At 62.6% G+C, this 56,192-nt stretch carries 58 protein-coding genes (1 of these 58 running past the window's edge); 23 read left to right on the forward strand and 35 right to left on the reverse strand.

Features of this window, described 5'->3' with window-relative positions; genetic code table 11:
* From H147_RS0116100 to H147_RS0116110, 3 genes are all read right to left on the reverse strand, one after another.
* Positions 1-161, reverse strand: a 161-nt coding sequence (locus H147_RS0116100) for a helix-turn-helix domain-containing protein (RefSeq protein WP_019953608.1), incomplete at its 3' end; no start/stop codon positions are given.
* 107 nt (positions 162-268) lie between these two features.
* Positions 269-721, reverse strand: coding sequence for a type 1 glutamine amidotransferase family protein (locus tag H147_RS19965; protein ID WP_162561699.1), 453 nt, complete (start codon positions 719-721; stop codon positions 269-271).
* A gap of 82 nt (positions 722-803) precedes the next feature.
* Entirely contained in the window at positions 804-1,454 is a 651-nt protein-coding gene (locus tag H147_RS0116110; protein WP_026352616.1) for an NADPH-dependent F420 reductase, read from the reverse strand.
* Positions 1,455-1,528: 74 nt separating this feature from the next.
* Between H147_RS0116110 and H147_RS0116115 the strand changes: the two genes are divergently transcribed.
* A complete protein-coding gene (locus tag H147_RS0116115) occupies positions 1,529-2,461 on the forward strand; it encodes a LysR family transcriptional regulator (protein ID WP_019956425.1) in 933 nt (310 codons plus the stop codon).
* A 591-nt stretch (positions 2,462-3,052) separates the two neighbouring features.
* Here H147_RS0116115 and phoB read toward each other — a convergent pair.
* The 6 genes from phoB to H147_RS0116145 form a co-directional block, all read right to left on the reverse strand.
* On the reverse strand, positions 3,053-3,742 hold the full coding sequence (gene phoB / locus H147_RS0116120; RefSeq protein WP_019956426.1) for a phosphate regulon transcriptional regulator PhoB: 690 nt from the start codon (positions 3,740-3,742) through the stop codon (positions 3,053-3,055).
* Entirely contained in the window at positions 3,742-4,464 is a 723-nt protein-coding gene (gene phoU / locus H147_RS0116125) for a phosphate signaling complex protein PhoU (protein WP_019956427.1), read from the reverse strand. The genes phoB and phoU overlap by 1 nt, the downstream gene beginning before the upstream one ends.
* A gap of 4 nt (positions 4,465-4,468) precedes the next feature.
* A complete protein-coding gene (gene pstB, locus H147_RS0116130) occupies positions 4,469-5,230 on the reverse strand; it encodes a phosphate ABC transporter ATP-binding protein PstB (protein ID WP_375342056.1) in 762 nt (253 codons plus the stop codon).
* 77 nt (positions 5,231-5,307) lie between these two features.
* Positions 5,308-7,038, reverse strand: coding sequence for a phosphate ABC transporter permease PstA (gene pstA / locus H147_RS0116135; protein WP_019956429.1), 1,731 nt, complete (start codon positions 7,036-7,038; stop codon positions 5,308-5,310).
* Positions 7,038-8,591, reverse strand: coding sequence for a phosphate ABC transporter permease subunit PstC (gene pstC, locus H147_RS0116140; RefSeq protein WP_019956430.1), 1,554 nt, complete (start codon positions 8,589-8,591; stop codon positions 7,038-7,040). Before pstC ends, pstA begins: the two co-directional genes overlap by 1 nt.
* A 99-nt stretch (positions 8,592-8,690) precedes the next feature.
* A complete protein-coding gene (locus H147_RS0116145) occupies positions 8,691-9,740 on the reverse strand; it encodes a PstS family phosphate ABC transporter substrate-binding protein (RefSeq protein ID WP_026352617.1) in 1,050 nt (349 codons plus the stop codon).
* Between the two features lie 498 nt (positions 9,741-10,238).
* Here H147_RS0116145 and H147_RS0116150 point away from each other — a divergent pair, with 498 nt between their 5' ends.
* The 5 genes from H147_RS0116150 (at position 10,239) to H147_RS0116170 (ending at position 15,783) form a co-directional block, all read left to right on the forward strand.
* Positions 10,239-11,870, forward strand: coding sequence for a peptide ABC transporter substrate-binding protein (locus H147_RS0116150; protein ID WP_019956432.1), 1,632 nt, complete (start codon positions 10,239-10,241; stop codon positions 11,868-11,870).
* A gap of 75 nt (positions 11,871-11,945) precedes the next feature.
* Positions 11,946-12,869: an oligopeptide ABC transporter permease OppB gene (oppB, locus tag H147_RS0116155; protein WP_019956433.1), complete on the forward strand. Its 924-nt coding sequence runs from the start codon at positions 11,946-11,948 to the stop codon at positions 12,867-12,869.
* Positions 12,870-12,879: 10 nt separating this feature from the next.
* Positions 12,880-13,806 carry an ABC transporter permease subunit gene (locus tag H147_RS0116160; protein ID WP_019956434.1) on the forward strand — a complete coding sequence of 309 codons (927 nt, stop codon included), beginning with the start codon at positions 12,880-12,882 and terminating at the stop codon, positions 13,804-13,806.
* A 1-nt stretch (position 13,807) separates the two neighbouring features.
* Complete coding sequence (locus H147_RS0116165; RefSeq protein WP_019956435.1) at positions 13,808-14,776, forward strand: oligopeptide/dipeptide ABC transporter ATP-binding protein; 969 nt, start codon at positions 13,808-13,810, stop codon at positions 14,774-14,776.
* Entirely contained in the window at positions 14,776-15,783 is a 1,008-nt protein-coding gene (locus H147_RS0116170) for an oligopeptide/dipeptide ABC transporter ATP-binding protein (RefSeq protein ID WP_019956436.1), read from the forward strand. The genes H147_RS0116165 and H147_RS0116170 overlap by 1 nt, the downstream gene beginning before the upstream one ends.
* A 6-nt stretch (positions 15,784-15,789) precedes the next feature.
* On the opposite strand, the gene urtE is transcribed toward H147_RS0116170, so the two are convergent.
* From urtE to bhcR, 6 genes are all read right to left on the reverse strand, one after another.
* On the reverse strand, positions 15,790-16,485 hold the full coding sequence (urtE, locus tag H147_RS0116175) for an urea ABC transporter ATP-binding subunit UrtE (RefSeq protein ID WP_019956437.1): 696 nt from the start codon (positions 16,483-16,485) through the stop codon (positions 15,790-15,792).
* Positions 16,486-16,488: 3 nt separating this feature from the next.
* Positions 16,489-17,226 carry an urea ABC transporter ATP-binding protein UrtD gene (gene urtD, locus H147_RS0116180; RefSeq protein ID WP_019956438.1) on the reverse strand — a complete coding sequence of 246 codons (738 nt, stop codon included), beginning with the start codon at positions 17,224-17,226 and terminating at the stop codon, positions 16,489-16,491.
* The gene (gene urtC, locus H147_RS0116185) at positions 17,223-18,422 is read right to left on the reverse strand and encodes an urea ABC transporter permease subunit UrtC (protein ID WP_019956439.1); all 1,200 of its coding nucleotides are present in this window, start codon (positions 18,420-18,422) and stop codon (positions 17,223-17,225) included. The genes urtD and urtC overlap by 4 nt, the downstream gene beginning before the upstream one ends.
* 10 nt (positions 18,423-18,432) lie before the next feature.
* The gene (gene urtB / locus H147_RS0116190; protein ID WP_019956440.1) at positions 18,433-20,349 is read right to left on the reverse strand and encodes an urea ABC transporter permease subunit UrtB; all 1,917 of its coding nucleotides are present in this window, start codon (positions 20,347-20,349) and stop codon (positions 18,433-18,435) included.
* 107 nt (positions 20,350-20,456) lie between these two features.
* Positions 20,457-21,737, reverse strand: coding sequence for an urea ABC transporter substrate-binding protein (urtA, locus tag H147_RS0116195; RefSeq protein WP_019956441.1), 1,281 nt, complete (start codon positions 21,735-21,737; stop codon positions 20,457-20,459).
* A 326-nt stretch (positions 21,738-22,063) separates the two neighbouring features.
* Positions 22,064-22,882 carry an HTH-type transcriptional regulator BhcR gene (bhcR, locus tag H147_RS0116200; RefSeq protein ID WP_019956442.1) on the reverse strand — a complete coding sequence of 273 codons (819 nt, stop codon included), beginning with the start codon at positions 22,880-22,882 and terminating at the stop codon, positions 22,064-22,066.
* A 162-nt stretch (positions 22,883-23,044) separates the two neighbouring features.
* Here bhcR and bhcA point away from each other — a divergent pair, with 162 nt between their 5' ends.
* The 4 genes from bhcA to bhcD are packed head-to-tail and all read left to right on the forward strand — an operon-like array spanning position 23,045 to position 27,400.
* Complete coding sequence (gene bhcA / locus H147_RS0116205) at positions 23,045-24,235, forward strand: L-aspartate--glyoxylate aminotransferase BhcA (RefSeq protein WP_019956443.1); 1,191 nt, start codon at positions 23,045-23,047, stop codon at positions 24,233-24,235.
* Positions 24,235-25,218, forward strand: coding sequence for a beta-hydroxyaspartate dehydratase BhcB (gene bhcB, locus H147_RS0116210; protein ID WP_019956444.1), 984 nt, complete (start codon positions 24,235-24,237; stop codon positions 25,216-25,218). The genes bhcA and bhcB overlap by 1 nt, the downstream gene beginning before the upstream one ends.
* A complete protein-coding gene (gene bhcC, locus H147_RS0116215; protein ID WP_019956445.1) occupies positions 25,215-26,378 on the forward strand; it encodes a 3-hydroxy-D-aspartate aldolase BhcC in 1,164 nt (387 codons plus the stop codon). The genes bhcB and bhcC overlap by 4 nt, the downstream gene beginning before the upstream one ends.
* A gap of 56 nt (positions 26,379-26,434) precedes the next feature.
* The gene (gene bhcD / locus H147_RS0116220; protein WP_019956446.1) at positions 26,435-27,400 is read left to right on the forward strand and encodes an iminosuccinate reductase BhcD; all 966 of its coding nucleotides are present in this window, start codon (positions 26,435-26,437) and stop codon (positions 27,398-27,400) included.
* Here the strand turns inward: bhcD and H147_RS0116225 are convergent.
* Positions 27,397-27,867 carry an ureidoglycolate lyase gene (locus H147_RS0116225; RefSeq protein WP_019956447.1) on the reverse strand — a complete coding sequence of 157 codons (471 nt, stop codon included), beginning with the start codon at positions 27,865-27,867 and terminating at the stop codon, positions 27,397-27,399. The genes bhcD and H147_RS0116225 overlap by 4 nt on opposite strands.
* Positions 27,864-29,264 carry an allantoinase PuuE gene (gene puuE / locus H147_RS0116230; protein ID WP_375342057.1) on the reverse strand — a complete coding sequence of 467 codons (1,401 nt, stop codon included), beginning with the start codon at positions 29,262-29,264 and terminating at the stop codon, positions 27,864-27,866. The genes H147_RS0116225 and puuE overlap by 4 nt, the downstream gene beginning before the upstream one ends.
* 156 nt (positions 29,265-29,420) lie before the next feature.
* Here puuE and H147_RS0116235 point away from each other — a divergent pair, with 156 nt between their 5' ends.
* On the forward strand, positions 29,421-30,644 hold the full coding sequence (locus tag H147_RS0116235; protein WP_019956449.1) for a urate hydroxylase PuuD: 1,224 nt from the start codon (positions 29,421-29,423) through the stop codon (positions 30,642-30,644).
* An 84-nt stretch (positions 30,645-30,728) separates the two neighbouring features.
* Here H147_RS0116235 and rpe read toward each other — a convergent pair whose 3' ends face one another.
* Positions 30,729-31,412, reverse strand: coding sequence for a ribulose-phosphate 3-epimerase (gene rpe, locus H147_RS0116240; RefSeq protein ID WP_019956450.1), 684 nt, complete (start codon positions 31,410-31,412; stop codon positions 30,729-30,731).
* A 118-nt stretch (positions 31,413-31,530) separates the two neighbouring features.
* Here rpe and H147_RS0116245 point away from each other — a divergent pair, with 118 nt between their 5' ends.
* The 3 genes from H147_RS0116245 to H147_RS0116255 are packed head-to-tail and all read left to right on the forward strand — an operon-like array spanning position 31,531 to position 35,752.
* Entirely contained in the window at positions 31,531-32,364 is an 834-nt protein-coding gene (locus H147_RS0116245; RefSeq protein WP_019956451.1) for a helix-turn-helix transcriptional regulator, read from the forward strand.
* A gap of 60 nt (positions 32,365-32,424) precedes the next feature.
* Positions 32,425-33,432: a deoxyribose-phosphate aldolase gene (gene deoC / locus H147_RS0116250; protein WP_019956452.1), complete on the forward strand. Its 1,008-nt coding sequence runs from the start codon at positions 32,425-32,427 to the stop codon at positions 33,430-33,432.
* A 4-nt stretch (positions 33,433-33,436) separates the two neighbouring features.
* Positions 33,437-35,752: an aldehyde dehydrogenase family protein gene (locus H147_RS0116255; protein ID WP_019956453.1), complete on the forward strand. Its 2,316-nt coding sequence runs from the start codon at positions 33,437-33,439 to the stop codon at positions 35,750-35,752.
* Here H147_RS0116255 and H147_RS0116260 read toward each other — a convergent pair whose 3' ends face one another.
* From H147_RS0116260 to H147_RS0116270, 3 genes are all read right to left on the reverse strand, one after another.
* Positions 35,753-36,412, reverse strand: coding sequence for a DUF1523 family protein (locus tag H147_RS0116260; protein WP_019956454.1), 660 nt, complete (start codon positions 36,410-36,412; stop codon positions 35,753-35,755).
* A gap of 8 nt (positions 36,413-36,420) precedes the next feature.
* Positions 36,421-36,696: a hypothetical protein gene (locus tag H147_RS0116265; protein ID WP_019956455.1), complete on the reverse strand. Its 276-nt coding sequence runs from the start codon at positions 36,694-36,696 to the stop codon at positions 36,421-36,423.
* 73 nt (positions 36,697-36,769) lie between these two features.
* Positions 36,770-37,114, reverse strand: coding sequence for a hypothetical protein (locus H147_RS0116270; RefSeq protein WP_026352621.1), 345 nt, complete (start codon positions 37,112-37,114; stop codon positions 36,770-36,772).
* A 116-nt stretch (positions 37,115-37,230) separates the two neighbouring features.
* On the opposite strand from H147_RS0116270, the gene H147_RS0116275 reads away from it, so the two are divergent.
* Complete coding sequence (locus tag H147_RS0116275) at positions 37,231-37,575, forward strand: cupin domain-containing protein (RefSeq protein ID WP_019956457.1); 345 nt, start codon at positions 37,231-37,233, stop codon at positions 37,573-37,575.
* A gap of 9 nt (positions 37,576-37,584) precedes the next feature.
* Here H147_RS0116275 and H147_RS0116280 read toward each other — a convergent pair whose 3' ends face one another.
* The 6 genes from H147_RS0116280 to def (H147_RS0116305) all read right to left on the reverse strand — a co-directional run bounded on the left by H147_RS0116280 (position 37,585) and on the right by def (H147_RS0116305) (position 42,268).
* Entirely contained in the window at positions 37,585-38,400 is an 816-nt protein-coding gene (locus H147_RS0116280) for a L,D-transpeptidase (RefSeq protein WP_019956458.1), read from the reverse strand.
* Positions 38,401-38,555: 155 nt separating this feature from the next.
* Complete coding sequence (locus H147_RS0116285) at positions 38,556-39,761, reverse strand: aminopeptidase P family protein (protein ID WP_019956459.1); 1,206 nt, start codon at positions 39,759-39,761, stop codon at positions 38,556-38,558.
* 101 nt (positions 39,762-39,862) lie between these two features.
* Positions 39,863-40,762, reverse strand: coding sequence for a methionyl-tRNA formyltransferase (gene fmt, locus H147_RS0116290; RefSeq protein ID WP_026352623.1), 900 nt, complete (start codon positions 40,760-40,762; stop codon positions 39,863-39,865).
* 15 nt (positions 40,763-40,777) lie between these two features.
* The gene (gene def / locus H147_RS0116295; RefSeq protein ID WP_019956461.1) at positions 40,778-41,287 is read right to left on the reverse strand and encodes a peptide deformylase; all 510 of its coding nucleotides are present in this window, start codon (positions 41,285-41,287) and stop codon (positions 40,778-40,780) included.
* Positions 41,284-41,742: a peptide deformylase gene (gene def, locus H147_RS0116300; protein WP_019956462.1), complete on the reverse strand. Its 459-nt coding sequence runs from the start codon at positions 41,740-41,742 to the stop codon at positions 41,284-41,286. The genes def (H147_RS0116295) and def (H147_RS0116300) overlap by 4 nt, the downstream gene beginning before the upstream one ends.
* 4 nt (positions 41,743-41,746) lie before the next feature.
* Entirely contained in the window at positions 41,747-42,268 is a 522-nt protein-coding gene (def, locus tag H147_RS0116305) for a peptide deformylase (RefSeq protein WP_019956463.1), read from the reverse strand.
* A gap of 97 nt (positions 42,269-42,365) precedes the next feature.
* Between def (H147_RS0116305) and H147_RS0116310 the strand changes: the two genes are divergently transcribed.
* Positions 42,366-43,538: a MalY/PatB family protein gene (locus H147_RS0116310; RefSeq protein ID WP_026352624.1), complete on the forward strand. Its 1,173-nt coding sequence runs from the start codon at positions 42,366-42,368 to the stop codon at positions 43,536-43,538.
* A 5-nt stretch (positions 43,539-43,543) separates the two neighbouring features.
* Here the strand turns inward: H147_RS0116310 and H147_RS0116315 are convergent, their stop codons facing one another.
* From H147_RS0116315 to H147_RS0116345, 7 genes are all read right to left on the reverse strand, one after another.
* Complete coding sequence (locus tag H147_RS0116315) at positions 43,544-43,897, reverse strand: hypothetical protein (protein ID WP_019956465.1); 354 nt, start codon at positions 43,895-43,897, stop codon at positions 43,544-43,546.
* Positions 43,898-43,993: 96 nt separating this feature from the next.
* Complete coding sequence (gene cobM / locus H147_RS0116320) at positions 43,994-44,764, reverse strand: precorrin-4 C(11)-methyltransferase (RefSeq protein WP_019956466.1); 771 nt, start codon at positions 44,762-44,764, stop codon at positions 43,994-43,996.
* Between the two features lie 42 nt (positions 44,765-44,806).
* Positions 44,807-46,618, reverse strand: a complete 1,812-nt coding sequence (gene cobJ / locus H147_RS0116325; protein WP_019956467.1) for a precorrin-3B C(17)-methyltransferase — start codon at positions 46,616-46,618, stop codon at positions 44,807-44,809.
* Positions 46,609-47,310 (reverse strand): precorrin-2 C(20)-methyltransferase, encoded by a 702-nt coding sequence (cobI, locus tag H147_RS0116330; protein ID WP_019956468.1) that lies wholly within the window; start codon positions 47,308-47,310, stop codon positions 46,609-46,611. The genes cobJ and cobI overlap by 10 nt, the downstream gene beginning before the upstream one ends.
* A gap of 162 nt (positions 47,311-47,472) precedes the next feature.
* A complete protein-coding gene (locus tag H147_RS0116335; protein ID WP_019956469.1) occupies positions 47,473-48,675 on the reverse strand; it encodes a bifunctional cobalt-precorrin-7 (C(5))-methyltransferase/cobalt-precorrin-6B (C(15))-methyltransferase in 1,203 nt (400 codons plus the stop codon).
* Complete coding sequence (locus tag H147_RS0116340; RefSeq protein ID WP_026352625.1) at positions 48,668-49,303, reverse strand: precorrin-8X methylmutase; 636 nt, start codon at positions 49,301-49,303, stop codon at positions 48,668-48,670. Before H147_RS0116340 ends, H147_RS0116335 begins: the two co-directional genes overlap by 8 nt.
* Before the next feature lie 17 nt (positions 49,304-49,320).
* Positions 49,321-50,541, reverse strand: a complete 1,221-nt coding sequence (locus H147_RS0116345; RefSeq protein ID WP_019956471.1) for a sirohydrochlorin chelatase — start codon at positions 50,539-50,541, stop codon at positions 49,321-49,323.
* Positions 50,542-50,862: 321 nt separating this feature from the next.
* Here H147_RS0116345 and H147_RS0116350 point away from each other — a divergent pair, with 321 nt between their 5' ends.
* Together H147_RS0116350 and H147_RS0116355 are read left to right on the forward strand one after the other, a co-directional pair.
* A complete protein-coding gene (locus H147_RS0116350) occupies positions 50,863-51,687 on the forward strand; it encodes a hypothetical protein (RefSeq protein WP_019956472.1) in 825 nt (274 codons plus the stop codon).
* 111 nt (positions 51,688-51,798) lie between these two features.
* Positions 51,799-52,773 (forward strand): glutathione S-transferase family protein, encoded by a 975-nt coding sequence (locus H147_RS0116355; RefSeq protein ID WP_019956473.1) that lies wholly within the window; start codon positions 51,799-51,801, stop codon positions 52,771-52,773.
* Here H147_RS0116355 and H147_RS0116360 read toward each other — a convergent pair.
* Complete coding sequence (locus H147_RS0116360) at positions 52,739-53,128, reverse strand: response regulator (protein WP_019956474.1); 390 nt, start codon at positions 53,126-53,128, stop codon at positions 52,739-52,741. The genes H147_RS0116355 and H147_RS0116360 overlap by 35 nt on opposite strands.
* Positions 53,129-53,312: 184 nt before the next feature.
* Between H147_RS0116360 and H147_RS0116365 the strand changes: the two genes are divergently transcribed.
* The 5 genes in view from H147_RS0116365 to H147_RS19975 are tightly spaced (at most 35 nt apart) and all read left to right on the forward strand, a layout consistent with a single transcriptional unit that may run on beyond the window.
* The gene (locus tag H147_RS0116365) at positions 53,313-53,687 is read left to right on the forward strand and encodes a DUF1636 family protein (protein WP_026352626.1); all 375 of its coding nucleotides are present in this window, start codon (positions 53,313-53,315) and stop codon (positions 53,685-53,687) included.
* Complete coding sequence (locus H147_RS0116370; RefSeq protein ID WP_019956476.1) at positions 53,684-54,619, forward strand: threonine-phosphate decarboxylase; 936 nt, start codon at positions 53,684-53,686, stop codon at positions 54,617-54,619. Before H147_RS0116365 ends, H147_RS0116370 begins: the two co-directional genes overlap by 4 nt.
* Positions 54,616-55,521, forward strand: a complete 906-nt coding sequence (gene cbiB, locus H147_RS0116375; RefSeq protein WP_019956477.1) for an adenosylcobinamide-phosphate synthase CbiB — start codon at positions 54,616-54,618, stop codon at positions 55,519-55,521. The genes H147_RS0116370 and cbiB overlap by 4 nt, the downstream gene beginning before the upstream one ends.
* 35 nt (positions 55,522-55,556) lie before the next feature.
* A complete protein-coding gene (locus H147_RS20400) occupies positions 55,557-55,928 on the forward strand; it encodes a hypothetical protein (RefSeq protein ID WP_019956478.1) in 372 nt (123 codons plus the stop codon).
* On the forward strand, positions 55,921-56,192 hold the beginning of the coding sequence (locus H147_RS19975; RefSeq protein ID WP_019956479.1) for a DedA family protein. Its footprint extends 328 nt past the window's final position; the window shows 272 of its 600 coding nt (coding positions 1-272); the start codon lies at positions 55,921-55,923; its stop codon lies beyond the right edge, outside the window. The genes H147_RS20400 and H147_RS19975 overlap by 8 nt, the downstream gene beginning before the upstream one ends.

The following is a 56,192-nucleotide window of genomic DNA, read 5'->3' on the forward strand; positions in this document are numbered from 1 at the left end:
AGCTTGCTGGGACGATCTGGCGCGTGAAACGCAGGTTCAACAATCCCCTCCCGCAAATACTTCTTGATCGTGTTGCGAGACACGCCCGTCCGCCGCGCGATCTCGCGAATGGGCATCTTGTCACGCAGCGCCCATTTCCGGATAACTTTTAAAAATCCCATGTCTATCACTCCAAGTGCTCCCAGCTGATTCAAGCCGGGGTAAGGTTGCACATGGGTCAATTCTCGATGACAATTTCTGCTGCTGCCGGGTCAGTTCTCAGTGACAATCAACACATGGGGGCCTGCCCGCCTGCGACGATGATTGCGTCATGCGCCGCCGGGTCGATCTCGGCAAGCGGCGCGGTGGTATCGAGCAGCGGTGCATAGACGGGCGAGGTCAGAAAGCCGAGCGACACGAAATCATGTGCCGCATAACCGCTTTCGTGACGCGGATCGGAATAGGCGTCAACAACGACACGGCCGCCCTGCAAGCTCGCGATGGTGACCATCATGCCATGCGCGATCAGCTCTGCGTATGGATGGGTCAGTTCAGCGGCCCAGAATCCCAGCGGAAAGCCCATCGTGGGGTGCGGGATTTCGTTGGCCACGACGATCAGGATATTGCCGGTGCTCGCAGCGCCCTGCGCACGCAAGGGTCTGCCCGAAGCAACGACCAGCGCGGTGGCTGAAACGGCAAACGCGCTGGCTGCGCTCGGGAGGGTTCGACGATTGAGGTTCATTTCAGGAATCCTTGTTTGGTGTGTTGAGTGTCGGTGTCGGGTCATCTGTCGCGGCTGCGGCATGCCGGTCGGACGTATTGGCTCATCGGGGAACCCGCGCGGTGCCGTTGATCACGCCAAAGGCCCAGTCGCGGCCTTTGCCATTGAACAGCGCCAGATTGATCCATGTCATCGCGAACGGCTCCAACAGGCGCGCCTTTCTCAGATCGCCCGCGTCCAGAGGGTCGAAACCCAGTTGGATCAGGATCTCGGCGATCAGGGCCTTGGCACCGGAATCGTCGCCCGCCATCAGCATGGCGGGCCGATGGTCCAGGTGATCGTTGCGGGCCACCATTTCGGCCCCGACTTGGTTGAGCGCCTTGACCAAGCAGGCGTCGGGTAGCCAACGGGCAACGATCTCGGCGCCCGAGATTGTATGCCCGACCGTCAAAGACAGCCCCCCATCGACCATGCCCAGCGGGTTCATGCAGTCCACAACGATCTTGCCGTCCAGATCCCCGAGATTGGCCACGGCCGCCTCGGCCACATGCCACGGCAAGGCCAGAAAGACGATCTCCGCCTGCTCAGCGGCATCGCGCGGCGTTGCAACGGCAGCGCCGACCCGCGCGGCCATCGCCAGCAGCGCGGGGGCCCCGACGGCGCGTGTCCCTAGCGTCACCTGATGACCATGCCCTGCCAGCCCGCCGGCGATCGCAGAGCCAAGGCTGCCGGTGCCTATAATCGCGATCTTCATCCGGATTTCCCCTTGCTTCATTCGTTGCGCCAGAGATATCGACATCCGACAAGAAGCAAAAACGAATTAGAATCATGTCTGACTTAAGCGATTCTGAACTCAGGCGCCTGGACCTGACCTTGCTGCTGGTCTTTCTGGGTCTTTTGCGGCACCGCAAGGCCGCCCTTGTGGCAACCGATCTGGGCCTGACCCAGTCGGCGATCAGCCAAGCCCTGAAGCGGCTGCGCGAGATTTTTGACGACGATCTGTTCCTGCGTCGCCCCCACGGGATGGAGCCGACGTCAACGGCACTGGCACTCGAGGAACCGATCACCCGCGCTGTCGAGTCTCTGCGCGGGGCCTTGGGCGACAGTCGCGCCTTTGACCCGCACACCGCCCAAGGCGTCATTCGCATCGCAGCACTTGATGCCGAACAGGCAGTTCTATTGCCCCAGCTTGCAGCTTGGCTGCAAAGGACCGCGCCCGGCCTGCGTGTGGCGGTCCTGCCGCTGGGGCGCCGCGCCGCTGTCGAGGCGCTTGTGGACGGCCGCGTGGATCTGGCGTTTGGATATATCTGGGACCTGCCCGATGTCGTTCTGGCAGAACGGCTTTATGTCGAAGACTTCGTCGTCGTCGGCCATGACATCGCGCTGGCGGGCGCGTCCGGCCTTTCGCTGGACAGCTATTGCGCGGCGCCGCATATCCTTGTGTCGCCTGCGGGTGACCTGCGCGGGATCGTCGATGAAAAGCTCGAAACGATGGACCGGTCGCGCCGGGTCATCCTTGCGTTGCCCTCGTTCATGCCCGCTCTTGCGGCAGCCGAGACGACCGGTGCGCTTGTCACGCTGCCTTGTCGTATCGCGCATCGGTTTGCTGCACGCTTTGGGCTGTCGGTTGCCGCGCCACCGCTGGCCGTGCGGTCATTTCCCGTTTCGGTGTTCTGGCACCGAAGAAACGACCGGCAACCGCGAACCGTCTGGCTAAAGCAGCTTCTGAGGGACCTGATTGCCCAGACGGGTCTCTCCTGAGGGAGGCGGCACTTGCAGTCCGGTGGGGTCTTGGGATCGTCCCAGCGGATTTGCCCAACACGCAGACGGGTCGCGCAATCAAGAGGCCCATGGGTCAAAGACAAAAGCCTTTGTGCGCCGATCCGCCGGTCAAGCGCGCCTTGGGCGCGATCATGGCTATCCCCCTGAGCAGCGGGGAACCGGTCCGCGGACAGAGCTTGCCAAAAGGCGATGCCCTTGCCGGCGATCCTTGATCGCCCATCGGCATGGACAGTTTTGACCAGATCGTCTTTGCCTCTTGGCTGTCGATGCCCCCGGACTGGCGGCGCGCCCTGCCGATGACGCTGGATCATCCGATGGTGGATGGCAGTGTCCATGTGGTGGATTTCAGACGCCAAGACCGCTTGCATGGCTTCGTCCGGGACCGGTTGGGCGCCTGCCGCGCATGCGTTGACGTCAGCCAAGCCCCGCGATCTGCCGCTAGCGATGTCGACCATGGCACGGCAACGCGACCCCCGGTGGATGCAACCGATCTTGTTCAGCGCGCCCGCAACATGGGATCACCAAACCGCAACCGAGGTTCCGGCAACGCGGCCAGTCGGGTTGCTGGATTTAGCCCAACGCGTATCCGGCGCCCCGCACGGTGCGGATCGGGTCGTCGCCGCCATGACTGCCCAGCACCTTGCGCAAGCGGCCGACATGCACGTCGACCGTGCGCGTGTCGACATAGATGTCGCGCCCCCAGACCCGGTCGAGCAACTGGTCCCTGCTCCAGACGCGGCCGGGCTTTTCCATGAACGTCGTCAGTAGGCGGAATTCGGTTGGCCCGAGCTTGAGCTCCTTTTCGCCGCGAAACACCTTGTGCGTTTCGGAATCAAGCAGGATGTCTGCATAGATCAGCCGTTCGCCCATTGTCGCCGGGCGCGACCGGCGCAGGTGCGCCTTGACGCGGGCCAGAAGTTCGATGATCGAATAGGGCTTGCTGATGTAATCATCGGCGCCGGTTTCGAGACCGCGCACCTTGTCGACCTCTTCGGACCGGGCTGACAGCATGATGACGGGCGTCATACGGAACGCGGGGCGGCTTTTGATCTGGCGGCAGATTTCGATGCCCGATGTGCCGGGCAGCATCCAGTCCAGCAAGATCAGGTCGGGCTGTTCTTCCTCGATCAGCAAAAGCGCTTCGTTGCCATCAGCGGCCTTGATCACGCGGAAGCCTTCGCTTTCGAGATTGTAGGCCAGCACTTCGCGCTGCGCCGGTTCATCCTCGACCACCAGAACGGACGGTTGAAGGTAAGCCATCACAGATCACTTTTCTGAAGCTCGAAAGCGGTGCGGTCATGTTTGGGCCGGTCGTCTTCGGGCAGTTTGCCGGTCACGGCGTAGATCGTCTGTTCGGCGATGCCAGTGGCATGATCGCCCACGCGTTCGATGTTCTTGGCAATGAAATGCAGATGCATGCCCACGGCGATATTCTTGTGGTCTTCCATCATATGCGTCAGGAACGACCGGAACAGCGTGTTGTATATCTGGTCGGCCTCGACGTCGCGGTCGATGATTTCGGCAGCCTTCACCGGATCGCGCTGTATGAATGCGTCAAGCGCGTCATTCACCATGCTTTCGACAAACGCGGACATGCGCGCCAGATCGGCGAGTGTCCCCGTGATCGCGCCGGCGCCAGCCATCGCCTTGGTGCGCTTGGCGATGTTCTTGGCATAATCCCCACAGCGTTCCAGATGCGAACTGATTTCCATCACAGCCAGCACAAGGCGCAGGTCGCGGGCCGTCGGGGAGCGCAGCGCCAGCAGACGGGCCGCGTCTGACTTGAGCGCAAGATCAAGATCATCGACGATCTTGTCACCAGCCCGCACTTTTTCGGCCAGTTCGCTGTCGCGCGTCCGAAGCGCCTGCGCGGAATCTGACAGTGCCTGTTCGACAAGGCCACCCATCTTGATCATCGTGGCCTGGATGCTTTCAAGGTCACGGTCGAACGACGCGACGATATGATTATCGTTGATTGCCATTTTCTTATCCGATCCGGCCGGTGATATAGCTTTCGGTGCGCGTGTCCTGCGGGTTGGTGAAAATCTGGTCGGTGTCGTTGAATTCAACCAGATGACCAAGGTGGAAGAACGCCGTCTTCTGGCTGACGCGTGCCGCCTGCTGCATCGAGTGGGTGACGATCACAACGGAAAACTGCTGGCGCAATTCGTCGATCAGCTCTTCGATCTGCGCAGTGGCGATGGGATCAAGCGCCGAACAGGGTTCGTCCATCAGCAAGACTTCGGGGGCTGTCGCGACAGCACGGGCGATGCACAGGCGCTGCTGCTGGCCACCCGACAGGCCGGTTCCCGGCGACTCGAGGCGGTCCTTCACCTCGTTCCAAAGGGCGGCGCGGCGCAAGGATGCCTCGACGATCCCGTCCAGATCGGCCTTTGTGCGCGCCAGCCCGTGGATCTTGGGGCCATAGGCCACATTGTCATAAATCGACTTGGGGAATGGGTTGGGTTTCTGGAACACCATGCCCACCTTGGCGCGCAACTGCACCGGGTCGACACGCGGATCGTAGATATCCTGACCGTCCATCGTGATGCTGCCCTGCACGCGGCAGATGTCGATCGTGTCGTTCATCCGGTTCAGGCAGCGCAGAAACGTGGATTTGCCACAGCCCGACGGCCCGATAAAGGCTGTGACGGTCTTGTCTCCGATCTCGACGCTCACATCCTTGATGGCATGGGTTTCACCATAGAACACCTGCACGCCTTTGGCTGAGATTTTTGTGTCGTTCATGTCCGCGGTTCTTTCAATGCGTCTGAGGTCATCCATGATGCGATCCTTTGGCAACGGCGTTCAATGTCATTTCGGGCTTACCAGCGGCGTTCGAACTTGCGGCGCAGGATGATCGCAAGGATGTTCAATGCGAAAAGCAGCACCAGCATCACAAGGATCGCGGATTGCGCAAGGCCTTCGCGCACGGGCGCGTCCTGGTTCTGCGCGAAAAGATAGACGACGGTCGGCATCGACTGCGCCTGTTCCAGCAAACCGCCCGCAAAAGGCGACGACAACAAGGCAGCCCCTGTCGAGACCGACAGCCCGATCAGCAGCAGCGGGGCGGTTTCGCCAAGGGCCTGCGCGATCCCGATGATCGTGCCCGTCAGGATACCTGGTGCGGCCAGTGGCAGTTTGTGGTGGAACACCATCTGAACCTTTGACGCCCCCACACCCAACGCCGCATCCGCGATCGAAGGCGGCACCGCCTTCAGCGCGGAACGTGTCGCGATCACGATCGTCGGCAATGTCATCAGCGACAGCACGATCCCGCCCAGCAGCGCCGTGCCACGGATCGAATTGCCGAACCCGAGGTCCATCAGCGTGAACAGGATCGCAGCGCCCAGAATGCCGAAAACGATGGACGGCACGGCGGCAAGGTTCGCGATGTTGATTTCGATGAAATCGGTCAGGCGGTTCTTGGGGGCGAATTCCTCCAGATAGATCGACGCCGCGACGCCGAACACCAGCGAGAAAACCAGCACCACCAGCATCATGTAGGCAGACCCCATCAGCGCGGGGCCGATGCCTGCGATCTCGCCGCTTTGGGAATAGGGGTTGGTGAAGAAATGCCAGCGGAAGGCGTTGGAAATCAGCCCGGCCTCCTGCATCGCATCGACCAGCGCCAACTGCCCGATGTCGAACCCCGGCGGCATCTGCGCGGTGCCCACACCGCTAAGTTCGCCCGACAGATAGCGCGTGACCGAAATATCGATCGGTACGCCGGTTGCATCTGTCGTGCCGATCAGGTCCGGGTTTTCGACCAGCCGGTCGCGCACGTCACGACGGTTGGTTGCATAGATCAATGCCGACAAAGCCGCGTCGTCGAATTGGGCGGGTTGGCGCAATGCGCCCGCCGCATCCAGCAGCGCCTGTTGATAGCCGGTCGCGGTCAGTGCTGCCGCACCATCGGCGATGGCGATGCCGGCGACAACAGAAGCAGCCTCGTCAAAACCCAGATCGGCAAGTGCCTGCGCCGCAGTATCGCGGGCGGCCAGAGCCGCTTCGGCGTCGTCCGCATCAAGCGCGGCGCCAGCGGCCCGCAAAGCGCTGCCCGCTTGCCCCAGACGCTGCGCGGCATCGGCGGACGAACCGGCGGCCTCGATCACCGCCTCTGCATTCGCCAGACCGGCACCGTTCAGCGCTGTCAGCGCCTCGGCGGTCCAGCGGGACGCGACCGTTGCTTCGATGTCGATACCCGCATTTTCCAACGTCCGGCGGAGCGAGCTGGTAAAGATTCCGCGCTCAAATCCTGTACGCAGGTTGATCCCGCCGATTTCCTCGGGCGTCACCTCGCCCCCGTTGGGGTTTAGAAACGCTGGATCGTAATACAGCTCTATCTGCGCCTGGTACTGGAACAGCGCAGGTACACCGCGCGACACGATCGACCACAAAAGCACCGCCAGAAAGAACATCACCAGCGAGATCGCGCCAAGCCCAAGCCAGCGCAGCACAGTGCCGGTGCGGTGACGCTTGCGTGTCAGAGCCGATTGTTCCAGCAGCGAGCTTTTGCGGATCGGCGTTGCGCCGGACAGGTTTGCGTCGGACATCAGTCGTACTGCTCCCGGTATTTTGCGACCATGCGTTGCGCCAAAAGGTTCAGCGCCAGCGTGATGAAGAACAAGGTGAAGGCCAGCGCGAAGACCGCAAGAACGTCGATCGAGTCAAAGCCCGACCCTTCGCCGGTCAGCACAGCGACGATCCGTGTGGTCACGGTCACAACCGCGCCGAACGGGTTCGGCTCGATGCCTTGCACATTCGACAACGCACCGGCGGCGAGCACCACGATCATCGTCTCGCCAATGGCGCGCGACGCGGCAAGCACAACTGCGCCGACGATCCCAGGCAAAGCGGCAGGCAGGATGACCTTGGTCACGGTTTCCGCCTGCGTCGCGCCCAACCCCAAAGAGCCATCGCGCATCGCCTGTGGCACCGCGTTGATGACATCATCGCTCAGCGAGGACACGAAAGGCACCAGCATCATCCCCATCACGACGCCAGCGGTCATGACCGACACCGTGTTGGGCATCACCGTGGCCCCCACGACGGCTTGCAGGAACGGGCCGATGGTGATCAGGGCGAAGATGCCATAAACGATGGTCGGCACCCCCGCGAGGATCTCGAGCGCGGGCTTGACCCATGACCGCGTCCGGCGCGACGCGAATTCTGACAGGTACACCGCCGCAAGCAGCCCAAGCGGCACGGCGACGAGCAAGGCCACAACCGAAATATAGATCGTCCCCCAGATCAACGGCACGAAACCAAGAACTGATTCGTATTCGCCGTTGCGGCCTTCGGGGATGCCGACGACGTCGCCCGCGGGTGCCCATGCCATGCCAAAGAGGAAGTTGAAGAAACCGTATTCGCGGAAGAAGTTGATCGAAGGCAGCGTCAGAGCGGCAAGAATGGCCATCGTGGTCAGGATCGCCATCGTGGACGCGAAGATCAGAAATCCGACGATCCAACGTTCCACGACGATGCGTGCCCGGAATTCGGCAGATACCAGTCGCAGCGCCACCAAAAATCCCGCAAAGGTCAGGACAAGCGCGATGACCGGGCCGATCGTGGCCACGCGGCCGTTGAACTGCCGCATGTCTTGGACGACACGCAGCATCCCGGGCGTGACGGCGGAACCGACAACCTGCCCATCCGCGCGCAGGCGGTCCTGCACTGAATCGGCACTCCAGCCATCCACCTCCGCCTCGGTCGCATTGCCGTTCGCAATATAGCCATCGATAGCGACGGCAAGTCCTCTGACGCCTGCCACGAATTGCGTGCGCAGCACCTCTTCGCGGACCTCAAGCTCGCGCTCGGTCAGGCTTTCGCGCTGCTGGGACGTCACCTGGACATCGGGCAGATCGTCGGGAATGATCGCGTTGGCATAGATGTTCGAGGCGATACCCGCGCCAAACACCCAAAGCATCATGAACAGCACGGCGGGCGCCGCCGCAGCAAAGACGACATGCCAGCCATGCTGGTGCGGGCGGGAATGCATCGTGCGCGGGTCGATGGCCGATGCCCGACGGCTGCCAAGCAGATAGCCGGCAACGGAAACCAGAATGATAACCAGCAGCACAACCGGGAAATTCAGAAAAGCGCCCATCGACAACCTTGAAAATGAGGTCGGACAGCTCCGCCGCCCGACGTGGGGACGGGCGGCCCCCGAAACCGGGAACCGCCCTTACTTGATCACGAGATCATATCAGCGCAGCGCTGCGATCATCGCCTGTGTTGCGGCCAGTTCCGGATCGGGAACCAGACCATATTCGGACAGCGGGCCACCGGGGCCTGCGATCTCGTCAGAGATGAAGAATTCGACGAATTCCAGCAGGCCGGGGATCACGCCGATATGCTCTTGCTTGACGTAGAACTGCAGCGGACGCGACACGGGGTATTCACCCACCGAGATCGTCTCGGTCGAAGGTGTCACGCCGGACATGGTTGCGACCTGCAGGCGGTCGGTGTTGTTTTCGTAGAAGGACAGGCCGAACACGCCCATGCCGGTTGGCGTCGAATCGAGGTTGGCGAGCGTCTGGGTATAGTCGCCTTCGATATCGACCGAACGGCCATCCGTACGAACGGTCATGCAGGCCTCTTCGGCGGTGTCTTCGTCAACGCCGCCAGCCAGCATCGCGTCATAGAAACCACCCTGCTCGCAACCGGCCAGCAGCACGTTTTCGTCGAACACTTCACGGGTGCCGTGGTTGGTGCCGGGGATGAACGCGCTGATTTCCTGATCGGGCAGGTCGCCGTCGACGCCCATAGCTTGTGCGACTTCAGCAACTTGGGACCAGTTGGTCAGGGTGTTGGGCACCAATCCGCCGTCGATGAAATGCTCGGCGGCCAGCGCGATGTGCCAGTGGATGGGCTCGAATGCAAAGGATGGGCCATTGATGTCCGAGGCAAAGACGATGCCGTCATAGCCAAAGCGCACTTCGATCGGGGTCACACCGGACGAAAGGCAGCTTTCGCGCTCGGTCGCGCTCATCAAGGAAGAAGAATTGGCGATGTCGATCGTGCCTTCGCCGACGCCTTCGCACAGCATGCGACGGCCGGTCGACGAACCGCCGCCTTCGACCACGGGGGTCGCGAAATCGGTTTCAGCACCGAAGGCTTCGGCGACGATGTTCGCATATGGCAGAACCGTCGAAGAACCGGCGACCTGCACGTTATCACGGGACTGCGCCGACACGGCAGCGGCCGACAGCGTCAGCAATGCGATCGTCGCGGTGGAAAGTTTGAGGTGAGACATGACTTCTCCTGATCTCTGGTTCGGACGTCGATCGTCCTTGGTCGCTGCCTAGTTGCCTTGGGTGACGGTCATGTTTCAGATTTGTAACAGCAGTATGACAATCGCCTGCTTTGTCGTGGGGATTCTTCCGCCGACCGCGTCATCTGCCGCAGCGGCCCGCCGCATGGCCAAATCGCGGTGCCAGGTACGCCCGGCGCCCCGATGAGCCAAACTTCGCCGCTCGCCAAATTGTTTCGCAAAAGCGGAAATGACCGCAGGAAAATCATTCCGTGGCCTTGTTTTTTATAACTTTCTTCCGCATCAGGCGACCATCTACCATGATCCCGGACCCTTTTGCCGTCCTGTCTTGTGAAACTGCCGTGACGGCACGTGGCGCGTTCTCTTGTCATTTCGAAACTTGCACCTGAGAGTTGCATATCCGGCGCTGACCCACCGGATGCAACCGATCTGCGGATTGTGTCGAATGCGCGTTCCGCCAGTGGTAACAGGGAGATTTCCATGACACTCAAAACACTACTCAAGGCCAGCAGCGCCTTTGTCCTGCTGTCCGCCGCCGCTGCCAATGCGCAGGCGACTCACCCCGAAACCGGCGAAACGCTGGCCGAGGTGCAGACCTTTACCTATCGCGTGCTGGACGAACATTCCTCGGTCGATCCGCAGGTCGTCGAGGATGTGACAGGGTCCGACATCGTGCGTGACCTGTTCGAAGGCCTGATGAACCAGAACGCCGCCGGCGAACTGGTGCCGGGCGTCGCCACGGGGTTCGAGATGTCCGAAGACGGGCTGAACTATACGTTCACGCTGCGCGACAATGCGCGCTGGTCCAATGGCGACCCCGTACTGGCCAGCGATTTTGTCTATGCGTGGAAACGCGCCGTCGATCCGGAACTGGCGTCCGAATACGCGTGGTTCATGGAACTGATGTCCATCGAAAACGCTGCGGCGATCATCGCGGGCGAGATGGACAAGGAAGAACTGGGCGTCGCTGCCCCCGATGACAGCACCTTTGTCGTCACCCTGTCGCAGCCCCTGCCCTATTTCGCGCAGATGACCACCCATTCGACCACCTTCCCCGTGCATCCCGCAACGGTCGAGGAATTCGGCTCCGAATGGACACGCCCGGAAAACATCGTCTCCAACGGGGCCTATGTGCTGCGCGAACATGTCCCGCAGGAACGTCTGGTGCGCGTGCGCAACGAAAACTACTGGGACAACGAGAACACGATCATCGACGAAGTCACCTCGCTGGTCATCAACGACGTGAACCAGAGCCTGACGCGTTACCTTGCCGGGGAACTTGACCGGACCGAAACACCTCCGGGCCAATTCCCGCGTCTGGCGCAGGAATACCCCGATCAGGCCGTCAGCATCCCGCGCCTGTGTTCGTACTATTACAACTTCAACCTGTCCGAGGGCGGCCCGGAGGCGTTGCAGGACGTGCGCGTGCGCCAAGCGCTGAGCCTTGCCGTGAACCGTGATGTCATCGTGAACAACGTGCTGGCCAGCGGTCAGACCGCCGCCTACAACTTTACCCCCGTGCGGACCGCGGATTTTGAACTGCCCGACATTCCTGCCGCGTCCATGTCGCAGGAAGAACGCAACGCAATGGCGGTCGAACTGATCACCGAGGCTGGCTATGGCATCGGTGGTGAACCGCTCAGCATCGAACTGCTTTACAACACCGACGAGGCCCACAGGAACGTCGCCGTCGCGATGAGCCAGATGTGGCAGCAGACGCTGGGCATCCAGACGACGCTGGCCAATCAGGAATGGCAGACATTCCTGCAAACGCGGGGCAACCAGAACTTTGAAATGGCGCGCGGCGCATGGTGCGGCGACTATAACGAAGCCTCGACCTTTCTTGATCTGGTGACCACCAATTCGGGCTACAACGATGCGAAGTATTCCAATGCCGAGGTCGATCAACTGATGGCGGACGCCAAGACTGCCGAAGACCCGCAGCCGAACTATACGCGTGTCGAACAGATCATCGCCGAAGAGATGCCGATCATCCCGATCTACCACTATGCCGACGGCTACATGTTCAACCCCGAACTGAAGGGCTGGCCTGTCGATAACGTCGAACAGAACTGGTACAGCCGCGAACTCTACAAGGTCGCCGGCGAATAAGCTGACGGTTTGAAACCTGACCTGCGCCTTCCCGACGGGGGGCGCAGGTTGTCGTTTGTTGCAGCGGAGACTGTCATGTTCAATTTCGTGCTGAAGCGTCTGGCGATCGCGATCCCGACGATCCTGATCCTGATCGTTTTGTCCTTCATGCTGATGTTCGCCGCCCCCGGCGGGCCGTTCAACAGCGAACGCCCCCTGCCGCCGCAGGTGCTTGCCAATCTCGAGGCGCGCTACGGGCTGGACCAGCCCTACTGGAAACAGATGTCTGACTACGTCGTGAACGTGGTCACGCGGTTCGATTTCGGCCCGTCGTTCCAGTACCGCGATCGGACGGTGACCGATGTCATCATGCAAGGCTTTCCGGTCACGCTGACCTATGGGTTCTGGTCTTTCGTCGTCGCGGTCATCGTCGGCGTGTCGCTGGGCGTGGTCGCAGCGATCAAGCACAACACATGGCTTGATTATGTCGCCGTGGGCATTTCGGTCGGCGCGCAGGTGCTGCCAAACTTCGTCATGGCCCCTATTCTGGTGCTTGTCTTTACGCTCTGGCTGGGCTGGCTGCCGGGTGGCGGCTGGCAAGGCGGGCAATGGCAATACCTGATCCTGCCCGTGATCGCGCTGTCCACCAGTTACATGGCGTCGATTGCGCGGATCACGCGGTCCTCCATGCTGGAGGTGCTGAACGCCGGTTTCATCCGCACGGCGCGTGCCAAGGGCCTGCCGACATGGCGGATCATTCTGGGCCATGCACTCAAGCCCGCCATGCTGCCGGTGCTGTCCTATCTGGGGCCGGCATTCGTGCTGATGATCACCGGATCGGTCGTCATCGACGTCTATTTCTCGACCGGCGGGATCGGGCAGTTTTTCGTCAATTCAGCCTTCAGCCGCGATTATGCGGTCATCATGGGGATCACCATTCTGGTGGGCGTGCTGACCATCCTGTTCAACCTTGTGGTCGACGTGCTTTACGCATGGATCGACCCCAAGATCCGCTATTGAGGGGCGCGCGATGTATCCCGACAAGACAACAGCCGCCGGATTGGTCGATGCCGCCCATCTGGCCGAGGTGCAGGGCCGGTCGTTGTGGAAAGACGCCCGCCAGCGGTTCATGCGCAACAAGGCGGCTGTCGCCGGTCTGGTCGCGCTTGTCCTGATCACGCTCTTTGCCTTTTTCGGCGGGTTTCTGGCGCAATGGAGCACGGAGGAAATCGACTGGCCGCTGATGGGCAATGTCGCGCAGGCCGGTGGGCCAAGCATCGCGAACGGCCATTACTTCGGCGTCGATGAACTGGGCCGCGATCTTTATGCGCGCACAGTGCAGGGCACGCGGATTTCGCTGCTAGTCGGTTTCGTGGGCGCAGCCATCGCGGTGATCGTCGGCACGCTTTACGGGGCGATTGCAGGCTATTTCGGCGGGCGCACCGACGGGGTGATGATGCGGATCGTGGATATCCTGATGGCGATCCCCTTCATGTTCGTGCTGATCCTGATGCTGGTGATCTTTGGCCGGTCGATCCTGATGCTATTCATCGGGATCGGGCTGATTTCGTGGCTGGATATGTCGCGGATCGCGCGGGGCCAGACGCTGACGCTGAAAAACAAGGAATTCGTCGAGGCCGCCATCGCCATCGGTGTGCGCCCGATGACGATCATCCTGCGCCATATCGTGCCGAACCTGCTGGGGCTGGTCATCGTCTATGCCACCCTTCTGGTGCCCACCATGATCATCACCGAAAGTTTCATCAGCTTTCTGGGGCTGGGCGTTCAGGAACCGGCCACATCGCTGGGCGCGCTGATTTCGGCGGGCGCGGGCCAGATGCAATATGGTGTGATCTGGCAACTGGCCTTTCCGCTGTTTTTCTTCATCGTGACGCTTTTTGCGTTCTTCTTCGTGGGCGACGGGCTGCGCGACGCGCTCGACCCCAAGGACCGCTGACATGACCCTGCTGCAAACCAAAGACCTGATCGTCACCTTCGAGACAGCCGATGGCCCCGTGAACGCGGTCAACGGCGTGAATTTCAGCATCGACAAAGGCGAAACGCTGGCCATCGTCGGCGAAAGCGGGTCGGGCAAAAGCCAGACAGCCTTTGCCATCATGGGCCTGCTGGCGCGCAACGGCCGCGCCTCCGGGCAGGCCCTGTTCGACGGGCAGGACCTGCTGGCGATGCCGCAAAAGGCGCTGAACAAGATCCGCGCCAATGATGTCGCGATGATCTTTCAGGACCCGATGACATCGCTGAACCCCTATATCCGCATTTCCGACCAGATGGCCGAGGTGCTGACGCTGCACAAAGGGATCAGCAAACGCGATGCCATCACGCAATCGGTGCGGATGCTGGACGCGGTCGGCATCCCCGATGCCAAAGCGCGGATCAGCAGTTTCCCGCATGAATTTTCCGGCGGGATGCGCCAGCGGATCATGATCGCGATGGCGCTGCTCTGCGAACCGCGCCTGTTGATCGCGGATGAACCGACCACAGCACTTGACGTGACAGTGCAGGCGCAGATCATGCGGGTGCTGGCCGATATCCGGCGCGATTTCGGCACGGCGATCATCCTGATCACCCATGATCTGGGGATCGTGGCCGATGCCTGCGACCGCACACTGGTGCTCTATGGCGGGCAGATCATGGAAGACGGGCCGACAGATGATGTCTTTGCGCGCCCGTCGCATCCTTATACCGCCGGATTGCTGCGCGCCGTGCCACGCCTTGACCGCGACGACGACGAATTGCTGACCATCGCGGGCGAACCGCCGGACATGTCGCGCCTGCCTGCGGGCTGCCCGTTCTCGCCGCGCTGTGCCGCCGTGATGCCGCATTGCCCCACCGTGAAACCAAGGCTGGAAAGCTTCGACGGCACCCGCCGCCGTGCCTGCCACCTGCCAATTGACGAGGTCGCATGATGGAACCGATCCTTTCCGTAAAAGACCTGAGCGTCACCTTCGACATCCACCCGCAAGGCGCATGGCCCTGGACCAAGCCGCAGAAACTGCATGCCGTGAACGGGATCAGTTTTGATCTGGCCCCCGGTCAATGCCTTGGCGTCGTCGGCGAAAGCGGGTCGGGCAAATCGACCCTTGCGCGCGCCATTGTCGGTACCGTGCCGTCAAGCCATGGCAAGATCCTGTTCGAAGGCCGCGATCTGGCGTCGATGTCCCCATCGGCGCGCCGCGTGCATCGCAAGGATGTGCAGATGATCTTTCAGGACCCGCTGGCGGCCCTGAACCCGCGCATGACCGTGGGCGATATCATCGCCGAACCGCTGATCACGCATGAACCCAAAGTCCCCCGCGCCGAGGTCCGCAAACGTGTTCAGGCGCTGATGGAACGCGTGGGCCTGCTGCCCAATCTCGTGAACCGCTATCCGCATGAATTTTCCGGCGGCCAGTGCCAGCGCATCGGGATCGCGCGGGCGCTGATCCTGAAACCCAAACTGCTGATCTGCGATGAACCTGTCTCGGCGCTTGATGTGTCGGTGCAGGCGCAGGTGGTGAACCTGCTCCGCGAATTGCAGCGCGACATGGGGCTGTCGATGATATTCATCGCGCATGACCTGAGCGTGGTGAAACATGTCTCCGACAAGGTGATGGTCATGTATCTGGGCCGCACGATGGAAATGGCGGGCAGCAAAGCGCTGACCACCGGACCGCGCCACCCCTATAGTCAGGCGCTGATCGCCTCTGTCCCGATCCCCGATCCGGTGCTGGAACGCGCGCGCAAACGGCCCGTGCTGGAAGGCGAACTGCCGTCACCGCTGCGCCCACCGTCGGGCTGCGTGTTCCGCACGCGCTGTCCCAAGGCGCAGGCGATCTGCGCCGAGATCCGCCCGCCGATGACCGATGCCGACAACGGCCACATGGTCGCCTGCCATTTCGAGGAAAAGCAGGAAATGCTGGTTTTCGCGCGGTAAAAGCCGCTAGATCGACACCCGTTGCAGGATCGCGTCGCGCGTCACGGCGCTGGCGGGTTGCGACAACACCACCTCGCCCCGGTTCAGTACGCAGAACTGGTCGGCGAGGCTGTAGGCAAAGTCGAAATATTGTTCGACCAGCACGATGGCGATCTCGCCCTCGTCGCGGAGCAGCTCGATCACCTTGCCGATCTGCTTAATGATATTGGGCTGGATGCCTTCGGTCGGTTCGTCCAGCAAAAGGACGCGCGGCTGCGCGATCAGCGCGCGTGCGATGGCCAGTTGTTGTTGTTGCCCGCCCGACAGATCGCCGCCGCGCCGGCCCCGCATGTCAAAGAGCACCGGAAAGAGCTCGTAGATCCGGTCGGGGATCTTGTGGTCGCTGCGTGGCAGGCAGGCAAAGCCGGTTTGCAGGTTTTCTGTCACGGTCAACAGCGGAAACACTTCGCGCCCTTGGGGGACATAGGCGATGCCCGCCTGTGCGGCCTGTGCCGCGCGCGGGTGGTGCAGCACCTGCCCGTTCAGCGTGATGGTGCCGCCGGAATAGGGATGCCGCCCGGCGATGGCGCGCAACAGGCTGGTCTTGCCCACGCCATTGGTGCCCATCACCGCCGTGACCACCCCCGCCTGTGCGTCCAGCGAAACACCCCACAGGATCTGCGACGCGCCATAATGCAGCGTCAGATTTTCGACTTTCAGCATCTCTCAGCGCCCCAGATATACATCAATCACCTGCTGGTTCTTGGTCACGTGATCTAATGACCCTTCGGCCAGCACCGACCCTTCGTGCAGCACGGTCACACGACAATCGAGACGGCGGATGAATTCCATATCATGTTCGATCACCACCACCGCCCGCGTCTGTGCCGCACGTTTCAAAAGGTCCGTGGTGTGTTCACGTTCCGCAGGCGTCATGCCCGCCGCCGGTTCATCGACCAGCAACAACCGGGGGTCCTGCGCCAGCAGCATCCCGATTTCCAGCCATTGTTTCTGACCGTGGCTCAGGTCGCCCGCGCGGTGTTCCAACCGCTCGGTCAGCCCCACCTCATCCGCCAGTTCGACAATCCGCTGGTTGTCGGCGGCGGTCGCTTTCCACGCCAGCACTGCGAAGGGTCCGCGTTTGTTTTTCAAAGCCATCGACAGGTTGGCGCGGACGGTCTGGTCTTCGAAGACGGTGGGTTTCTGGAATTTGCGCCCGATCCCGGCCTTGGCGATCTGGCTTTCGGACATCTTGACCAGATCGACCGACAATTCCCCCCATAGCACCCGGCCCGTATCCGGCCGCGTCTTGCCGGTGACGATATCCATGAACGTGGTCTTGCCCGCACCATTGGGCCCGATCACGGCGCGCAATTCCGGCTCTCCTATGGCAATCGACAGGTTGTTGATTGCGCGGAACCCGTCGAAGGTGACTGAAACGCCCGAGACTTCCAGCAGGGTCATGGTTTTTTCCTTACCAGATAATCGAACAGCCCGCCGATGCCCTTGGGAAAGAACAGGGTCACAGCAACAAACCCGAGGCCCAGCAGCACCAGCCACCAATCGGTCCAGACGATGCGAAACAGCCCCAGATCGACATTCGGGGCGCCGCCACCTGTCAGCCAGCTGGACAGAAGCGACACAAAAGCCGCCCCGATCACCGCGCCATAAAGCCGCCCCCTGCCCCCGATGGCGACCCAGACCGCCAGATAGATCGACGCGATGGGCGCGATTTCGGCGGGGTTGATGATGCCCGCCTGCGGGTAATACAGCGCGCCTGCAATGCCCGCGACGACGGCGGTGATGGTAAAGACGAACAGCTTGTAGCCGTCGACGTTGTAGCCCAGAAACCGCACGCGGGCTTCGTTATCGCGGATCGCGCGGATGACGGACCCGAACTTGCCCGACACGACCCAAGCAAACAACAGATAGCCCAGGCCCAGCGCCACTGCCGATGCCCAGAAGAACCAGACCGAGATGATGGCCTGCGGCACATCCAGCGCGCCCGGAATGTTCTGCAAGCCTGACAGCCCGTTGTTGCCGCGCAAGCCGGTGTCGTTCTGGAACAGGTACAGCGACAATGCCAGCGTCATCGCCTGTGTGAGGATCGAGAGGTAAACGCCCGTCACACGGCTGCGGAATGCCAGCCAGCCGAACAGCAGCGCCAGCAACCCCGGCACCAGCACGACCAGCGCCAGTTGCGCAGGCAGCGATCCGGCAAAGGTCCAGATCAGCGGCAAATCAGAACTGCCGACGACGCCGAAAATCTGGCTGGCGACAGCCTCGGCCACTTCCTGTTCGGTCGCAGGGATCGCCCCTTGGGCGAGATTGTCGCGGATCACGATTTCGGTGCGCGCATACATCAGCCACATCCCGATGGCATAGCCGCCCAGCCCGAAGAACGCGAAATGCCCAAGGCTGAGGATGCCGCAATAGCCCCAGACCACATCCATCGCGATGGCGATCAGGCACAGGCACAGTGTCATGCCAAGGATCTTGACAAGGTTGGTCGAGATCACGCCCGCGCCCATGCCTTCGGACAGGACCGTGACGATCACGGTGAACACGCCAAGCAGTCCGATGAACCACATGACAGACGGATTGTCGCGCAGAAAGCTGCGGTTTGGCGTTGCGGCCTGCGGTGCGGCGGTGGTCTCCATGGTCATCGGATCAATCCCCCGCCGCGCGGCCCTTGAGGGCGACGATGCCCTTGGGGCGGAACTGGATGAACAGGATGATGAACAGCACCATATAGGTCTGCGCCGCCAGCGTATTGGTGGGGTTGAACCATTCGATCCCCTTTTGCAGCGACCCGATCAGCGCAGCCCCCGCCAGCGTGCCGAACACCGACCCGACACCGCCGACAACGACGGTCATGAAGCTTTGCACGATGTAATTTGCCCCCATCTCGGACGTGACCTGCGCCACAAGCCCGATGGCGACACCGGCGACACCGGCGATGCCCGACCCCAGACCAAAGGTCAGCATGTTGATCCGGTCGGGGTTGATCCCCATGCTCGCGGCCATGCCGGGGTTCTGGGTGACGGCGCGGACCTCCAGCCCCAACCGCGTGCGGTTGAGAATGTAGAGCAGTAGCAGCAGAAACAGCCCCGCCATCACAAAAATCCCGACGCGCACGGCGGCGACCGACACCAGATCGTTGATCTGGATTGCGCCAGCCAGCCAATCGGGTGCCGTCAGCGGGCGGGCCTGCGTGCCGAAAATGTTCTTGGCCAGCTGCTGCAAGGCAATGGAAATCCCGAAGGTTGCCAGCAATGTTTCAAGCGGGCGCGTGTAAAGGTGCCGGATCACCAGCCGTTCCATCACCACACCGGCAAGGAAGGTCACCGCAAAGGCCAGCGGCAGGGCGACAGCAAGCGAGGCGGTGTAATTGGGAATGATCGTCTGCACGACATAGCCGGTATAGGCCCCCATCATGATGAATTCGCCATGCGCCATGTTGATGACCCGCATCACGCCAAAGGTGATCGCAAGCCCGATGGCCGCGAGGAAAAAGATCGAGGCCAGCGACAGCGCGTCAAAACTCAGGCTCAGGAACTGGAACAGCGCGACCTTGGTCGTGGTGGCCGCCTGCGCCGCGGCGGCGGCGGCGGTCACGGCGGCGTCGGGTTCCAGATAGACGTCGAAGAACACATATTGCGCGACGGCCTCGGCCACGTCGGCCTCTGTCACCAGCGGTGGCAGGGTGCCTGCATCCTGCAGCGCCTGATAGGCGACGATCCGGCTCGCGTCATTGTCGAGTTGGTGGACAGGTACGCCCCCCACGGCCCCATCGACGACATTCGCCCGCAGCGCATCACGGATCGCATTGCGGCCCGGTGCGGCAGGGGCAAGGCCAGCGGCGACAAGCACCTCGTAGGCGGCGGCAAGGGTGATTTCCTCACCCGGCGTTTTGACCAAGGCGACGTTCACATCTTCGGGCAGGGTCGGTGCGAAATCGGCGCGAGTTTGCAGCAACTGGTTCAGAACGCTGCGCGCAGGCGTGCTGACATCGCCGCGCAAAGCTTCGATCGCGGCGATGCGGGTGGCGCTATCCTGATCGAACCGCGCGACCAGCAGGGCGATCAGCCGGTCCATGCGGTCGGCGATGGCGGGGTCGGTCTCGGTCGCGCGGGCGGCCTGGATGGCGGCGATCTGGTCAGGTTCGGGACTGCGGGCTGCGGCGTCAAGGGCGGCGATCCGGCGGTCAGGGTCAGGATGGGTCAGTTCAAAGGCGACAAGTGCGGCACCGATTTCACGGCGTACACCGGCATTGGGCCGGATCTGGTTGACGTCGCGAGTGCCGACGGTTGCGATCTCTGCGCCATTGTCGATATCGATCAAGGTCAGGTCATCGCCCGCCGCGCGCGCGTAAAAGAACAGGCCATCGTCCGGGCGTTCATAGACCTCTCGGTCGGACCATGCACGCAGGAAATCAACCGTTCCGGGCGCGTCCGCTGCCAAAAGCGCACCAAGCACCGCGGGCACGGTCGACCGCGACGGGTTTGCGACATCGGCCTGCACGGTCTGCAACACATCTTGCAACGGACTGCCCGACGCATCCTGCGCCGTCGCGTGGCCAAGCATGCATTGCACTGACAGGAGAAGAGCGCAGAGGTGTCGCAACATCATAAGGTCTTTCGATTATGGACACAAATGTCGGGGGCACGCGCAGGGCGCGCCCCCGGAGTGCCTTAGTAGTTCGAGGTCAGCTGCACACAGGTGCTGGTCGCGGTGTCGTACATGCCGCATTCCAGGGTCTGCCAGTCGCTGGTCCAGGTGGCGCTTTCGGTCAGGAATGGCGACCACGCCTCGCCCGGCACTTCCGGCGTTTGGCTGATGATGTCGAATTGACCATCGGCGCGGATTTCACCGATCAGGACAGGCTTGGACAGGTGGTGGTTGGTGTTCATCACCGCCATGCCGCCCGTGAGGTTCGGGAATTCCTGGCCCCACATCGCTTCGCGCACGGCATCCACGTCGGTGGTGCCGGCCGCTTCGACTGCGTTCACCCACATATTGAAGCCGATGTAATGCGCTTCCATCGGGTCATTCGTCACGCGGTCGGTGCTGCCGATGAATTCGTGCCATGCGGTGATGAAAGCTTCGTTTTCAGGCGTATCGGCGGACATGAAGTAGTTCCACGCCGCCAGATGGCCGACCAGGCGCGATGTGTCGAGACCCGACAATTCCTCTTCGCCCACAGAGAATGCGACGACGGGGATATCATCGGCGCTGACGCCTTGCGCGGCCAGTTCGGTATAGAAGCCCACGTTCGCATCGCCGTTGATCGTGGAGATCACGCCGACCTGCTTGCCGCCCGCGCCCAGTGCCACAACGTCAGAGACGATGGTCGACCAGTCGGCATGACCGAAGGGGGTGTAGTTGACGAAGATATCCTCGGGCGCGATGCCTTTCGACAGCAGATAGGATTCGAGGATGGCATTCGTCGTGCGCGGATAGACATAGTCGGTGCCGAGCAGGGCAAAGCTTTCCACACCCAGTTCGTCGATGAAATAATCAACGGCCGGAATGGCCTGATGGTTCGGCGCCGCACCCGTGTAGAACACGTTGCGAGAGCTTTCCTGCCCTTCATATTGCACCGGATAGAAGAACAATCCGTTCAGTTCTTCCAGCACGGGCAGCAATGCTTTGCGGCTGACGGATGTCCAGGCGCCGAAGATCACATCCACCTCGTCCACGGTCAGCAGCTGGCGGGTCAGTTCGGCGAACAGGGGCCAGTCAGAGGCAGGGTCAACGACCACCGCTTCCAGCTCGCAGCCCAAAAGGCCGCCCTGGGCGTTCTGTTCGGCGACCAACATCTGCATGACGTCGCGCAGCGTGGTTTCGGAAATTGCCATGCTGCCCGAAAGCGAGTGCAGCACACCCACCTTGATCGGACATGCGGCCTGTGCATGGGCAGCGGTGGTCAGCGCAGTAAAAGCGACTGCCGATAATAAAGTCTTTTTCATCATGAAAAACGGGCTCCTGGGGTTGCGCTGCAGACCGCAGGATGGGTCGGTTTGAAAAATGGGTCGTTCAATCCATATCCTCGGATAGCAGCAGTCATGTTGCGCATGTCCGGCATCTGGTCTGGGAGGATCGGCCCGCCGGACATGCTTTGTAACGTTATCGTAACGTCAACATTCGCCGCCTGATGCAGTCTGGCAATGAAACCCTGCACGACAGCGTGACCCGCAAACACAGCGCCGCTTTATCGGACGGAAAGCGCGGCATCTGCACAAATTTTACGCTGCAATGCAGCAACGGGGCCGATCAAACTGTCGTGAATCACATCCAGCTAGCGGGGCGTGCCACCGATCGCCGCCGTTAGACGGGCCGCAGCCGCCATGACGGCCTGCGCCAGTTCTGCGATCTTGTCGTCGGCAATCCGCGTCGTGGGGCCGGACACGGACAGGCCCGCCACAGCCTCGCCTGAAACATCATGGATCGGGACCGCGATGCAGCGCATCCCGAGATTGCGTTCTTCGCCGTCGAAAGCATAGCCCCGCATCCGGGTCGCGTGCAGATCGGCGATCATCGCCTCGGGGTCGGTCAGCGTGAGGGGCGTGAATTGTTCCAGCTTGCTGGCCGCCAGAACCCGGCGCTGGCGCGCATCATCCATATGCGCCAGCAACGCCTTGCCGATACCCGAGGCATGCATCGCCGACACCGTGCCGGGCGGAAAGAACGCGCGGATCGTCGCATGGGTTTCGACCTGCCCCAGAAACAGCACCTTGCCGTCGCGTTCGATGCCAAGGTTGGCGGTCTCGCCGGTCGCTTCCATCAGGTCGCGCATGATGGGCCGCGCGCGTTCGACCAAGGACGTGCGCCGCAGGAATTGCGATCCGGTCAGGAATGCCGCCGCCCCGATGGACCAGACCTGCGCCTGCCGGTCGAAATCGACGAAACCGCGCCCCTGAAACGTGGTCAGCACGCGATAAACGGTTGCGGGCGATTGGCGCAGGGCGCTGGCGATTTCCGACAGGGTGCCGCCCTGCATCTCGCCCAGAGCCACCAATACCTCCAGCGCGCGGTCCAGCGATTTGACCGTGTTCTGCGCCGCCTTGTCGTCCCATGCCTTGGGGCGACCGCGGGTTTTTCGGGCTTCATGCTGCAAGTGCGAAACTTTCTGAAATATATTTTCACCATATGAAAAACGTAACTGCATGGCAACGTTTGTTTTTCCACGAAATAGGCGGCCAGACAGCCGTATTTCAAAAAAATTGAGCCGCAGCGCAGGCTCTGCGAAAGTTGTGGCAACCCTAATGGAGGATAGGCGATGAGCTTTCAGAATCCGGTCTTCATCCCCGGCCCGACGAACATGCCGGAATCGATCCGCAAAGCCTGCGACATGCCGACGATCGACCACCGGTCGCCCTTGTTCGGCCAGATCCTGCATCCGGCGCGCGCGAACGTGCAAAAGGTTCTGAAATCGGACAGCGCCGAGGTGTTCATCTTTCCATCCACCGGCACCGGCGGCTGGGAAACGGCGATCACCAACACGCTGTCCGCCGGTGACACGGTGCTGGCCGCGCGCAACGGCATGTTCAGCCACCGCTGGATCGACATGTGCCAGCGGCACGGGCTGGACGTGCAGATCGTGGAAACCCCGTGGGGCCACGGCCTGCCTGCCGACCGCTACGCCGACGCCTTGCAGGCCGACAAAGCCCACAAGATCAAGGCCGTGCTGGCCACCCACAACGAAACCGCCACAGGCGTGAAATCCGACATTGCCGCCGTGCGTGCGGCGCTTGATGCGGCGGATCATCCTGCATTGCTGTTCGTCGATGGCGTCAGTTCCATCGGATCGATGGATTTCCGTTTTGACGACTGGGGCGTCGATATCGCCGTGACCGGATCGCAAAAGGGCTTCATGCTGCCTGCGGGTCTGGCCATTCTGGGGTTCAGCGCCAAAGCACGGGCCGCGACGAAAACCGCCGGGCTGCCGCGCACGTTCTTTGACGTGAACGATATGGCGAAAGGCTATGACAACAGCGCGTTCCCCTATACGCCGCCTGTGGGGTTGATGAACGGCTTGCTTCTGGCCTCGGACATGCTGCTGCGCGAAGGGTTGGACAACGTCTTTGCCCGCCACACCCGTATCGCCAGCGGTATTCGTGCGGCGGTGCATGCCTGGGGGCTGGACTTGTGCGCCGCGACACCGGACCTTTATTCCGACACCGTCAGCGCGATCAACACGCCCGCAGGTTTCAACGCGACCCAAATCGTCAACCATGCGGCCAGCGCCTATGGTGTGGCCTTCGGCACAGGATTGGGCGAGGTTGCGGGCAAGGTGTTCCGCATCGGCCACCTGGGCAGCATGACGGATGTGATGGCCTTGTCCGGCATCGCCACTGCGGAAATGTGCATGGTCGATCTGGGGCTGGATATCAAACTCGGGTCCGGCGTGGCAGCGGCGCAAGAGCATTATCGCCGCACGACCGGTCAGGCATTGAAGGATGCAGCGTGATGAAAGACCTCGATATGTATATCCCGACCTATGACGACGTGATCGCCGCCCACGACCGCATCAAGCCATACATCCACCGCACGCCGGTTCTGACATCCAGCTATCTGGACGATTTGATCGGCGCGCAATTGTTCTTCAAATGCGAGAACTTTCAAAAGGCGGGGGCCTTCAAGGTGCGCGGGGCGTCGAACGCCGTGTTCGGCCTGTCGGATGCGGAGGCCGCCAAAGGTGTGTGCACCCATTCATCGGGCAACCATGCGCTGTCGCTGTCCTATGCCGCAGGGCGGCGGGGCATCCCCTGCAACGTGGTCATGCCCCGCACGGCACCTGACGCGAAAAAGGCGGCCGTGCGCGGCTATGGCGGGATCATCACGGAATGCGAACCCTCGACCACATCGCGCGAGGAGGTTTTTGCGCAGGTGCAGGCCCGCACGGGCGGCGATTTCGTGCATCCCTACAACGACCCCCGCGTGATTGCAGGCCAAGGCACGTGCAGCCGTGAATTCATGGAACAGACCGATGGTCTGGACATGATGGTCGCGCCCATCGGCGGGGGCGGCATGATTTCGGGCACCTGTCTGACCCTATCGCATCTCGCACCTGAAGTGCAGATCATCGCATCCGAGCCGGAACAGGCCGATGACGCCTATCGCAGTTTCAAGGCGGGCCATATCATCGCCGATGACGCGCCGGTGACGATTGCGGATGGTCTGAAGGTGCCGCTGAAAGACCTGACATGGCATTTCGTCAGCAACCATGTGACCGATATCTTCACCGCGTCCGAGGCGGAAATCATCGCCGCGATGAAACTGACGTGGGAACGGATGAAGATCGTGATGGAGCCAAGCTGCGCTGTCCCGCTGGCCACGATCATCAAGAACCGCGAATTTTTCAAAGGCAAGCGTGTCGGTGTCATCATCACCGGCGGCAATGTCGATCTGGATAAACTGCCTTGGATGCAAGGCGTAGGGAGGACAAAATGAACGATATGAGCAACCTGAAGAACCTTGAGGTCGGCTACGACATCCCCGCCCTGCCGGGCATGGACGAGGCCGATATCCAGACACCTTGTCTGGTGCTGGATTTGGACGCGCTGGAACGCAATATCAAGAAAATGGGCGATTTTGCCAAATCCCACGGCATGCGCCACCGCGTGCATGGCAAGATGCACAAATCCGTCGATGTGGCCTTGTTGCAGGAAAAACTGGGCGGGTCGGTCGGTGTCTGCTGCCAGAAAGTGTCAGAGGCCGAGGTCTTCGCCCGTGGCGGCATCAAGGATGTGCTCGTCAGCAATCAGGTCCGCCACCCCGCCAAGATCGACCGTCTGGCGCGTATCCCGAAACTCGGCGCACGTGCGATCTGCTGTGTCGATGACATCGCCAATGTGGCCGATCTGTCGGCTGCGGCAGTCAAGCACGGCACGCAGATCGAATGTCTGGTCGAAATCGACGTGGGCGCGGGCCGCTGCGGTGTGCAATATGGTGCGCCTGTGGTGGAACTCGCCAAGGCGATCAACGCCGCACCGGGTCTGAAATATGCGGGCATTCAGGCCTATCAGGGGGCGATGCAGCATCTGGACTCTTACGCCGAACGGCAGGCCAAGACGCAAGTGGCCATCGATCAGGTGCGCGAAACGCTCGACCTGCTGAAGGCCGAAGGGATCGAGAGCGATATCGTCGGCGGCGGCGGCACAGGCTCCTATTATTTCGAAAGCGCGTCCGGCGTGTTCAACGAATTGCAGTGCGGGTCCTATGCCTTCATGGATGCCGATTACGGCCGCATCCTCGACAAAGATGGCAAGCGGATCGACAAGGGCGAATGGGAAAATGCGCTGTTCATCCTGACATCCGTGATGAGCCACGCCAAGGCAGACAAGGCCATCGTCGATGCAGGGTTGAAGGTGCAATCCGTCGATAGCGGCCTGCCGCTGATCTATGGCCGCGATGATGTGACTTACGTCAAATGTTCGGACGAGCATGGCGTTGTCGCGGACCCGCATGGCGTGCTGAAGGTCAACGACCGTCTGAAACTGGTCCCCGGCCATTGCGACCCGACCTGCAATGTCCATGATTGGTATGTCGGTGTGCGCGGCGGCAAGGTCGAAGTGGTCTGGCCAGTGTCCGCGCGGGGGAAGGCCTACTGACGTAGGCCGCCTCCCGGCGGGGAGTATTTTTGGAAAAAAGAAGTTGGGGGGGCGTCATGATCATTGTGCCGGAACGCGAGATTGCGGGGCTGCTGGGGCGCGCAGATGCTTACATGGCGGTCGAAGCGGTCTTTGCCGCGATGGCATCGGGGGACGCGCGCAATTTCCCCGTGATCCGTGAGGCGATTGGCCATGCCGATGCGCTTTACGGGTTCAAATCGGGGTTTGACCGCGCGGGGCTGGCGCTGGGGCTGAAATCGGGCGGCTATTGGCCCGGCAATGCGGCCAAGGGGCTGACCAACCACCAGTCCAGCGTGTTCCTGTTTGATGCGGACACGGGCAAGTGCCGTGCTGTCGTGGGCGGCAATCTGTTGACCGCCTTGCGCACGGCGGCGGCGGCGGCAGTGTCGATCAACCATCTGGCGCGGGTGGATGCGCGGGTGCTGGGGATCGTCGGCGCAGGCCATCAGTCGGTGTTCCAGCTGCGTGCGGCATTGGAGCAGCGCGATTTTACGCGCGTTGTGGCGTGGAACCGCGATCCCGCGAAACTGGCGCGGCTGTCGGATGTGGCGGCGGAACATGGGTTGCCGTTTGCGGCGGTCAGTCTGGCGGAACTCGGGGCGGCGGCGGATGTGATCATCACGATCGTATCGGCCCATGAACCTTTGCTGATGGATGCCCATATCCGCCCCGGCACGCATATTTCCTGTATGGGGACCGACACCAAGGGCAAGCAGGAGATCGACGCCGCGATCTTTGCCCGCGCGTCCGTGTTCACCGACGAGATCGCCCAATCCACCAGCATCGGCGAGGCGCAGCATGCGGTGGCGGCGGGGATCATTTCTGCGGACCGGATCACGGCTTTGGGCGCGGTGATCAACGGCACGCATCAGGGCCGGACCAGCGCAGACGAGATCACGATTTTCGACGGCACAGGTGTCGGCTTGCAGGATCTGGCAGTCGCCTCTGCCGTGGTCGACCTGGCGGTCACCCAAGGTGTGGCGACAATCGTCGATTTCTAGGCGACGATCCGGTAGGGCACGGCAAACTGGTGTTCTTCCAGATTGGCCCCTGCGCCGATCCGGTCGATCACGGCGAACAGCCCCGGGCCCGCAAGCGGCGTCAGCACGCCATGCCATGTGCCACGGTGGAAATTGATCCCTTCACCAGGGGCCGTGACAAAGGCCTGCGGCACCAGATCGTCACCTGCGACGACGACCAAAAAGCCGTCCATGCTCATCGGGATGAAGGCCTGCGACCCGAGCGGGTGCCGTTCGATCAGGTCGAGCTGGTAGGGCAAGGCCCGCAACTCCGACCGGAACAGGCTGATGCCGACCCGCCCGTCGCCCACATCCACCTGCGCGCGGTCGTGAAACCGCCCGCAAAGGCCCGCGTTGATAATCCGGTCAGGCAGGCCGTCGCAATTCAGCACATCGCCGAAAGGCGCGAAGGCGGCAGCGGTCAGCGGCTGGACACGGATATCCGTCATCGTGGCAACAGCGCGCGCAGGCGGTGCAGCGCGATCCGTTCGACCTGACGGCAAGCCTCGGCCAGTTCGGACGCGCGGTCGTTCTGCAGCCGCGCGGCAAAGGCCGCCATGATCGACGGCTTGTCGTGGTCGCGCACCGCGATGATGAAGGGAAAGCCGAACCGATCCAGATAGGCCGCGTTCTGCGCCTGAAACGCCGCGCGTTCGGCATCGGTCAGCGCATCAAGCCCGGCGCTGGCCTGTTCGGCGGTGCTGTCGGGCGTCAGGCGTTTGGCGGCGGCCAGTTTGCCCGCAAGATCAGGATGCGCGTTCAGCACGCCCAGCCGTGCGTCGTCACTTGCCGAGCGGAACACACGGCAGAGCGCATTGTGCAGGCCAAGTGCCGTGTCATGCGCAGGCCCCAGTTCCAGCCCATGCGCGCCTGCGGCGATCCATGGCGAATGTTCGAACACGCCACCGTAAGCCGCGGCAAAGGCATCGCGGTCCATCTGCGACGGACGGGTAAACCGCTGATGCGGATGCTGTGCCGCCCAATGATCGGCGATCTGGGCGCGGGTGGCGAACCACACGCCCTCATGCCCCTGCGCATAGTCGATGAACTGGCGCAACGCCTCGGCCCGCCCAGGTCTGCCGATCAGGCGGCAGTGCAGACCGATCGACATCATCCGCCCGCCTTCGCGGTAGAGCGTGTCGAAACTGGCCTTGAGGTAATCCAGAAACTGCGCGCCCGCGTTGAAGCCCTGCGGCGTGGCAAAGCGCATGTCGTTGGCGTCAAGCGTATAGGGCACGATCAGCTGGTCATGCCGCCCGATTTCCACCCAATAGGGCAGATCATCGGCATAGCTGTCGGCGACATAGGCGAATTGCCCGGTCTCGGCGGCAAGGCGCACGGTATGGACCGAACAGCGCCCCGTGTACCAGCCGCGCGGCGGGGTGCCTGTGACCTCGGTGTGCAGGCGGATCGCCTCCAGCATATCGGCGCGTTCGACATCCTCGGGGGCGTCCTTGTAGTCGATCCATTTCAGCCCGTGGCTGGCGATTTCCCAACCGGCATCCTGCATCGCGGCGACCTGTTCAGGCGCGCGGGCCAAGGCTGTCGCCACGCCGTAAACCGTGACCGGGAGGGCCGCCAGCATCCGGTGGAGCCGCCAGAACCCCGCGCGCGCGCCGTATTCATAGATGCTTTCCATGTTCCAGTGCCGCTGGCCGGGCCAGGCAGCGGCGCCCACGATTTCGGACAAGAACGCCTCTGACGCGGCATCGCCGTGCAGGATGTTGTTCTCGCCGCCTTCCTCGTAATTCAGGACGATCTGCACGGCGATACGCTCGCCATCGGGCCAGTTGGCGGCGGGCGGTTCGGCACCATGGCCGGTCATGTCACGAGGATAGCGTTGCACCTGTGGTCTCCTGCGGATCATCCACAGGCTTTGTGCCGGAGCTTTGGGCAGTTTTGCAAGCCCGCATCGCCACAGGGCACGCCCCGCGATTTTCCGCTGGCGCGCGACCCGACAAGGCGACAAGATCGGGTGCTGACGCGAAGAGGGAACCGACCGATGTACGATGTTGCGATCTTGTGGGAATGGCTGGCCTTTGCCGTGCGCTGGCTGCATGTCATCACGGCCATCGCATGGATCGGATCGTCGTTCTATTTCATCGCACTTGATCTAGGACTGAACCGCAACATCCAAGGCCCCGCCGATGGCGAGGAATGGCAGGTCCACGGCGGTGGTTTCTATCATATCCAGAAATACCTCGTCGCCCCCGATGCGATGCCCGACCACCTGACCTGGTTCAAATGGGAAAGCTATGCGACCTGGCTGTCAGGGGCGGCCCTGCTCGCTGTGGTCTATTGGGTCGGGGCGGAACTCTATCTGATCGACCCCGCCAAGGCGGATCTGGCGATCTGGCAAGGGATCCTGATTTCCGCCGCCTCGCTTGGTATCGGCTGGGTGATCTATGACCAATTGTGCAAATCCCCCTTGGGTGACAAGCCCACGGTGCTGATGCTGCTGCTGTTCGCGCTGCTGGTGGTCATGTCCTGGGGCTATAACCAGATCTTTACAGGCCGTGCCGCGCTGCTGCATCTGGGGGCCTTCACCGCAACGATCATGACGGCCAATGTGTTCTTCATCATCATGCCCAACCAGCGGATTGTGGTGGCCGACCTCAAGGCCGGGCGCAAACCCGACCCGAAATACGGCAAGATCGCGAAGCTGCGATCCACCCACAACAACTACCTGACGCTGCCGGTGATCTTCCTGATGCTGTCGAACCATTATCCGCTGGCCTTCGGGACGCAATACGCCTGGGTCATCGCAGCACTTGTGTTCCTGATGGGCGTCACGATCCGGCATTATTTCAATTCCATGCATGCACGCAAAGGCAAGCCCACATGGACATGGGCGGTCACCGCAATCATCTTCATCGTGATCGCATGGCTCTCGACCTTCCCCGGCCACGACACCTATGAAGACGCCGAGGCGCGCGCGCTGACAGCCTACGAACAGCGGTTCGCCAGTGCCGCCGGGTTCGAGGACGCGCATGACATCGTCATCGGGCGCTGTTCGATGTGCCATGCACGCGAACCGGTCTGGGGCAACATGCAATGGGCGCCAAAGGGCGTGTTTCTCGAAACCGAAGCCGATATCGCCCACCACGCCCGCGCGATCTATCTGCAATCGGGGATCAGCCACGCGATGCCGCCTGCCAATGTCACCGGCCTGCCCGATGAAGACCGCGCGACACTCGCCGCATGGTACCGCGCCGCAACAGACTGATCATCGTTCGAGTCCGTCAATTCGCGCTAAGCGCGATTTGACGTAAATCCGCGGGGGAGCCCGCAGGGCGGGGGCGGCAGCCCCCTACACCTTTGCTGCGTCGCGGATCGCGCGGATATTGGCACCATAGGGCGCTGGATCACTGACCGACCCGCCGCGGAACACGGCCGACCCTGCGACCAGCACATCGGCACCTGCCGCCGCCACCAATGGCGCGGTCGTGGGATCAACACCGCCATCGATCTCGATATGGATGGGCCGGTCGCCGATCATCGCGCGCAGCTGGCGGACCTTGTCCACCTGACTATGGATGAACTTCTGCCCGCCGAAACCGGGGTTCACCGTCATCACGCAGACCAGATCGACCATGTCGAGCAGGTATTCCACGGCGGCGGCGGGTGTGGCGGGGTTCAAGGCCACACCGGCCTTGGCACCCGCGCCGCGGATCGCCTGCATCGTGCGATGGATATGGGGACCCGCCTCGACATGGGCAGTGATGATATCGGCACCGGCCTTTGCGAATGCCTCGATATAGGGATCGACGGGGGCGATCATCAGATGCACGTCCATCACGCCCTTGATATGGGGGCGGATCGCGGCACAGGTCGCAGGGCCAAAGGTGATATTGGGCACAAAATGCCCGTCCATCACATCGACATGGACCCAATCGGCGCCCTGCGCCTCGATTGCGCGGCATTCGGCGCCGAAATTGGCGAAATCAGCCGACAGGATCGATGGCGCGATCTTGATGGAACGGTCGAAAGGCATCGGAAATCCCCCTGGATACTGCTGCCTGCGGCATAAACCGGGCGGGTGGCCTTGTCACGCCAAGATGCACCCGCGAATAGATGCTGCATCGCAGAAAAACCTGTGCTAGTTTGCCCCCATGACCCAGATCCTGCGCCATGCCGACATTCTGCGCGCCGATGCGCAGGTCCATCTGACAAGGGCGACCTTGACGGCGGAGCGGCCAAGGGCGCTGCATGGGCATGATTTTTATGAACTTTTCTGGGTGCAGAACGGCAAAGTCCGCCATCACCTGCCCGAAGGCGCGCAAACGCTGGCCGAAGGCAGCGTGGTGTTCCTGAGCCCCGGCCAGACCCATGCGCTGCAAGGGCGCGGCGAACATGCGCTGGTTGTCTCGCTCTGCCTGCATCCCGCATTGGTCAAGGCGCTGGTGAAACGGCACCCCTCGCTTGCGGGACACCTGTTCTGGTCGGCCAAGGGGATTGCACAGCATCACCGCGATATCCGCGAACTGGCCGCGCTGAACCATGCCGCCGTGCTGCTGGAACGCAGCCGCTGCGACACCATTGCCGCCGAGGCGTTCCTGCTGCCGCTCTGCGCCGAACTGACCGGCGAAATCTATCCGGCAGACGCGCCCGACTGGCTGGTGCGGGCCTGCCGGGCGGCGCGCGATCCGGCCGTGTTCCGTGACGGGGCCGCAGGGCTGGTGGCGCTGACCGGCAAGGCGCATCCGCATGTCAGCCGCAGCATGCGCAAGCATTTCGGCATGACCCCGTCCGATTACATCAACCGGATCCGGATGGACCACGCCGCGCGCGCCCTGACCACCGATGCCGATTCCGTGGGCCAGATCGCCGCCGATTGCGGCATCCCGAACATGTCGCATTTTCACAAGCTGTTCCGCGCCGCCTATGGCGACACGCCGCTGCAATACCGCCAGAAACTGCAACGTCAGGTCGTGCAGCCGCCATAGTGTTTGACCATTTGGTCAAAACTTGCCAAGTCATCTGCAAAGTGCCACGTTTCCCGGGCAATGCAGGAGGCCAACTTGCAAACAACCACGACCCCGCCCGCGGTGGCGCATCTGCCGCAACTGCACCTTGCCCGCAACCAAGGTACGCCGCTTGACCTTGATTGGGTGATGGCGGTGCAGGCCAATACATCCGCCATCGAACGGCGCGCAGCGACCCTGCCGGGGCGGCGCAGCGTGAAAAAGGATTATCAGGCGGCGTGGCTGTGCAAGGCGATCAGCCTGATGGACCTGACAACGCTGTCGGGCGACGACAGCGCGGGCCGCGTGCGCCGTCTGTGTGCCAAGGCACGCCAGCCGGTACGCGCCGATATTCTGGACGCTCTGGGCATGCAGGGTCTGACCACAGGGGCGGTCTGCGTCTATCACGACATGGTCGCCACCGCTGTTGATGCGCTGGCAGGCTCGTGCATTCCGGTTGCCGCTGTCAGCACCGGCTTTCCGGCTGGCCTGTCGCCGTTTCACCTGCGCATTGCGGAAATCGGCGAAAGCGTCGCCGCTGGCGCGCAGGAAATCGACATCGTCATCAGCCGCCGCCATGTGCTGACCGGCAACTGGCAAGCACTTTACGATGAAATGCGCGAAATGCGCGCGGCCTGCGGCGATGCCCATGTGAAAGCGATCCTCGCCACGGGCGAACTCGGCACCTTGCGCAATGTCGCGCGCGCGAGTCTGGTTTGCATGATGGCGGGGGCGGACTTCATCAAGACCTCGACCGGCAAGGAACCTGTCAACGCGACCCTACCCGTGACGCTCACAATGATCCGTGCGATCCGTGATTATCACGACCGGACCGGCGTAATGGTCGGCTACAAGCCCGCAGGCGGGATCAGCAAGGCGAAGGATGCACTGGTCTATCTGTCGATGATCAAGGACGAGTTGGGCGACCGCTGGCTGCAACCCGATCTGTTCCGCTTTGGCGCGTCCAGCCTTTTGGGCGATATCGAACGGCAACTCGAACATCACGTCACGGGTGGCTATTCCGCCCAGTGGCGGCACGCGATTGGATAAAGCCATGACGATCAAGGACATTTTCAACACGATGGATTACGGCCCCGCCCTTGAGAGCAAGGCAGAGGCGCTGGCGTGGCTGGCAGAGCATGACAATCTTGTCGGCCATTTCATCGCTGGCAAATGGACGCCCGCGCGCGATGATTTCGCGACCTCCAATCCCGCGACGGGCGAAAAGCTGGCCGGTGTCACCAAAGGCACCTCTGCCGATATCGCGGCCGCTGTTGCTGCCGCGCGCAAGGCGCAGACCGCTTGGGCCAAATCGGGGCACAAACGCGCCCGTGTGCTTTATGCCATCGCGCGGCTGATGCAGAAACATGCGCGCCTGCTGGCGGTGATGGAAACGCTCGACAACGGCAAGCCGATCCGCGAGGCCCGCGATATCGACGTGCCGCTGGCGATCCGGCATTTCTATCATCACGCGGGCTTTGCGCAGCTGATGAAGGACGAACTGCCCGACCGCGAAGCGCTCGGTGTGTGCGGCCAGATCATCCCGTGGAATTTCCCATTGCTGATGCTGGCGTGGAAGATCGCGCCTGCGCTGGCGATGGGCAATACGGTGGTGTTGAAACCTGCCGAATACACCCCTCTGACTGCGATGGTGTTTGCCGATATCTGCACGCAGGCGGGTGTGCCTGCGGGTGTCGTCAATATCGTCATGGGCGACGGTGAAACGGGGGCGGCGCTGGTCGCGGCGGATGTCGACAAGATCGCTTTTACCGGATCGACCGACGTTGGCCGCAAAATCCGCGAAGCCACGGCCGGATCGGGCAAGGCGCTGTCGCTCGAACTGGGGGGCAAGTCGCCGTATATCGTGTTCGACGATGCCGATATGGATAGCGCCGTCGAAGGCTTGGTCGATGCGATCTGGTTCAACCAAGGCCAGGTCTGCTGCGCCGGTTCGCGCCTGTTGGTGCAGGAAGGCATCGCGGATCGGTTCTATGCCAAGCTGAAGGCGCGCATGGACGGGCTGCGCATCGGCGATCCTTTGGACAAATGCATCGACATCGGCGCGATTGTCGATCCGGTGCAACTGGCGCAGATCACCAAGATGGTCAGCGGCAATACCGAAGGCGAGACCTATCAGACAAAGGCACCGGAGGGCTGTTTCTACCCCCCCACCCTCATCACCGGATTGTCGCCCGCATCGCATCTGATGCAGGAAGAAATCTTTGGCCCCGTGCTGGTGGCGACGACCTTCCGCACGCCGGTCGAGGCGGTCGAGATCGCCAATAACACGCGCTATGGGCTCGCGGCGTCGGTCTGGTCGGAGAATATCAACCTAGCCCTTGATATCGCGCCGAAGCTGGCGGCGGGAATCGTCTGGATCAACGGCACCAATATGATGGATGCCGCCGCCGGTTTCGGCGGTGTGCGCGAGAGCGGGTTCGGACGCGAAGGCGGCTGGGAAGGGCTGGCGGGTTACACGAAACCCAAAGCAACGGCAAAACCGCTCAAGCAGATCGCCGCCTTCACGACGACCGACGGCACGCCCGCCGACCCGCTGGACCGGACGGCGAAGCTCTATATCGGTGGCAAACAGGCGCGGCCCGATGGCGGCTATTCGCGTGCGGTCTTCAACCCGCGCGGCAAACTGCTGGGCCATGCGTCAGAGGCAAACCGCAAGGACCTGCGCAACGCGGTCGAAGCGATGAATGCGGCGAAAGGCTGGTCGAAATCCACCGGCCATCTGCGCGCGCAGATTCTCTATTACATCGCGGAAAACCTGTCGGCGCGGGGCGACGAACTGGCCAAGCGCATCAAGGACCTGACCGGAAAATCCGGCACGGACGAGGTTGAATCCACCATCCGCGCGCTGTTCACCTTTGCCGCGTGGGCGGATAAATACGACGGCAAGGTCCACGGCGTGCCGATCCGCGGTGTGGCACTCGCGATGCACGAAGCGGTCGGCAATATCGCGGTGTTCTGCGAAGATGCATCACCCCTGCTGGGGCTGGTCACACCGATGGCCGCGGCGATCAGCATGGGCAACCGCGTGACGCTGATGGCCTCCGAACCTTTCCCGCTGATGGTCGCGGAAATCTATCAGGTGCTGGAAACTTCCGACCTGCCCGGCGGTGTCGTCAATATCCTGACCGGCGATCATGCCGATCTGGCGGGCCATGCCGCCAAGCATCAGGATATCGACGCGGTCTGGACGTTTTCGGGAGCGGATATTTCGGCCACGATCGAAAAAGGCAGCGCCAGCAATCTCAAGCGGACCTGGGTCAACAACGGCACTGCCGTCACCCCCACCGCGCGCGACTGGCTGGCAGCCGCGACCGAAGTCAAGAATATCTGGATACCCTACGGCGAATAATCATTTGCGCCCGAACCAACGGGCCAGCCTGCTGCGGCGTTCGGCCAGATCGGCCTGCGCCTCATCTATCCGGTGCGTCGCGGAATCGAGCACCGGATCTACCGCGCGTTCCCACAACTGCCGCCACATCGCGCGCAGAAACAGGAAGGCGATCAGCAGGAACACGAAAAACGTGATGTTGAACCACGGAATGATCGTCACTTCCGGTCCGTCTACCACGCGCAAGCCGATTGCATTGGGATAGATGCTGAGCCAGCGGTTGCGCCAGCCGTAATGCGTTACCACGACCCAGGCATCACCGCGCGCCAGATTGGCGGCCTCTGCCTGCAGATCAGCCGAGTTGAACTTGAAATAGGGCGGCCAGATCCAGCCCGTATCCTCGTTGCGGTAGACCATGACGCGCGAACTATCGCGCTGGATGAACCCCAGCAGAAAGGTGTTCTGTTTCTGGGTATTGATCAGCCGCAGGTCGCGGGTGTCGGGGGTCGCGGACCCGCTGTCGGGACTGGCAAAGAAGATGCGGTTGAACGACCCCAGATCGGTGCGGATCACCTCGGTCGAGGTGACCTTGACCACGTCATGCTGCGGCAGCACGTAATGCAGGAACATGGCGACGACGGCCAGAACCAGCAGGCGGAAGACGAATTTGACGCGGGCCATGGCAAACCTCAGTTCATGTTGATCGCATAGATGATGGACCCGATCACGATTGTCGGCACCACGTAGACCAGGCCGACCAGTTTCGGCCGGATCGACGCGTTATAGGCTTCCATTCCGGCGGTGACAAACGCATCGCGGGCCTCGCGGTCCGCACCAGCGGGATTGGCGGCGTCAAAGGATTTTTCAAGGTTTTCCTTGCGAACCGACCGGGCATAGATCGCGACCGACCAATAGATGACCGTCAGCGCAATAAAGCCGAAGATCGCCAGCTTGATGAATGCCATGTCCGCTCTCCCTTGGTGTTGCCCTACGCTGCTAAGTAATGCCGGATCAGCCGATGCCAAGACGGCGCGCGCGCTACCACGTCTTGTGGACCCACTTGCGCGGCAGGCCTGCGACCGACAGCAGCATGATCGGTGCCCATATGATACCCGCGATCAGCCCGAGACCGCCGAAAGACACCACGTTGTGCCCGATCCCCTGATCCAGCAATTCGCGCACCGGCACGCCCTGCCAGACATAAAGGCAAAAAAAGAACACCGCGCTCAGGATGCACATGACCATCGTTGACAGCACCGCATTCGCCATGAGGGCAGGCACGCCTTCGGGCAGGACACGCGCGAGCAGGCGCGGCACGGCAAACCCAAGGATCGCGAGGATCAGGGCGGGCAGAAACAGCCCGTCGGCTATCATGTTACCCATGCCACTTGCACCCTTGCCAGATCATCGCCCGCCTCTCCTGCCGGTTGCCGGTTCTTGACACGGGCCGGCAATTCCACCCAATGCTGGAGGCAATTTTGCCATGAAAGGACCGTAAAATGCCAGCCACCATCGTGCAGGTGACCAAGGACGGCGCAACGCCCGAGGTCAGCCGTCCCGCCGCGGAAAAGCTCATCGCAGGCGATCCGGTCTTTACGACGTGGAATCTCGAGGAGGCAGGCGGCCTTTATGCTGGGATCTGGCAATCTACCCCCGGCAAATGGCGGATCAGCTACGATGAATGGGAATATTTCACCGTGACTGCGGGCAAATCCATCATCACCGCAGACGGCGGTGATCCAATGGTGATGACTGAAGGCGACAGCTATATTATTCGCCCGGGCTTTGCCGGGATGTGGGAAGTCGTCGAGACGACCGTCAAGGACTACGTCATCCGCCTTTAGGACTGACGCCTAGATCATCCCCGGTGACAGCGCGTCGAAATCCGGCGGGCGGTCCATCGCCTCGGCATCCGGACCGATCAGCTCTTCGGCGGCGATCATCTTTGGCGGCAATTCAACGCCACGGCCGTAATTCTCGGGATCGACGCGGAGCGATTCTTCCGGCGAGCGGATCAGCACCGGCATCGGTGCTTCGATCTGGTTGTAAAGATGGATGATGTCCTGATTGAACAGGCGGATACAGCCCGCAGACCCTGAATTGCCGATGGATTGCAGGTCGTTGGTACCATGAATACGGTAATATGTGTCGCGCCCGTTGCGGAACAGGTAGAGCGCGCGCGCACCCAGGGGGCTGCGCAGACCGCCCGGAATACCGCCCCGGAATTCGCCGTAAACCTCGGGTTCGGTGCGCAGCATGTTCTGGGTGGGTGTCCAGCTTGGCCAAGCGCGTTTGAACTGCATCGTCGCCCGCCCCCGGATCGACCGGCCTGCACGGCCAACACCCACCGGATAGCGTGTCGCTGTGCCGTCGGCCTTCACGTGATAAAGGAACTTGGCATAGGGATCGACGTCGAGCGAATTCGGCGGTGCCTCACCCTGATAGATGCCCGACATGCGGCGGTTCACGCCCTGCAGGAACTCGCTAGGGATACCCGGCAGGTTATATCCGGCATCAAAGATCGGGGCATAGCCTTCGACCCAGTCTTCCTGTGCAGGCAATTCTGGTGCTGGCGTGGTGTCGTCCATTTGTGGCGCACAAGCGGCGGCGGTGCTGCACAGCACCATCGCGCCAAAAGCACGCCGACTGATATCATTCGGCAAAATCATGCGGCATTCCTTGTTTGTTAACCAAGGTGTTACCACCACGTCCGCAGGCAACGGAACGGAGCACGGGCGAAATCATGCGAATGATCGACGAATTGTGACTTTAAGTGACAGTCTGGAGGCTGAAACCGGCGATCTGGGCCGATTTCAGCCGATGATCATGCGACGATATTGAAGGCGGGACCATAGGGATAGCCCGTAATGTCCTGATTCCCGTCATCGGTGATGAACAGGATGTCATGTTCGCGGTATCCGCCCGCCCCCGGCTGGCCTGCGGGAACAGTCAGCATCGGCTCCATCGAGATGACCATGCCGGGTTCCAGTACGGTTGGAATATCCTCGCGCAGCTCCAACCCCGCTTCGCGCCCGTAATAATGCGACAGCACGCCAAAGGAATGGCCATAGCCAAAGGTGCGGTATTGCAGCAGGTCGCGGTCAGCGAGGAAGGCGTTGATCTTGGCCGTGATCTCGGAACACACCGCGCCCGGCACCAGCAGGGACATGCCGTATTGATGGGCGGCGACGTTTGCTTCCCAGATGGCAAGGCTGGCTGGATCGGCTTCACCCACGAAAAGCGTGCGTTCGAGCGCTGTGTAATACCCGCTGATCATCGGAAAAGTGTTCAGCGACAGGATATCGCCGTGTTCCAGCCTGCGCGATGTCACAGGGTTATGCGCGCCATCGGTGTTGATCCCCGACTGGAACCAGACCCATGTGTCACGGTATTCGGCCTGCGGAAAACGGGCGGCGATTTCCAGTTCCATCGCGTCGCGGCCTGCCATCGCCACGTCAATCTCGCGCACGCCCGGTTTGATCGCATCGCGGATTGCATAACCGCCAACATCGGCCACGGCAGCCCCTGCGCGGATCAGGTCCAGTTCGGCAGGCGATTTGCGCATCCGCTGCGCCATGGTCTGCGCCGCCAGATCGACCAGCCGCGCGGGTTGCAGATTGTCGCGCAGCGCCAGCCGGATCGCCACCGTCAGATGGTCCGATTCGTAGCCCAGCACCTTGCCCAAGCCTGTCACTGACCGCACCGCGCGCCAGTAATTGGTGCGGTCCCAATCGGTATAGGTGATCGCATCCCCATAGGACCGCCGCCACGGCTGACCCGCATCGATGCCCGCGCTGATCGTCACGCAATCGGTCGGTGTCACGACCAGCCCGTATTGGCGGCCAAAGCTGCAATAAAGAAACCCCGAATAATAGGCGATGTTCTGCATCGAGGTGAAGAGCACCGCCTCGACCCCCGCCTTTTCCATGACCGCGCGCAGGCCCGTCAGCCGTGCCTCGTATTCGGCAGGGGCAAATGGCAGGGATTTTTCACCTTGGTGGAATGTGTAGAATTGCGGACGCGCTGTCATGGCGGACCCTTTCCTCAAAGGTCCCGGCGTTCAGGACGGACAAAGCCAGAGGCAGCGACGCCATCGCCACGATGTAGTGCTAGCGCAGCCCGCGCAGCCGATCAAGTCAGTCTGTCGCCCAAGGTCAGCCCGCGCAGCACCTCGGTCGCGAGCATGGCGCGCTTGCCTTCGCGTTGGGCGGTGGTGACCGTCACCGCCTCTGTGGCGCAGGCGATGGTGAACCCGTCCAGCACCGTGCCGGGGGCGGCATCGCCCTGCGCCACGACAGCACCCAACAGCTTGACCCGTTCGCCCGCCACATCGCACCACGCCCCCGGAAACGGCGACAGACCGTTGATCTGGCGCGCGACGGATGCTGCGGGCTGCGCCCAATCCACGCGCGCCTCGGCCTTGTCGATCTTGGCGGCATAGGTGACGCCTTCGGCGGGCTGGGGCTCCGCTGTCAGATCGGGCAGACGGCGCACCGCGTCGACGACCAGCCGCGCGCCCATCGCTGACAGCCGGTCATGCAAGGCACCCGTCGTGTCATCGGGCGCGATGTCGGTTGCTTCGCGCAGCAGGACAGGGCCGGTGTCCAGCCCCGCCTCCATCTGCATGATGCAGATTCCGGTTTGCGCGTCGCCCGCCATGATCGCGCGGTGGATCGGGGCCGCGCCGCGCCAGCGCGGCAGAAGCGAGGCGTGGATATTCAGGCACCCCAGACGCGGCGCATCGAGCACCGCCTGCGGCAGGATCAACCCATAGGCCACGACAACCGCGATATCGGCGTTCAGGTCGGCAAACTCTGCCTGCGCCTGCGGGTTGCGCAGCGACACAGGGTGGCGGACAGGCAGGCCCAGTTCCAACGCGCGCAGATGCACCGCCTGCGGGCGGTCTTTTTTGCCACGGCCTGCGGGACGGGGTGGCTGGGTATAAACAGCGGCGATATCATGCCCTGCCGCGACCAGCGCATCCAGCACTGGAACCGAAAACTCCGGCGTTCCCATAAAGACGATGCGCATGGTGTTTCCCTTGGATCAGATCGCGGCTTTAGCGGCGATTTTATGTGCTTTCTTGATCAGCATATCACGGCGCACCTTGGTCATCCGATCAAAGAACATCCGCCCCGCCAGATGGTCGATCTGGTGCTGCACCGAGGTCGCCCAAAGACCGACGAAATCCCGTTCCTCAACCTCACCTACGGCGTTCAGAAACCGCACCGTCACCGCGCGGGGGCGACTGATGCGCGCCCAGACGCCGGGCAGATTGGGCGAGCCTTCCTCATGGTCACGAAATTCCACCGAACTGTGCAGGATCTCGGGGTTCGCCATGCGCACCGCCTGCCCCCGCGCAGAGGAAGCATCGACAACCGCCAAGGCCAGCCCGACGCCAAGCTGCGGCGCGGCCAAGCCGACACCGGGCATGGTATCCATCGCCACGATCATTTCATCCCACAGCGCGCGGATATCATCCGTGATCGCCGCAACAGGCTGCGCAGGGGTGCGCAACACCGGATGCGGCCAGGGCACATAAGCCCGATGCATCATTGCGCGACCCCAATATCGGTGATCAGCACGCCATCCAGATGGTCATATTCATGGCAGATGCAGATCGCCTCGACCCCGTCGAACCGGCCTTGCTGCACCTCGCCCGCGATATCCTGCCAGCGCAACTCGACCCATGTCGGACGGGCGACGGCAAAGCTGCGTCCGGGAATCGACAGGCACGCCTCGACCCCCGTGGCGGTGCTGTCGGCCCGCGCGACGATCTGCGGATTGACGAAGGCTTGCGGCGTGGGGTCGCCTTCTTTCCATGTCGTGTCGATCACAAAAACGCGCTGCGACACACCCACCTGCGGCGCGGCCAACCCACGGCCGGGCGCGGCATACATGGTCGCCAGCATCTCGGCGACGAGCAGTGCCAGATCATCGTCGAAAGCCGTCACAGGGGCCGCCACGGCACGCAGCACCGGATCGCCGTCAAACCGCAAATCCAGTGCCATGCCGTTACCCCCGGGCCATTTCGCGTTTCAGTTTCTGCATTTTGCGGGTGATCATCTGGCGTTTCAGCGGACCCAGATGGTCGATGAACAGCTTGCCGTCCAGATGGTCGATCTCGTGCTGCACGCAGGTCGCCCAAAGCCCGTCAAAGCGGGCGCGCTGCGGCTTGCCGTCAAGGCCCAGCCACGCCACCTCGACCTCGGCGGGCCGCGTCACTTCGGCATATTGTTCGGGGATCGACAAACAGCCCTCGTCGTAGGTGGATGTCGCCTCCGATGTCCAGACGATCTCGGGGTTGATCAGGACCATGGGTTCGGGTGTCGCCTCGGCGTCTTTCTGGCAATCCATCACGATGACGCGGCGCATCACCGCGACCTGCGGTGCCGCCAGCCCGATACCCGGCGCGTGATACATGGTTTCGAGCATGTCATCGGCCAGCCGCCGCAGGTCATCATCGATCGATGCGACGGGGGCGGTCACCTTTTTCAGGCGCGGATCGGGATGAATCAGGATGGGGCGAATACTCATGCCAGCGCATTTAGGCCGCGGCGCGCAGAAATGCAACGCGGACCGCTTGCACAGCGCCACCAGCGGGATAGGCTGGCGCAAACACGAGGAACCGCCCATGTCATTCAACACGCCCATCGACCGCCGCAACATCAACAGTTCCAAATGGGACAAGATGGAACAGCTGTTCGGCGTGTCGCCAAAGGACGGGCTGGCGATGTGGACCGCCGACAGCGATTACCCCACAGCACCCTGCGTTCTGGCCGCCATCGACCGCGCACGCGCGCATGGCGTGTTCGGCTACGGGATCGACGGGACAGATTATACCGATGCGATCACATGGTGGATGCAGAACCGGCATGGCTGGACAGTGGACCCTGACTGGATTCTTTCGACCCAAGGGCTGGGCAATGCCATCGCGCTATCGCTGCAATTGTGGTCGGAACCGGGCGATGCCGCCGCGATCTTCACCCCTGTTTACCATGAATTCGCCCACAAGATCACCCGTGCGGGCCGTGTCGTCACCACCTGCCCGCTGGTGCGCGACGGCGATACCTATGTGCTTGACCTCGATGACGCCAAGGCGCGGCTGACCGGCCGCGAAAAGCTGCTGATCTGGTGTTCGCCGCAAAACCCGTCGGGACGGGTCTGGACCACGGCCGAATTGCGCGCCGTCGCCGCCTTTGCGCGCGACAACGGGATGCTGCTGATCAGCGATGAAATCCATCACGATCTGGTCTACCGCGACCATGATTTCGTGCCGATGGCCGTGGCCGCCCCCGATTTCGCGGACAACACCGTCTATCTGACAGCCGCGTCCAAGACTTTCAACATCGCAGGCCAGCGCACCGGCAACATGATTATCCCCAACGCGCAGTTACGCGGGCAGGCGCAGGCCGGGCAAGCGATGATGGATTACAAACCGGGATGCCTTGCCATCGCGATGATCACCGCCGCCTATTCCCCCGAAGGCGCGGCATGGGCCGATGCGCAGATGGACCACCTGCAGGCCAACCGCGACCTGTTGCAGGACGGTCTACGCGCGATTCCGGGCGTCTGGTCGATGCCGCTGCAATCGACCTATCTGGCCTGGGTGGATTTTTCAGGCACCGGCATGGACCATGCCGAGATCGCGGCGCGCATCCGGGACGAGGCAAAAATCGCCGTCTCGCCCGGTCCGGCCTTTGGCACCGGCGGCGAAAGCTTTATGCGAATCAACTTCGCCACGCAGCGCCATGTGGTCGAGGACGCGGTCGCGCGCCTGCAACACGCGTTCCGCGACCTGCAATAGAGCGGTCAGTTGCGGTTTTCGATCAGCCCTGCCGGCACAAAGTCAGGATGCACGAAATCCGCAGCGGGCCTGTCGGCGACCGGCGTGAGCCATTTGAATTCGAACACCCGTTCATCGTCATCCTCGACAGCGGACACCACAAGACATTGATACAGATGCTTCGGCCCGTCATATATATCGACATGCCCGCGCAATTTGTCGGACCCTTCGATGTCCAGCGCGAACCCGCCATCCCAGAGCCGCCGTATACGATAGGTCGCATCGCCATCGCGCACAGACAGGCGATCCTTGCGGCGCAAGGCGGCTTTACGCGCGTCTTCCAATCCCTTGCGCACAGCTTCCGGTAAAAACGTATACATGCGAATCCTCCACTACTTCCGTAAGTGTGGACCCACAAAGGTAAAAATCAAGTAACGGCATCCGCCGCAACGCAGCGTGGTGCAGACGCGCGCCAGTCAATCCGCCTTGACGCGCGGGCGCAAGACATGCGGTTTGGTGGAATCGTATAGCGCTGAATCCGGAAAACCGTGGTTTTCCGACAGCGCGGGCCCCACAAGGATCAGCGCTGTGCGGGTGATTTTTGCGGCCCTGACCTGTGCATGGATATCGCTCAGCGTGCCGCGCAGGATCATCTGGTCCGGCCAGCCCACGCGGTAGATCACCGCCACAGGACAATCGGCCCCATAGAACGGCACAAGCTGCCGCTCGATCTCGCGCAGGGCGCGGATGCCCAGATGGATCGCAAGCGTCGCACCTGAACGGGCAAAGTTTTCCAAAGTCTCGCCCGCAGGCATGCCCGTCGATTTCATCGACATACGCGTCAGGATGATCGATTGCGCCACTTCCGGCACGGTCAGTTCGGTGCCCAGCGCCGCCGCCGCCGCCGCATAGGCGGGAACACCGGGGATGATCTGGTAATCGATCCCGTCCGCCTTCAGCCGCCGGATTTGCTCGGCGATGGCCCCATAAAGCGACGGATCCCCCGAATGTACCCGCGCCACATCCTGCCCTTTGGCATGGGCGGCCAGAATCACGCCATGCGTGTCATCCAGCGTCATGGAGGCTGTATCCATCACCAGCGCATCCGCGGGCGCACATGCCACGACAGCCTCGGGCACCAGCGATCCGGCATACAGGCACACAGGGCATTCCCCAATCACCCGCGCCGCCTTGAGCGTCAGCAATTCCGGATCGCCCGGACCTGCCCCAATGAAATACACCGTCATCTTCTTATTTCCCCAAATACTCCCGCCGGCAGGCGGAACATGTCATCCTGCCGCCAGATCGCCGTCAATCTTGCGGGCATAACCGCGCGGCGTATACATCCGCGGCCCCGTCCCCAACTGCGCCAGCCGTGAATGCGACGACCCCACCAGCACCACCGTCAGCATATCGACCTCGTCCACATCGAGCTGGTCCAGACGGCGATAGCGGATGTGTTCCTCCGGCCGCCCCAGCGACGAGGCCAGCATTACCGGCGTATCCGCAGGGCGGTGGCGCAACAGGATATCGCGCGCCTCGGCCAGCAGGGTGCGGCGGCGCAAGGATACAGGGTTATAGAAGGCAATCACGAAGTCGCCTTCCGCTGCCGCCTGCAACCGCTTGACGATATCACCGCGCGGCGTCAGCAGATCCGACAGCGAGATCGCGCAAAAATCATGCCCCAAAGGCGCACCTGCCCGTGCCGCAGCCCCTTGCAAAGCACTGACACCGGGCGAACAGATCACCTCGACCCGGCGCGCGGCGTCCGACACGCCCATCTGGTCAGGGCTGCGGTCCAAAAGTTCGAACACCAGCGCCCCCATCGCGTAAATCCCCGCATCCCCCGAACAGACCAGCGCCACGTTCTTGCCCTTGCCTGCCTGTTCCAGCGCATAGCGGCAACGGTCCTCCTCGCCCCCCAGCGGGAAATCCGACCGTTCCTTGCCCACGGCCAAAGGCCCGAGCAGATCAATGTAAAGCCCGTAGCCCACCAGTTCCTCGGCCTCGGCCACCAGCCGCGACACTTCGGGCGTGCGCCACGCCGCCTGCCCGGGACCGATCCCCACGACGGACAAGCGCCCGCGCGCACGGCCCGCCAGCGCGGTGATCGGCGCGGGCGCAATCGCCAGCGCACAGGTGGCATTCGCCGTCTTGCGCTTGGCCACCAGCAAGGTCGCCTCCGCCCCCGCCTGCGCCAGTGCCGCCGCCTCGGCCACGCCATGGGTGCCGACCTCGGCAAACACCACCTCCGACGGATTGGCCAGCCGTGGCGTCAGCGCCTCAAGCTCTGCCGCCGCGAACAAACGCAATGGCACACCCATCGCGCGCGCCAGATCGATGATCGCAGGTTCATCGGCCTTCAGCGTGATCGTGTTGACAGACTGCACCGCTTCCGGCGCGACACCAGCCTGGGCCAGCACCTCGGCCACCAGCGCCGCCATTTCCGCAGGCTCGCAGTCGCGCGCACAACCCAGACCCAAGGTCAACCGCTGCGGCGCGAATTGCAGATGCGCCTGCCCCAGATCGGGTTGCGCCTCCATCATGCAGGACAGCCGGACCGCATCGCCTTTGGGCAGGTCCGCAAGCCAAGGTGCATCTCCCGACACCTGCGCGCCGCCACCCGCCAAAAGCGCGGCCATCGCCTCCTTTGCATCACGGCGGTTCACCAGCCGCCAGCCCGCGGGCGGCTCATCCAGCGCCACTCCCAGCGCCACATCCCCCGCCGTCGTCACCGCCGCCACAGCGCCCAAAGCATCCGCGATCCGCGCGGCCAGCCGGTTCGCCCCACGATGGCCACCGAGCAACGGCACCACAACCGCGCCATCGTCGGACACTGCGATCACCGGCGGTTCGGCCGTCTTGTCCGCGAGCAACGGCGCCACCGCACGGATCAATATCCCCGCCGCGCAAACGCCTACGACCGGCACACCGGCTGCGAACAGATCGCGCGCATGATCCAGCGCATTGGGGAAATAGGCATCCGCGCGCGCCACACGCCCTTCGCGGCCATGCACCTGTGCGCCCAGCGCGGCGGCCACACGGTGCGCCACAGCCTCTCCCGAGGCGGACAGCGCCAGAACAACCGGTTTCACAGCCATGGATCAGCCCCTTTGGTCAGCAGGATCATCGAAAAATAAGGTGCGGTCGCCGGCGCATCCGCCAAAGGCAGCACGACTTCGTCGGGCAGGGTCGCGCGTTCGACATAGACCGCCATACCCGTCAGCCCCAGATCCGCAATCACCGCGCGGATCTTGGCCAGATGGCGGCCCACCTTCATGATGACGACACTCTCCGCCCCAGCAATCCGCGCGCGCAATTCATGCTCTGGCAAGGGGCCGGGCAGCACGGTCAACCGCTCGTTGCGCGCGACCAGCGGCTTGCCCGCGCGGGCGGCACAGGCGGTGATGGATGTCACACCCGGCACGACCTCGACGCGGTAACGATCCGACAGGCGCGCAAACAGATACATGAACGAGCCGTAAAAGAACGGGTCCCCCTCGCACAGGCACACGACATCCTGCCCCGCCTGCAGCGCCGCCGCGATCTGCACGGCTCCGGCATCATAGGCCGCCTGCGCCGGCGCGCGCTCCACGCTCATCGGCACATCCATCACGATCTCGCGGGCGTGCGGCGAGATCAGGTCCGCCGCAATCGCGCGCGCGAAACTCGCCGCCCCCGCCAGCGTCGGATAGGCGACAACCGCTGCGCTTTCGATCAGGCGCGCGGCGCGCAGGGTCATCAGATCAGGCGCACCGGGGCCTACGCCCACGCCATAAAGAACACCTGTCATTCCGCCCATCTTCCGAGCCCAAATATCCCCGCCGGAGGCAAGCGGCGGAGCCGCTTGAGGGGCGCAGCCCCTCGGCGCTTGCGCGCCTCACCCCGGAGTATTTTTGGAAAAAAGAAGTCGCAAAGATCAAGACGCATGATCATTCCTTCCTGACCATGGCCATCATCTTTTCACGAGGCTCCACTGCGTTACCGGCATCAGCGGTCGCCAGCCGGTCAGCCGCCCCACGGGTTCGGCGCGATGCACCGAGAGTTTCACCAGATCGCCGCCATGCGCCTTGTGCAGCGCGATCAGTTCCGCCTCGCTTTCCAATGTGACGGCATTGGCCACCAACCGCCCCAAGGGGCGCAACGCCGCCCATGCCGCTTCAAATGTCTCGCGGCTCAGCCCGCCACCGATGAAGATCGCGTCCGGCGCATCGAGGCCGTGCAAGGCATCGGGCACCATCCCGTCGATGAGTTCCAGCTTCGGCGCACCCAAGGCCAGCGCGTTGGCCGCGGCAAAGGCGCGCCTGTCCGCGCGCGGTTCGATCCCGATGGCGCGGGCATAGCGCGCGGCGCGCATCCATTCGATCGCGACAGACCCGCAGCCGCAGCCGATATCCCACAATAGCGCGCCGCGCATCGGCATCAGCTTGGCCAGGGTCGCCGCGCGGACCTCTTGCTTGGTCATGGTGCCGTCAGACTGGAATAGCTCATCCGCCAACCCCGGCACGCGCGGCAGCAAGGCCGCATCGGGGGCGGCAATACAGTCGACTGCAAGTGTGTTGAAGGCTGGCACCTCATGTGCCCAGCTTTCGGCCAGCCCATCAAACCGCGCCTCGTCCTTGCCGCCCATCGCGGCCAGCACCGTCATGCGCGACTGCCCGAAGCCCCGCGCAGTCAGAAACGCGGCAATCTGGGCGGGCGTTTCAGCCCCCGTCGTCAGGATCAAGAGCCGCGCGTCGGGCTGGATAAACGCGATCATCTGTTCGACGGGACGACCATGCACCGTCAGCGTTTCAACATCCGCGAGCGACCAGCCCATTCGCGCCGCCGCCAGCTGGAACGCCGAGAGTTGCGGGTGATAGACGATCTGCGCGGGATCGATCGCGCGGCCGATCCGTGCGCCGGCGGAAAACCACAAAGGGTCCCCCGTCGCCAGCACGACCACACGCCGCCCGCGCAGTCCTTCAATCGTGGAAATCAGCGCATCAAACGGATGCGGCCATGCGAGCCGCTCTGCGTCCAAGTTCTCGGCCAGCACATGATGGCGGTCGCCGCCGATGATGACCTCGGCCGCTTCCACGACAGCACGCGTCGCAGGCAAAAGCCCCGCCATCCCGTCCTCGCCAATGCCGACGATATGCAGCCAGGGATCAGACATCTTCGGGCAACCCCGCAGCCAATGCATTCACCGCAGCCGAGGCCATCGCCGACCCGCCGCGCCGCCCCCGCAGCGCGATGAAATCGCAGCCGCGCGGATCACGGGCAAGCTCGGCCTTGCTTTCGGCGGCCCCCACGAAACCCACCGGAAAGCCAAGGATCACCGCGGGTTTCGGCCAGCCCGCATCGAGCAGTTCCAGCAGGTGAAACAATGCCGTCGGCGCGTTGCCAATGGCGACGACTGCCCCCTCGATCCGGTCGCGCCACAGTTCCATGGCAGCGGCGGACCGTGTGTTGCCGATCTGCGCGGCAAGCGCGGGCACCGCAGGATCGTTCAGCGTCACGACCACCGCGTTGCCCGCTGGCAAATACCGCCGGATGATCCCCGCACCGACCATTTCGCAATCACACAGCACAGGCGCGCCCGCGCGCAACGCGGCCTGCCCCGCCTCGGCGACCTGCGCGGAATAGGCGAGCCTGTCGACAATCTCGACCATCCCGCAGGCATGAATCAGCCGCGTCATCAGCGGATGCAGCGCAGGCGCGAAACGGTCCAGCCGCGCCTCGGCCCGCACGGTGGCAAAGCTTTGCGCATAGATCGCCTTGGGGTCGGTCTCGTAGGGGCGCAAGGCGATACCTTTCCCGCTCAACGCTTTAGCGTCTTGCGCGCGCTTTCGGGTCCATGCGGATGTTTGGCATGGGGGTAAGGCGCGTGCTGATGCTCATGGTCATGGTGGTGATGGTCGTGATCATGCGGATGGTCGTGGTCATGATGGTGGTGATCGTGGTGATGATCCTGCGCGGTCAGACGGCACATGCCGGTGCAGAACGTGTCGCAAAGCGCGCAATCCGCCACGTTCGACCCCGGCGCGCTGGCGCCTTGGCCTTCGACATGGTGGTGGTGGCTTTCCTGCACGGCGCCGACCTCACCCTCGAACCCAAGCACCTGCGTGCGGTATTTGCACAAAACGCAGGTCGCGGGCGGCACCGCGCCAAAGGCGGGGTGGCTGCGGTCGGCGGCGCTGATCGTGTGGCTGTGGCCGTCCTCCAACGCCAGAACCTGCGCACGATAGCCGCAGATGCCGCAATTGGGCGGCGGGGTCGCGCTGTCCTGCTCCAGGATCCGCTCGGCAAAGGTTTCGAGCACCTTGGGATGATCGCCAAGGTATCCGGCCTTGACGAACTGGATTTCGGGATGTTCGGCGGCGACCTGATCGGTGAACCCGTAAATCCGGTCGATCAGGATGCCCGAGAACAGGAAATAGGGGAACACGATGATCCGCTTGTAAGGCAGGCGCGCGGCATGTTGCAGGCAAGGCTCGACCAAGGGGAAGGTCACGCCTGAATAGCCGACCTCGCACCAGCCGAACCCCATGCCTTCCTGAATCATCCGCGCGATTTTTGCGACATTGCCATTGGCGTCAGGGTCGGAGGCCCCGCGCCCGATGACGACAAGGCAAGTGTCCGTCAACGCGACCTTGCCGTGTTTGACGTTCGCGCGGTCCACCGCTTCCTGCACGCGGCCTGCGGCGGCGGCGATCATCTTGGGGTCGATGCCCAGTTCGCGGCCGTAATTCACGCTGATCCCGTGCTTGGCGGCATAGGTGTTCAGCACGGTGGGAATATCGTTCTTGGCATGCATCGCGGCGAACAGCATCCCCGGCACCGCCAATATCCGGTCGCAGCCCGCGGCGCGCAACCGGTCCAGCCCGTCGCGGATCACCGGATTGGCGAATTCCAGATAGCCATAGTCGGTCATCCAGTCATCCGGCAGATAGGTGGGCAGTTTTTCCGCCAGCACGGCGAATTCATCGACGGCAGACTGGCTCCGCGACCCGTGCCCACAAATCATCACACCTGTTTTCATGCTGTTTTCCCCTCGCCACTGGCACGGATGGTCATCCGTAAATCCGGTTGTCCCGACATGACCAGAGACCCGCAAGCCACGGGTGCGACGATGCGACATTCGGGTCCCCGCTTGGGTCGACCGCCCTGTCTCCAACCGTTCTGGCCCTGCACGGGCTTCGTCTCCTCCGCCGTATAGACCGGACGGCCCGACGGGGCAAACCGTTAAGCGGCGCAACATGCGTCCGGCACGACTCGTCTTGACATCAGTCTGGTGCTATCGCTAGGCCAGAACAGGGTCAGACAATATGGGAACATCGTGGAAGGCTGGTACTTGATCTTGATGATCTGGAGCGACGCCTATGGCGATGCCGATTGCAACCGCCTGATCCGCACCGCCCATGCGCATAGCTCCTCGCTCAAAGGCGTGGTCGTGTTGTCTGACCGGACCAATCGACAGCTGGATGCGCGCGCGATCCAAAGCCCGATCGCGGTGGACTTCGACCGGCCAGAGCACAAGAAAAACGGGTTGGCCGTCAAGATTTCCCTGTTCGAGATCGACGCCCTGCCCGCGGGTGCCCCTTGTGTCTATGTCGATCTTGACAGTGCGATCATCGGCGACCTTGGCCAGCTTGCAGTACTGACGCGGCATGGCCCCTTGTGGACCCTGCCGACGTCGCGCGCACGGTTCAGCGCGTGGTCGCGCCTTCGCTGGCGGCTGAGCGGGGGGCGGCGCTATGACGCTGGAAACTCGTCCATCTTTGCCTATCGCAATGCTTTTCCCGGCAATCCGACGGTCAAATTTCGCGCCCGGACCCCTGTTTTGGGGCAGGCGGCTTCTGACATTATTCGCGGCAATGACGACCTCTTCGTCGGGTGGTCCTGTCAGGATACCATCCGTCCGCTTCCGTCCAACCTCGCTGTGCGTTTCAGGATCGAATTTCTCGAACTCTCGCTTTGGCTCAACCAGATCAAGGCGCTGTTGCGACGCAAGAAGCGGCAGGACCTTGTCGTGATCACCTTCGACGGTGCCTTGACGAAACCCGATGTGATCGCAGGGCTTTCTGACGGAGAGCTCGTCACCGATCATCACGGGCGTCGGGCAAGATGGACTGATTTCCAGATGGGCGGCCTGCGCGCCAGAATGCGCGCCGGTCTTCGGCGCTGATCGCAACCGTTTATAGCGCTGTGCGTTTGCGCACCATCGCTGCGCCGTCATCCGCCTTGGTTCATCAACGCCAAGCCGTTACGTCAGGGCTAGAACAAAAGGAGCATCATCATGGGCCAACTCGTTGACGGCGTCTGGCATGACGTCTGGTACGATACCAAGAAATCCGGCGGCGCTTTCAAGCGTTCCGAGGCCGCGTTTCGCAACTGGATCACGGCGGACGGGTCTGCCGGACCTTCGGGCGAAGGCGGCTTCGAGGCAGAATCGGGGCGGTATCATCTATACGTCTCCTATGCCTGTCCTTGGGCGCACCGGACCCTGATTTTTCGGGCGCTAAAGGGGTTGGAGGATCACATCAGCATTTCCGCCGTGCATCCCGACATGCTGGGCGAAGGCTGGACCTTCGCAAAGGACGACAAGGGCGCCACCGGCGACACCCTGTTCGGCTATGACTTCGCCCGCGAGGTGTATCTGCGCGCGCTACCCGACATGACCGGTCGCGTGACTGTGCCGATTCTCTGGGACAAGAAGCGGGGAACGGTCGTCTCCAACGAATCGTCGGAAATCATCCGGATGTTCAACTCCGCCTTCGACGGGATCACCGGCAACACCGACGATTACTGGCCCGAGGAATTGCGCGACGCGATCGCCCCCGTGAACGACCGCATCTATGACACGGTCAACAACGGTGTTTACAAATCCGGCTTTGCCACGACCCAAGCGGCCTATGAAGACGCGGTCTATCCGCTGTTCGACAGCCTCGACTGGCTAGAAGACCGGCTGGGCAAATCCCGCTATCTGATGGGCGATACACTGACCGAGGCGGATTGGCGGCTGTGGACCACGCTCTTGCGGTTCGATCCGGTCTATCACCTGCATTTCAAATGCAATCGCAAACGGATCGCGGATTACCCGAACCTGTCAGGTTTCCTGCGCGACCTGTATCAGGTGCCGGGCGTCGCCGGGACAGTCAACATGGACCATATCGTGCGGCACTATCATTACAGCCACGACACGATCAATCCGAACCGGATCATCCCGATCAACCCGGTCATCGATCTGTCAGCGCCACACGGTCGGCACTGACGCCGCCGTAATGATGGACGATCGCGGCCAAGTCTTTTGGCGGGGTCGCGGTCTGAATAAAGGCGCGTGCATTGGCGCTGTAGCCGAAAATCGACCCGTCCGAAAAGAACGTGGTGTCAGTGACGAAGACGACATTCGTCTGCGGCTGTCTGAACTGGGCCATATCGGCGACCGCCAGCGCGCTGCCGCCATCCAGCACAAGATCAAGGACGATCACGTCGAAACAGCCTTTTTCAAGCGCGGCAAGGGCGGCGGCACCGGTGCGCACATACACGACCTGCGCGCCAAGCCGTTCCAGATGGCTCTGCCAGAGCGCACCCAATTGCACGTTGCCTTGAACGATCAGGACCTGCATGTCTTTGGACCAATCTGAAATGACTATTAGCACGCCACAGCCGAGCCGCAGAGAAACATCTGACGATAACACGATATCGGGTTATCGAACCCACAGCCACAGATCAAAAGATAGTGCGTACTTCGTTATCTTGCAGAGCGGGCAATAATCCGCTTGAACAGCGATGACAGCAAAAGGCTACAAAATGACCACTTGGATAACGATCTGTGACACCTGCAAGCGGGAAGGCTGGGAATCACGCACGATGGCCCAGACAGACGGCGAGGCGCTGGCAGCATTGGTCGAAGCCGCCGCGACGGGATTGCCCGGTGTCAAAACACGGCGGGTCTCTTGCCTGATGGGGTGCAAGTCAGGCTGCAACATCGCCATTCAGGCGCAGGGCAAGCTGAACTACACCTTGGGTGATTTCATCCCGGACGCGGATGCTGCTTCGGGGATCGTCACCTATGCTCTGGCCCATGCCCAGAGCACGACCGGACAGGTGCCCTACCGTGACTGGCCGCAAAGCATCAAGGGCCATTTCGTGACCCGCCACCCGCCATTGCCAGACACCGAATGACGGTTGCGCGCGATCATGGCGGCGGGCTCGATGCCGCGATCGCGCGCTATGGCGGCAGCCGGGCGTCATGGCTTGATCTGTCCACGGGGATCAATCCAATCCCTTACCCGCTGCCGCAATTTGCCGCCGATGCCTGGACGGCCTTGCCGGACAAGGCAGCCTTTGCCCGCCTGCATGATCTGGCGCGCGGGTTCTGGGGCGTGCCTGCGGGGGCGGGCATCGTTGCGGCAACGGGGGCCTCTGCCATCATCGCTGCCTTGCCGCGCGTGTTTCCGCAAGGCGAGGTCTGCATCCCCGGGCCCACCTATAACGAACACGAGGCCGCCTTTCGCGCCGCTGGCTGGACCATTGGCAAGGTGCCGCGTCAGGCGCTGGTGGCCGTGCATCCCAACAATCCCGACGGGGCAGTCTGGTCCGCGCCGGATTTCACCACACCCATCACGATCATCGACGAAAGTTTCTGCGACGTGATGCCCGAAAGATCGCTGATCCACCTCGCCAGCCGCCCGAACACGGTGATCCTGAAAAGTTTCGGCAAGTTCTGGGGGCTGGCAGGGCTGCGGTTGGGTTTCGCGGTCGGCGACCCTGCGGTAATCGCGCGGCTGGCGGATATCTTGGGCCCGTGGCAAGTCTCCGGCCCCGCGCTGAATATCGGGGCAGAGGCCTTGGCCGATCCGCAATGGGCCGATGCGACACGGGCAAGGCTGACGCGGGACGCAGGCAGGCTCGACCGACTGCTCACCGCCAAAGGCGCCGCATTTCTTGGCGGCACGTCCCTGTTCCGGCTTTACCGCGTGGATGACGCGACGCGCTGGCAGGACCGGCTGGCTCAAGGCCATGTCTGGTCCCGGGTCTTTCCCTATGCGCATGACTGGCTGCGCCTTGGCCTGCCCGCCCCCGACCGCTGGGCGCAGCTGGAGGCCGCGCTGTGATCCTGGTCTTCGGCATGATCCTCGATGCGCTGTTCGGAGAACCGAAATGGCTCTGGTCGCGCTACCCGCATCCGGCGGTCCTGATGGGGCGGCTGATCGGCTGGTGTGACCAGCGTTTCAACGCAGGCAATACGCGGCAGGCAAAAGGCATCGCCGTACTGGCGGGGCTGGTCATCGGCGCAGGGCTGCTGGGCCTGATCCTTGACGCGCTGCCGGGCAAGATCATCGACATTCTGGTCATCGCCGTCCTGCTGGCGCAGAAATCGCTGGCGGATCATGTGCGCGCTGTCGCGGACGCGCTGCGCCTGTCACTCGGCGATGGCAAACGCGCGGTGGCGATGATCGTGGGGCGCGACACGCGCGACATGGACGGGGCCGCCGTCGCACGGTCCGCCATCGAAAGCGCTGCCGAAAACCTGTCCGACGGGGTGATCGCGCCCGCCTTCTGGTTCCTGATCGGTGGACTGCCGGGGCTGTTGATCTACAAGATCGTCAACACCGCCGACAGCATGATCGGCTACCGCACGCCGCGCCATGAACAATTCGGCTGGGCCGCCGCGCGGTTTGACGATCTGCTGAACCTGATCCCGGCGCGCCTGACCGCCCTGATGATCTGGGCCGTGACCACCCGCCCCGACCCGCGCGGCATCCTCGCTGACGCGCCCTTGCACCGCTCGCCCAACGCGGGCTGGCCAGAGGCGGCGATGGCCCATGGTCTCGACATCGCGCTCAGTGGACCGCGCAGCTATGACGGGCAGTTGCGCGACTATCCTTTCGTCAACGCAGGCGGCGAACATGACCTGACACCGCAGGACATCGACCGCGCGGTGGCAGTGCTCTGGAAAACATGGGCGGTCGTCCTGATTGCCACACTGCTGCTGGCCTTCGGCGCAGCGGTCTGATCTGGTACTCTCGAGAACCAAAGGAAGGGTGGCCCATGACAACCCGCGACCTCGCGCACAAGGCATATCACGCAAAGATCGTCCGCCGCGGGCTCTATGCTTTGTTGACGATGGCCTTGGTCGGGATGGTTTTCTTTGCCCTGCGGCTGAGCATGGCCGCAAGCGTCTGGCAGATCCCGGCGGCACACCATGACCCTCTCGCAGGCTGGATGACGCCACGCTACATCGTAAGGTCCTGGGATGTTCCCCCCGAAGTCCTCGCGCAGGCCCTGGGGCTGGACCCCGATGGCAGCGGACGCAAGGTCACCCTGTCCGAATTGGCGATCGAACGGGGAACCGACCTCGACAGGCTGATTGCCGATATCGACACCACCATCGCAGCCTACAAGGCACAGCAAGATGACTGACCTTTTCTTTGAACTGGTGGCAAGCTGGGGCCTGATCATCATCGGACTGTCCGCCTATTTTTCCTGCCTCGCGGTGCCGGTGCCCACCTTTGCGGTGATGCTGGCAGGCGGGGCCTTTGCGGCAGCCGGGGATTTGATCCTATGGCAGGTCATCACCGTGGCCTATCTGGCGGCAGTCGCGGGCGACCAGACCGGGTTCCACCTTGGCCACATGGGCGGGCGCTGGCTGGATGCGCGGCTTGCGACGCGGCCCAACCGTGCCGC

This window comes from Yoonia vestfoldensis DSM 16212 (assembly GCF_000382265.1).
In the GTDB taxonomy this organism is placed as follows: domain Bacteria; phylum Pseudomonadota; class Alphaproteobacteria; order Rhodobacterales; family Rhodobacteraceae; genus Yoonia; species Yoonia vestfoldensis.

Excerpts from the sequence above, each read along its gene's own strand:
- H147_RS0116345 (WP_019956471.1), bottom strand. The coding sequence starts at position 50,541 with ATGAAAACAGGTGTGATGATTTGTGGGCACGGGTCGCGGAGCCAGTCT.
- rpe (WP_019956450.1), bottom strand. The coding sequence starts at position 31,412 with ATGCCTTTCGACCGTTCCATCAAGATCGCGCCATCGATCCTGTCGGCT.
- H147_RS0116245 (WP_019956451.1), top strand. The coding sequence starts at position 31,531 with ATGACCCAGATCCTGCGCCATGCCGACATTCTGCGCGCCGATGCGCAG.
- H147_RS0116275 (WP_019956457.1), top strand. The coding sequence starts at position 37,231 with ATGCCAGCCACCATCGTGCAGGTGACCAAGGACGGCGCAACGCCCGAG.
- H147_RS0116110 (WP_026352616.1), bottom strand. The coding sequence starts at position 1,454 with ATGAAGATCGCGATTATAGGCACCGGCAGCCTTGGCTCTGCGATCGCC.
- H147_RS0116150 (WP_019956432.1), top strand. The coding sequence starts at position 10,239 with ATGACACTCAAAACACTACTCAAGGCCAGCAGCGCCTTTGTCCTGCTG.
- pstB (WP_375342056.1), bottom strand. The coding sequence starts at position 5,230 with ATGAACGACACAAAAATCTCAGCCAAAGGCGTGCAGGTGTTCTATGGT.
- phoB (WP_019956426.1), bottom strand. The coding sequence starts at position 3,742 with ATGGCTTACCTTCAACCGTCCGTTCTGGTGGTCGAGGATGAACCGGCG.
- H147_RS20400 (WP_019956478.1), top strand. The coding sequence starts at position 55,557 with ATGACAACCCGCGACCTCGCGCACAAGGCATATCACGCAAAGATCGTC.
- H147_RS0116315 (WP_019956465.1), bottom strand. The coding sequence starts at position 43,897 with ATGTATACGTTTTTACCGGAAGCTGTGCGCAAGGGATTGGAAGACGCG.
- H147_RS0116170 (WP_019956436.1), top strand. The coding sequence starts at position 14,776 with ATGGAACCGATCCTTTCCGTAAAAGACCTGAGCGTCACCTTCGACATC.
- bhcC (WP_019956445.1), top strand. The coding sequence starts at position 25,215 with ATGAACGATATGAGCAACCTGAAGAACCTTGAGGTCGGCTACGACATC.
- pstA (WP_019956429.1), bottom strand. The coding sequence starts at position 7,038 with ATGTCCGACGCAAACCTGTCCGGCGCAACGCCGATCCGCAAAAGCTCG.
- phoU (WP_019956427.1), bottom strand. The coding sequence starts at position 4,464 with ATGGCAATCAACGATAATCATATCGTCGCGTCGTTCGACCGTGACCTT.
- oppB (WP_019956433.1), top strand. The coding sequence starts at position 11,946 with ATGTTCAATTTCGTGCTGAAGCGTCTGGCGATCGCGATCCCGACGATC.
- H147_RS0116360 (WP_019956474.1), bottom strand. The coding sequence starts at position 53,128 with ATGCAGGTCCTGATCGTTCAAGGCAACGTGCAATTGGGTGCGCTCTGG.
- H147_RS0116370 (WP_019956476.1), top strand. The coding sequence starts at position 53,684 with ATGACGGTTGCGCGCGATCATGGCGGCGGGCTCGATGCCGCGATCGCG.
- fmt (WP_026352623.1), bottom strand. The coding sequence starts at position 40,762 with ATGCGCATCGTCTTTATGGGAACGCCGGAGTTTTCGGTTCCAGTGCTG.
- urtB (WP_019956440.1), bottom strand. The coding sequence starts at position 20,349 with ATGCTTGGCCACGCGACGGCGCAGGATGCGTCGGGCAGTCCGTTGCAA.
- H147_RS0116260 (WP_019956454.1), bottom strand. The coding sequence starts at position 36,412 with ATGGCCCGCGTCAAATTCGTCTTCCGCCTGCTGGTTCTGGCCGTCGTC.
- H147_RS0116285 (WP_019956459.1), bottom strand. The coding sequence starts at position 39,761 with ATGACAGCGCGTCCGCAATTCTACACATTCCACCAAGGTGAAAAATCC.
- H147_RS0116355 (WP_019956473.1), top strand. The coding sequence starts at position 51,799 with ATGGGCCAACTCGTTGACGGCGTCTGGCATGACGTCTGGTACGATACC.
- H147_RS0116335 (WP_019956469.1), bottom strand. The coding sequence starts at position 48,675 with ATGTCTGATCCCTGGCTGCATATCGTCGGCATTGGCGAGGACGGGATG.
- cobJ (WP_019956467.1), bottom strand. The coding sequence starts at position 46,618 with ATGGCTGTGAAACCGGTTGTTCTGGCGCTGTCCGCCTCGGGAGAGGCT.
- H147_RS0116165 (WP_019956435.1), top strand. The coding sequence starts at position 13,808 with ATGACCCTGCTGCAAACCAAAGACCTGATCGTCACCTTCGAGACAGCC.
- bhcB (WP_019956444.1), top strand. The coding sequence starts at position 24,235 with ATGAAAGACCTCGATATGTATATCCCGACCTATGACGACGTGATCGCC.
- H147_RS0116270 (WP_026352621.1), bottom strand. The coding sequence starts at position 37,114 with ATGGGTAACATGATAGCCGACGGGCTGTTTCTGCCCGCCCTGATCCTC.
- H147_RS0116255 (WP_019956453.1), top strand. The coding sequence starts at position 33,437 with ATGACGATCAAGGACATTTTCAACACGATGGATTACGGCCCCGCCCTT.
- H147_RS0116280 (WP_019956458.1), bottom strand. The coding sequence starts at position 38,400 with ATGATTTTGCCGAATGATATCAGTCGGCGTGCTTTTGGCGCGATGGTG.
- urtA (WP_019956441.1), bottom strand. The coding sequence starts at position 21,737 with ATGATGAAAAAGACTTTATTATCGGCAGTCGCTTTTACTGCGCTGACC.
- urtC (WP_019956439.1), bottom strand. The coding sequence starts at position 18,422 with ATGGAGACCACCGCCGCACCGCAGGCCGCAACGCCAAACCGCAGCTTT.
- bhcD (WP_019956446.1), top strand. The coding sequence starts at position 26,435 with ATGATCATTGTGCCGGAACGCGAGATTGCGGGGCTGCTGGGGCGCGCA.
- pstC (WP_019956430.1), bottom strand. The coding sequence starts at position 8,591 with ATGGGCGCTTTTCTGAATTTCCCGGTTGTGCTGCTGGTTATCATTCTG.
- def (WP_019956462.1), bottom strand. The coding sequence starts at position 41,742 with ATGGCACTGGATTTGCGGTTTGACGGCGATCCGGTGCTGCGTGCCGTG.
- H147_RS0116115 (WP_019956425.1), top strand. The coding sequence starts at position 1,529 with ATGTCTGACTTAAGCGATTCTGAACTCAGGCGCCTGGACCTGACCTTG.
- H147_RS0116160 (WP_019956434.1), top strand. The coding sequence starts at position 12,880 with ATGTATCCCGACAAGACAACAGCCGCCGGATTGGTCGATGCCGCCCAT.
- def (WP_019956461.1), bottom strand. The coding sequence starts at position 41,287 with ATGATGCATCGGGCTTATGTGCCCTGGCCGCATCCGGTGTTGCGCACC.
- deoC (WP_019956452.1), top strand. The coding sequence starts at position 32,425 with ATGCAGGAGGCCAACTTGCAAACAACCACGACCCCGCCCGCGGTGGCG.
- urtD (WP_019956438.1), bottom strand. The coding sequence starts at position 17,226 with ATGACCCTGCTGGAAGTCTCGGGCGTTTCAGTCACCTTCGACGGGTTC.
- cobI (WP_019956468.1), bottom strand. The coding sequence starts at position 47,310 with ATGACAGGTGTTCTTTATGGCGTGGGCGTAGGCCCCGGTGCGCCTGAT.
- H147_RS0116310 (WP_026352624.1), top strand. The coding sequence starts at position 42,366 with ATGTCATTCAACACGCCCATCGACCGCCGCAACATCAACAGTTCCAAA.
- H147_RS0116365 (WP_026352626.1), top strand. The coding sequence starts at position 53,313 with ATGACCACTTGGATAACGATCTGTGACACCTGCAAGCGGGAAGGCTGG.
- def (WP_019956463.1), bottom strand. The coding sequence starts at position 42,268 with ATGAGTATTCGCCCCATCCTGATTCATCCCGATCCGCGCCTGAAAAAG.
- cobM (WP_019956466.1), bottom strand. The coding sequence starts at position 44,764 with ATGACGGTGTATTTCATTGGGGCAGGTCCGGGCGATCCGGAATTGCTG.
- urtE (WP_019956437.1), bottom strand. The coding sequence starts at position 16,485 with ATGCTGAAAGTCGAAAATCTGACGCTGCATTATGGCGCGTCGCAGATC.
- bhcA (WP_019956443.1), top strand. The coding sequence starts at position 23,045 with ATGAGCTTTCAGAATCCGGTCTTCATCCCCGGCCCGACGAACATGCCG.
- H147_RS0116265 (WP_019956455.1), bottom strand. The coding sequence starts at position 36,696 with ATGGCATTCATCAAGCTGGCGATCTTCGGCTTTATTGCGCTGACGGTC.
- H147_RS0116145 (WP_026352617.1), bottom strand. The coding sequence starts at position 9,740 with ATGTCTCACCTCAAACTTTCCACCGCGACGATCGCATTGCTGACGCTG.
- H147_RS19965 (WP_162561699.1), bottom strand. The coding sequence starts at position 721 with ATGAACCTCAATCGTCGAACCCTCCCGAGCGCAGCCAGCGCGTTTGCC.
- H147_RS0116225 (WP_019956447.1), bottom strand. The coding sequence starts at position 27,867 with ATGACGGATATCCGTGTCCAGCCGCTGACCGCTGCCGCCTTCGCGCCT.
- H147_RS0116235 (WP_019956449.1), top strand. The coding sequence starts at position 29,421 with ATGTACGATGTTGCGATCTTGTGGGAATGGCTGGCCTTTGCCGTGCGC.
- H147_RS0116350 (WP_019956472.1), top strand. The coding sequence starts at position 50,863 with ATGATCTGGAGCGACGCCTATGGCGATGCCGATTGCAACCGCCTGATC.